Below are 57,516 nucleotides of genomic sequence, written 5' to 3'. Positions count from 1 at the left end.
ACCTCCATGAAGCAAAATGCTCCGCGCCTTATTCAAATCACTAACAGTACCGATTTTACCTTATATGATATTACCCTGCTCAACTCACCTAATTTCCATGTTGTCTTTGACAAGAGTAATGGTCTGACGGTTTGGAATACCACCATTAATACACCGCGTGATGCCAGAAACACCGATGGCATCGATCCGATATCGTCTGAAAATGTGACTATCGCCCACAGCAATATCTCCACGGGTGATGATAATGTCGCTATCAAAGCTTATTCTCACAAAGGCCCGGCGCAGAATATCTCCGTTATCCATAATACCTTTAGCTTCGGGCACGGCATGTCGATTGGCAGCGAAACAAACGGTATTTATGACGTGCTGGTAGATGATTTAACCCTGAACGGCACGGAAAATGGCCTGCGGATTAAAAGCGATCGGTCGAATGCCGGTGAAGTTGATGGCGTCATCTATAAAAATGTCACCATGACGAATGTCAAAAATCCTATTGTCATTGATACGGTTTATGAAAATAAGTCCGGTTCGCAACAAGCAGACTGGAAAAATATCAGCTACCAGGACATTACCTCGAAAGGAAGCGGTGTGGTTAATCTGAATGGACAGAATGCTAAACAGAAAATCATTGTTAAAATGACCCATGTAGAGCTTGATCCAGCGACAAAATATAGCGTCAACAACGTTCAAATCGATAAATAAATCGACCTTGCTCTCCTGCCTCATCGAACAGATTGACTCAGGAGAGCAATAACGAAAATACTTAGCCGTCCCTCACTCCAACTGCAGATGATACTTCCATTCCCCATCACGTCAGCATTCACCCGTATATGACGGGTCATCAGCGATCTTCGCGGCGCGCTGCTGTTCATTACTGGCGACTTAATAACGGTGTCACTGAAGTCTCGATCAACATCGATACCGGCATTAAACAGCGCTGCGGCAACCTGCTGGTCATGCTCAATACTGCCGGTGATAAGGCGCGACAGATAGCCGTAACTCCCGGTAAGCAGAGGGTAATCCGTCAGCCCAGCCACGGCGCGGATGGCACCTTCTGACTTAACAAAAATCTTCACCACGGTGGCCGTAAAGCATCATTTCAGTGAACACCGTCATCAAATCAGAGATTTTAGTCAGGTCAATATGCGCTTGATAGCCGCTAATAAAACCGATGCCACGGAGTTCGCTGCCAGCTGTTGCAGGCACGCATCAAGGCTGTTGGCCAGGCTGTAATGAGCGCGCCAGCAGTTTTTTCCGCTCCGGCAGATTAAGCCCCGCCAGCGACGGCGCACGTTGCCGTCGCTGGCGGGTGCGCTGTTTCCGGGCAGCCGCGTTCAGGATACGGGTGAATATCGCGCCGCAGCGCCACTCATTTATTGATATCCATGCTAGTACCCCTGTTGCCGGTTAATCACGCCGACCATGTTTTCTCCTGCTTCAAAACGGCGAATATTCTCCAGCAGCGCTTTCACCGCGCTTTCGGGTCGGGTCTGACTGGCGATATGCGGCGTCAGCCAGATATCCGGCCGCTGCCAGAACGGATGCCCGTCAGGCAGCGGTTCCGGCGCGGTCACGTCCAGCACTGCCGCACCCAGCTGCCCGCTGTCCAGCGCGTCGATCAGATCCTGATGATTAAGCTGCGCCCCGCGCCCCACCTGAACCAGCCCCGCCCCCGTTGGCAGCTGTTGGAACAGTGTGGCGTTTAGCATCCCGCTGGTGCTGGCGGTCAGAGGCAGCAGGCAGATGAGAATATCGCTGCGTGCGAGGAATTCGTTGCGCTGTTCGTCGCCCGCCCAGCAGTGCACGCCGGGCAGTTCGCGCGGGGTTCGGCTCCAGCCGCCGCAGTCGAAACCCAGCGCCAGCAGGGGTTTCAGTACCGCCTCGCCGAGACTGCCCAGCCCCATCACGCCGATTCGCCGCTGTGCGGCTGACGGAGCAAAGTGCGCCTGCCAAATCCCGCTACGCTGCTGTTGCAGGTAGCGCGGCATATTGCGATGCAGGCCGAGCACGGCGAAGGTGACATACTCGACCATGCCAGCGATCAGCCCCGGTTCGATCATGCGCACCACCGGCAGATGCGGTGGCAGGCTGGCGTAGTCGAACTGATCGGCTCCGGCTCCCACCGAGAACAGCACCTTCAGGCCAGGAAACTGCTGCATGAGATTGTCCGGCGGTTGCCAGGCCACCAGGTAATCCACCTCACGCGGATCGCCGACGTCCGGCCACTGGCGAAAGTGGGCAGAAGGGGCCATTTCGGCTAACAGTGCCGCCCATTGCCGGCCGCGTTCGGGGTCAGATTTATAGACGATATTCATCAGGCCAGCGCCTGGCTCACCAGCCCGAAGGTTTGCATCCCGCCCGCTTCCGGCTGCCACGGCTTGCCTTTGTACATGGTCGTTGGCGCATCAACCTGCACCATGTCCAGCCTGTCCAGCCACGGGGCCAGCCCCGCCTGAACAGGGCTGTCAATGCGCACAAACTGCGCGCCAAGGTGGCTTAACAGCGCGCTGACCAGCAGTTGTGCCTGTTGCGCACGGGCGGCAACGACCGGGCCGATGACATAGCCGTGACCGAAGCGGCGCAGACAGGCAAATCCCGCTGCCCTGTCGTCTTCCTCCAGTACCAGCACGCGCACCGCGCTGGCAAGCAGCTGGCCTATCAGCGGCGCTCGTGCCGGCCCCAGCGCCTGGCGATCGAGTTCAGTCAGTATCGCCGCATCCTCAGACGTTGCGCTGCGCAGTCGTTGTCGTGCTGCGCACGGGATAGCGCTCACCGCTGCGAGTGCGCGGCTTTGATGCTGCACAACCTGGCCACTGGTGACAAAACCCAGCTGTTCATACAGTGGCTGACCGGCTGCCGTGGCGTGCAGGCGCACGCGACAGTGGCCAAGGCGCTCCAGCGTGGCGTGCATCAGCAGCCTGGCGATACCGCGCCGCTGGCAGCGCGCATCGACGATCACCAAACCGAGGGTTGCGTAGTCGCGCCCCCAGCGCCAGCACAGCGTGGTGCCCACCGGCGCACCGTTTTCCAGCGCCACCAGTCCTTCACCCAGTTGCAACATCTGCTGCCAGTCGGTACGGCGGTGCGGCCACTGCAGCTGCTGCGTCAGGGCAAATGCGCCATCCAGATGGCTTTCGTTCATGGAAACCAGTTTAATTGTCATCTCTGCTCCTTACATCATGCCCGGCGCGTCAAGGCCGGAACCATCGATCAGGCGCTCATAACGGAACGGCGTCGGGTCGACAACCGGACTGTCGTTGGTGGCAAGATCGGCCGCCAGCCGCCCCGCTCCCGGCCCGATGCCGAAACCGTGGCCGCTGTAACCCGCCGAGACAATCAGGCCGGGCAGTTTGCCCACGGCGGAGATCACCGGTACGGCATCCGGAGTGCTGTCGATCATGCCGCCCCAGGCCTGCTCCAGACGCACCGCCGCCATCTGCGGGAATTCATTGCGCATCGCCGTCAGTCCTTCCTCCACCAGCGCCAGATCCGGACGCGGGTCGAGAATACGCACTTGCTCAAACGGGGATACGCCGTCCATCTGCCAGCGTGCCAGCGATTCAGGTCCACGGAAAAACGGGCTGAGGCCTGGGGCAATCGTCAGATGCTTACGCCGCGCCCTGAACGCTGGATAGAACTGGCGCGCATAGCGCAAGCTCTGTACGCCCGGTTCAAGGCGGCCACGGCCGGAAACGGAAACCGTGTAGCTGCCGTCGATGTGTGGCCGGCAGGCAAAGCCAGGCGTATACAGCGGCAGCGCAATGTGCTGTTCAAGCGGTGCGGTGCGGAACGCCGTGCCGATCACGTTCCCCAGCGGCAGATCGATGCCGTGGCGGCGGCAGAACATTGACGTCCATGCCCCGCCCGCGCAGATCACCCGGCGGGTTTTAATCAGGCCGCGTTCGGTCAGCACGCCGCTGACTTGACCCGCTGAAATATCCAGCCCGCGCACCGCGCACTGTTGAAACAGCTTCGCGCCCAGACGCCGGGCGGCAAGCGCCAGTCCGGGAGCCGCCAGCGCTGGCTCCGCATGACCATCGGTGGGCGAACAGACGCCGCCCAGCCAGCGGCTGGTACTGCCCGGCGTCATCGCTTTGGCGCGTTCTGCACTGAGAATTTCGCTGTGCACGCCGTAGCCTTGCGCCATCGTGTTCCAGGCTTCCCACGCGTTAATATCCTGCTGGTTTTGCGTGGCGTAAACCAGACCGCTGCGACGAAAGCCCAGCTCTTCGCCGGTCTCCGCGCCGAGTTCACCCCAGCGTTGCAGGGCATAAATAATCAGCGGCAGTTCACGCTCGTCACGGTTTTGCTGACGGCACCATCCCCAGTTACGGCTCGACTGTTCGCCACCCACCAGCCCTTTTTCAATCAGCACCACGCTGACGCCTTTTTTTGCCAGCTCATACGCTGCGGCCGTTCCGGCAATGCCGCCGCCGATCACCACCACGTCGGTCTCCGACGGAAAATGCGAACTGTCCTGTACATATCGAATCGGTGCGGGCATGTTGCTCCTTCCCTTCACTGTTGCTAACAGGTCGTAATTAAACTGGCGCTTATACCCGCCTTTGCCTGTCGTTGTTTGACGACAAGGCAATATCCCCTGCTTCATGTTCATCAAGCCAGCCTGACGCAGCTCCGGCACCGCACCTTTCAGGCGCTCGTCAACGAGATCGCCCAACGGCTTTACTATCGGCCCCGGCCCGGCTCCTTATGCCGTGGATCACCATCGACACAACCCCCTAATCCATCAGCTTCATCGCCACATTAAACAACGTGGCGGTTACTTGCGCGATATAATAAACTGAATTACCCCAAAAACGGCACAAATGCGCGGGCGTATACGCGGTGACATCCCTGGCGGCAAGATGATGGCAAGGTGAGGTCAACGACTGGAGGGAACGACGGTTTAAGCCTACGGGGTGCAGGTAAATCACGCTTAATGAAACAGACTGCCAGCGGAAAAGAGAATCAGCATGATGCCGCCAGCGATATTGACGTATTTTTTCAGCGTTAATGAATTGGCTTTTCTCGCCGAGAACACCAGCGCATAGCTGATAGCGACAAGCCAGATAGTCATCACCATGATATGTACAGAGGCCAGAAGCAGATAGTGACCGACTCCTCCGTAACTGCCGGCAAATTGTGTCACCACCATCAGATAAAACATGATGGCTTTAGGGTTCAGTACATTAGCCAACCACGCGCCCTGAAGCGTGACGGTTAGCGCGCTATCAGGCTCGGGTTGCTGTTTTTTCAAGCCACTACGGATAAGCTGAATTCCCAGCCAGAGAAGATAAGCCGTGCCGGCAAACTTCAGCATGCCAAATACGGCCGGAGAGGCGACCAGTACCGCTGTAATACCCAAACCAATCAGCAGTGCGTGGGTGTATATGCCGAGGGCGGTTCCGGCCAGCGTGGTGAGCAGCCCTTTCGGCCCGCCCGCCAGCGCGCCGTTCATCACCAGCGTAAAACTCGCGCCGGGGGAGAGCGCGACGGGTAACAGTGCGGGAATAAAACCCACTAAATTGAGATCCATATGGTTGCCACTTTAGATGTTGAACGCTGAACTCACCAGCGCCACAACAGAAATCAGACAACACCCGGTCGCGGTTTCATCGCATGTCACAGCCATGTCCAACATTCAGCGTACCGTCCAGTCCGATGGCTTTGTTCAGCTCAGACTGCCGAAGTGAGACACATTCATCTCCTGGTGCTCTTCGGTTGCGTAACCGGAGTCTGGACGCCCGACGCCGGAAAGCTTTGCACCCGCGTGCTCAGATCTGAAAATCGATTGCTGGCTCTTCCTCATTCGCCGATAGCGCCTGCCGCTTAATTTCTTCCAGAGACAGGTTGGCGTTACACAGTTCAAGGAACTGCCAGACATAGTTGCGCTGCAGCTGACCGCGTTTCAGCCCCAGCCAGACGGTGTTGGTTTCAAAAAGATGGCTCGCATCGAGGCGGTTCAGCAACGAATGTGGCTCCAGCTGGCAGGCCTGATCCGCCAGGATACCTACCCCTAAGCCCAGTTCAACATAGGTCTTCACCACGTCCGAGTCCTGAGCGCTGAGCACGATATCCGCCTGCAGGTTGGCGGCCTGAAAGGCACGATCAACTCTGGAGCGCCCGGTTACCCCCTGGCGGTAGGTAATCAGCGGGTAGCGGCTGAGTGCGGCCAGCGAAACCGGCTGTTGCTGCTGCAGCTCATGACCCTGAGGCACCAGCAGTGCATGATGCCAGCTAAACCACGGGAATGCGGCCAGCGCCGGATTGTTCACCACCTGCTCACTGGCAATGCCGACATCTGCCTCACCCGTCATCAGCATCGAGACAATTTCCTGCGGTGACCCCTGATTCAGTTCAAGACGCACTTGAGGATAGAGTACGCGAAAAGCCTTAATCACTTTCGGCAAGCTGTAGCGCGCCTGCGTATGGGTGGTGGCGATGGTCAATACCCCGCTGGATTCGTTGGTGAACACATCGGCCAAACGCCTGACCTTACCTGCTTCATCGAGAATACGCTCGGCGATGGTCAACAGCGCCTTGCCCGGCTCGGTCATGCCCAACAAACGTTTACCACGGCGGATAAAGATTTCTATGCCCAGTTCATCTTCCAAATCGCGAATATGGCGGCTGACGCCAGACTGGGAGGTAAACAGCGCATTAGCCACTTCGGTAAGGTTAAATTCGCAGCGGGCGGCTTCCTTAATAATTTTAAGTTGCTGGAAATTCACGCGATTCACTCCATCTGTTGTCTGCTGGTTGACAACATGTTAAGGATGCAAATCGATAGCAACAAATAATAAAAAAAAGTTTTATATGTTTTTTAGTGATAAGGCGTACGCCGGTACGCCTGGCTTACAGGGGAGATTAGCTCACCAGTTGCAGCTCGCGATCTTCTGCCTTCGGCTTTTGCAGCAGCGCTAACAGGATGCTTTTCACCGCCTGGGCAGAGGGTGACAGCGGCTGTTTAGCGGAATAATTCAATGACAGCGGCAGATTAAGCGTTGGGTTTGTGATGCGCGCCATCCAGGCTTGCGTGGAGCTGGTCAGCGTACGCGCGGCAGATTCGGGCAGAACCGATACGCCCATCCCGCTGGAAATAGCGGCAGTCAGAGTGGCAATGGATTCAATTTCCCCGACGATGCGAGCGCTAAGACGACGCAATGTGAAAGCTTCATCGATGCGCTTACGCACCGCGCTGTAGCCTCGCGGCAGAAACATAGCCATTTCAGCCACGTCAGCCAGGTCAATGCTCTGCCCCGGGCAAGAACCGGCGCCCACCAGACAGAGTTCTTCTTTCATCAACGGAATACTGATAATGCCGGCCGTCGGTGCACGATCGTATAGCATCGCCATGTCAAGCTGTCCGTTCATCACTTTTTCGTTTAATGACGCCCCGCTGTTCTCATGCAGATACACCATTACATCCGGGAACTGTTCACGTACGGTTTGCAGCAGTGGCACGGTCAGCGAGGCCGCCGCCGGCCCCGGCGCAAAGCCAAAGGATACCTGCCCGGCCATCACCTGTCCGGCGTTGATCACCGCCGTTTGGGCCTGTGCGCACTGACGCAAAATGATCCGCGCGTGCGTATAAAGGATTTTGCCCGCTTCGGTTGGCGTCACACCGCGCTTGGTGCGAACCAGCAGCTGTTGGTCCAGCTCGTTTTCCAATGTCGCTACCTGCTGGCTGAGCGCCGGTTGGGCAATATGCAGGACTTCAGCGGCCTGAGTCAGGCTGCCGGTATCGACTATATTAACGAAATACTTCAGTCGTCTTAAATTCAATGGTGCCCCCGTAGCGTATCCCCAATGCCAGTAATGCTGGCGATTATAATAAGTTTTCATTCTGACCCAGGGATTTATGCAATTAGCGCGCCAGAAAAGAATGGCGCATACGGATATGAAAATTTGCCGTCTGACAGACGGTGAAATAAGAGGATCTGATGGCCTGCTGCATCCCGCTGGCTATCAATGCCAGCGCTGTGTTTCAGCCATTGCTCGCTGATGGTGCACAAGGTGCGATCTGGCTGTGCGGGAGACGCTCATCGCAGCCTGATGCCAGCTGGCCTGGTGCGCTTTACGGTTGCGGCACCTGTCGATGAAGACCGCAGCAACAATAATCATGCCTTTGATAATATCCTGCATCTACGCATCTACGCTTAAAAAAGGTAAAACCACTCTGGATAAGCCCAGGGATTAACGCACCAATCAGGGTAACCGTAATCCGCCCGCCAGACCCGACAGCCCCCCGCAACGGTACAGACAATCACCAAATATTGATTGCCGTAAATCCCCGAGACCTTCGCCGACAACACGTTACCGCCGATAACATAAACATATTTACCGTAGCGGGTATGTTTCAAGGCGATATGGAAGATGAGGGCCACCGCCAGGAAGATCATCACCGGCAGTACCGCCGGCATGTTGACCAGGCAAGGAAAAAGGGGAGAAAGGCTTTCTGAAGTTTGGGCCAGACTGGCGGCAACCGCCGCTTCGACCATCTGCTGAGAGGCGATGCTGAGCGAGCCGACCCTTTGCTCCGCATGCAGGCTGATATTCAGCTTCGCCTTTGTTGAGCGGTTCAGGCTTGCACGATCGACGAAGCCGAACTGCACCGGCTCGCGGCTCAGCCAAATATTTTCTGGCAATCCCATGCTGCTTTTATCAGCAAACGCACCGCACACCAGCGATAGTTCTTTGACATTCGCCCGCCACGCCGTTAGTATGCGCCCCGTTCACACAATTCCTCTGTAGTTCAGTCGGTAGAACGGCGGACTGTTAATCCGTATGTCACTGGTTCGAGTCCAGTCAGAGGAGCCATATTCAGGTCAGCAGACGTTTCATAGCGTCTGCTTTCCGCTTTTCAGTCAGGCAGTTATCCTTTCCCCCATGTTCCACCACGTCCGATAAAGTACGGCACCATCCACCCTCATTTAATGGTATATTTGCTGGTATATCCGGTTCGATCTGTTTTGTACCATCAGACGGAGGGCTGTCCTGTGGCGCTTACTGATATAAAAATAAGAAATACAAAGCCTTCCGGGAAAGCCGTTAAGCTCACTGACGGCTTCGGTATGTATCTGCTCATACACCCCAACGGCTCAAAATACTGGCGCATGCAGTACCGTTTTGGCGGTAAGCAAAAAACTCTGGCACTTGGCGTGTATCCTGCCGTCTCTTTATCTGATGCAAGGCAGCGCCGTGACGAAGCAAAAAAGCTGCTGGCGAAAGGAACCGACCCTGTTGTGAAGAAGCAGGACGACAAACGGGAAAACAGCGGCACTTTTTCGTTTGAATCGGTCGCCAGACAATGGCATGCGGGCAATAAAAAGTGGTCAGAAGAGTACAAAGGGAAAATTCTGCGCACGCTGGAAACCTATCTTTTTCCGGTAATCGGCAATCGCCATATCGCAGAACTGAAAACCCGCGACCTGCTGGTGCCGATAAAAGCGGTTGAGGATAAGGGTTTTAATGAAGTGGCTATGCGGCTGCAACAGCGCACCACCGCCATTATGCGTTACGCCGTTCTACAGGGTATTCTTGATTATAATCCTGCTCAGGAAATGTCAGGTGCGATTACCACAGGTAAACGCGCTCACCGTCCCGCCCTGCCCTTTGAACGATATCACGAGTTTTTAGAACGCATTGACAGTTACCGTAAAAGATTACTTACTCGGCTGGCAGTGAAACTGACCCTGCTGACCTTTATTCGTTCCAGCGAACTCCGTTTTGCACGATGGTCAGAAATTGATTTTAAAAAATCGCTCTGGACGATACCTGGTGAGCGCGAAGCACTGCCGGGCATAAAAAACGCACATCGCGGAGCCAAAATGAAAACCCCGCACCTAGTTCCACTCAGCAGGCAGGCCATTGCCATTCTGAGAGAAATACAGGAAATCAGTGGCGACCATAACTTCATCTTTATCGGCGACCACTATGCCGACAAACCCATGAGTGAAAATACGGTCAACAAAGCACTACGCACTATGGGCTACGACACGCAGAAAGACGTCTGCGGTCACGGTTTTCGCACAATGGCATGCAGTTCTCTTATTGAGTCGGGTAAATGGTCTAAGGATGCCGTTGAACGCCAGATGAGCCATCAGGAACTCAATAATGTTCGCGCAGCCTATACCCACCAGGCCGAACATCTGGATGAGCGCAGGCTTATGCTGCAATGGTGGGCTGATTTTCTGGATGCTAACCGGGAAGGTTGATCCTACCCGCCAATAGTGGACACGCGACTAAGTGAGTAAACTCTCAAGCAAGAGGTGACTCATGACAAAACCAGCATCAACCAGCAAAAAGCCACGCAAACAACATACGCCTGAATTTCGCAACGAAGCCCTGAAACTTGCTGAGCGTATCGGTGTGGCTCCAGCTGCCCGTGAACTCCGTCTGTATGAATCGCAGCTTTATGCCTGGCGCAGCAAGCTCAAAAATGCACATTCCTCTTCTGAACGTGAGCAGGAAATGTCTGTTGAAATTGCCCGCCTTAAGCGGCAACTGGCGGAGCAGGCTGAGGAGCTGGCCATTCTCCAAAAGGCCGCGACATACTTCGCGAAGCGCCTGAAATGAAGTATGTCTTTATCGAAAAAAATCGGGCTGAGTTCAGTATCAAGGCCATGTGTCGTGTGCTTAGAATTGCCCGAAGCGGCTGGTATGTCTGGTGCCTGCGTCGCCATCAAATCAGCCCGCGCCAGCAGTTCCGCCTCATCTGCGATAAGGCCGTCGGTAAGGCATTTACTGAGGCAAAACAGCGTTATGGCGCACCTCGTCTTGCTGACGAGCTGCCGGAGTACAACATCAAAACCATTGCCGCCAGCCTGCGACGTCAGGGGCTGCGGGCGAAAGCGGCCCGCAAGTTCAGTCCGGTCAGTTATCGTGAACACGGCCTGCCCGTGTCAGAGAACCTGCTGAAACAGGATTTTTACGCCAGCGGCGCAAACCAGAAGTGGGCAGGTGACATCACCTACTTACGTACAGATGAGGGCTGGCTGTATCTGGCGGTGGTCATTGACCTGTGGTCGCGTTCCGTCATTGGCTGGTCGATGTCGCCGCGTATGACCGCACAACTGGCCTGCGACGCACTGCAGATGGCGTTGTGGCGGCGAAAACGTCCTGAAAAAGTGATTGTTCACACTGACCGTGGTGGGCAGTACTGTTCATCGGATTATCAGAGCTTGCTGAAATGTCATAATCTGCGCGGGAGCATGAGCGCAAAAGGCTGCTGTTATGACAATGCCTGCGTGGAAAGCTTCTTTCATTCGCTGAAGGTGGAATGTATCCACGGAGAACGCTTTGCCAGCCGGGAAATAATGCGGACAACGGTGTTTAATTATATCGAGTGTGATTACAATCGGTGGCGTCGTCACAGTGCCTGTGGCGGCCTTAGTCCTGAACAATTTGAAAACCAGAACCTCGCTTAGGGCTGTGTCCACATTACGTGGGTAGGATCANGTTTAAAACTGGTTTGGTTGATTCATCTTGATCCTGAGAAGCGATCTTTTCTGTTTCTGACTGGCTCTCATTAATATCGTTCTCTGAGTGGTAAGAGTAAACATTCTGGAACATGGGATTGTCGGCAACATTGAATACTTGCGCTTTCTGAACGTTAGGACGCTGTTTTTCGTTAATTGCGTGATACTAACCTTTGAGAAATATATTTGAGTTCATAAAAAGATCTCCGTCTTTGTCAATGATTATCGGTTTGCTTTTGAGCTTTTTGAAAATAATAGACATGTTTGATTTCTTGATATTGAGTTCTTTGCAAAGCTTTGCCTGTGAAACATGAAAGCAGTTACCAAACTCCATCTTATTAAGGATCTTAGCTATCACTTTTAGTTCGTTGCTGGATATATCCATATTAGCGAGTTGTTCGAAGTTTTTAGTGAACATATGAACATAGTCAATGCCTTTTGCAATAGACCTTATTCCTTCTTTTCTGGCTATATAGCGCATTTCGTTTTTATGGTTTTTGTTATGGTGCTGGTATATTTTAAGCGCTTGCGTATCAGAGAAGTGGTTTTTATCTATATAATCCTGTAACTGTTCCGGTGTCATTCGCTCAATTATTTTAAAGTTTATATTCTGCATGACTTTATCCTTTTATTATTATATTTATTTTGTTATTAATACATTTAACACTATTGTCAATAAAAAAGTCAAAAATAAATGGAAAAAGTTTAATAAAAGTGGACGCTCGTCCAGAACGCCAGTTAATAACGCAACATTATTAAAGTTATGTTGAAGCATAACTATGGTTATCTTTAAACATCACCGCAGTTATGTAATTTCATAACCCAGGATATGCTTCAACATAACCTTTTTTCTGTAACTCTATGAATATAATGACAAATACGCCCGGTAATATATTTAATAGTATTAATAAAGTAAAAAGGATTACAACCATGTGAGATTTTAAATCTCACCAGTGGGTTTCGACTGAAAAATATTTACTAAAACTGGACGTGCCGCCAGTTTTTATTAATTAAAAAACGTTTTTCTTAATTGTGTCCTTAAACCCCTCACAACTTCATGTTGTGCCAGTGGGGTTCATGGGGAGGGAAGATCTTCTTCTTTTATTTAGTAAAAAAAACTATAACAGGGCATTTGCTTCTTTGCCTCTGAGGGGCAACCAGCAATGCCTGTATGGTCTGAATGTTGTAGTAATAACGTTTTACATAGCTACATGCTCGCTTGCTCACACTACGCAAAACTTAAAAACCTTGGGTAAATGACTGGTCTTGATTTCGCTAATGCGCTCAATCGCTAAAACCCGGCTCTCGCCCTTTTGAATTTAACTTTCAGAATGTTTTTCTTCATCTGATGAAGTGGTTTACTTCATTTTTAAGTACAAAAGCGAAGAAAAATCTTCACGCGATGAAGAAAATGGTTTCAACAGAAAATCTATGCTATTTGAGTCGCCAGTGCGCGTGAGCGCATAGCGATTGAGCGAACAGCGAAATCAAGACAGTTTCCTTATCAATGGTTTTAATTTTAAAGCAGCATATGAGCAGGCGAATGTGCTGCACAGAAAACCAATTCATAAAATACCGTAGTTACGTCCTGACCTGCTGGTTGCCCCTCAAAGGGCAAAGAAGCATGAGTTAGGGACTATGTGTGTTTTAGTTAAAGAAGAATTATGATCAAATCCTTCAAACCCAATGACGCGGAATAAATCCGCGTAGGGTTACATAAAATAAAGAAGATCATAAGGTATTTTTACCTCATAAAAAAACAATCACGATCATCTGTCGCTTCGCTCTATATTAATAATGAAGAAGGAAATGGCTCTCAGACCAGATATAGCTTAAAACAAAGTTCGCGATCCGGGGACTTAAAGTCCGTGATTTGGAGACTATAATCGATTATTATTCTCATTTAAAATCTGTAAGTTCATTTTTAAATAATATTTTGATACTTCAAGTGTCAGTCTTTGATACTTGAAATACTATTTATTTAAAAATAAACGGACTTTAAGTATTGACTAATAAAATAAATGTGTTAATTAAAAACTAATAACAATTATAAAAGGAAAATAAAATGACACAAGAGATAACGAATAAATCAAGAAGAGGATTACAGCGCCATGTGAAAAACCCATTTATAATGTCTGCAAGCAATAACACAAAAGGTGGGATAAAAAGAATATCAACAGGGAAGGACAGACTTATGGTTGTCTATGAGAACACAGGAGAATTTTTAGGTGGGGCCGGTTTTTTTCAATATCAGGAAGTGGATAAAACGCAGTTTTTAAAACTATATGTTAATGGCGTCAGAGCGATCACTGAGTTATCTTCGGCAGGAACTAAGGTCTTCGAAATACTGTACAGAGCAATGCAGGAGCAAAAGGACACTGACACAATTTTAATGTCGTATGATATTGTAGATAAAACGGTAGTGAAAATATCCAGAACTACGTATTTTAAAGGTATGAAAGAATTGGTGGAAAAAAACTTTATTGCAGAAACTATGATCCAGAATTACTACTTCATTAATCCAAGTTTTATGTTCAACGGTGATCGCCTGTCATTCGTTAAATCCTATATTTTAACGGAATCGAATCATGCCAAAATGAGAAATAGGATAAAGTAATAAAATTAAAATAGCAGAATACATAAATGGAACCTAAGTTTCTTAGTATGATTGAAAAAACTATTATTATATTTTCTAGCAGGAATGGTTATATAAAAAAAAGAGAATTCCCTTGTGTTTTTAAAAGGGATTGATACCCATATCAAAATCAGTAACTCTCAACCATTCAAGGGTATGTGTCAGATAAAGTCGCAACTAATACAAATTAGAATTGATATTTAACGCCACCATCGCGCGTGCGCCAGATCATCATAAGAATTTTTTTATCAATACAGTTTTTTGGTGGTTTTATATCTGAGAAGCAAAGTCTGTCTTCTTTATCCTCTACTTGATAGCCATCACCGAAGGCATAAATAACAATAAGAAAGGGGATTTTATCACCAGTTGGAATGTTGTATTTTTTCATTATACTTTCCTTGTTTTCATTCCACCATTCTATTTTGTAAGATTTAAGGAAAGGTAATTCATCTACAATCACCTGTGCAGTGTTACCATCATAATGTGCATCAACAACAGAGATATGTTGCTTCCTGATAATCAGATAGCCAGCAAATATTAACAGCAATAAAATTACTGACACTAATAACCTCCGCATTATCGTTTTCCTTCTATATTAATGACAGCTTGCATATTTGTCAGGAATGGGCGAAAGCCAAGTTTATTAAATCGTTGTAGAACAAACCATATTCTGAAGAATTGAAACTGATTGAATTTTTGCTTGCGAATATCATCGACATCCAAGCCGAAATGATCCTGGCCTGTAAACCTGACACTTGCTTTCCAGCCATGATCATTAACATCAAGGCGGAGAATTTCGATTTTGGTTGCATAAACGTCGTGGATGGTAATTCCCATTCCATTAATTTTATCAAGTAGTAAAGAGTCAAATTTTGGAAGTACAGAGAGTTTAATGGCAGAAGTTAAATTTCCCAGTCGTTCATGAGGAAATCCTTTGCTGGTATAGTCAATGAATGTTCCAATAGTTTCTTGCATAACAGAGATTGTTTTTTTTGCAGCGTAGTCAGAATGCAACTTGTCCCGATAAGCTATGTTCAACTGTGGATTACGGAAATCTAATCCTCGTGAAAGTTGAAAATTCCTTAGCATCTCATTGATTAAATATCTATGCGGGCCAATGAAAGAAAAAGGTAGCGATGTAACCTGCATTTCCTCGAACAATAGCTGCGTACATTGCTGGACACTCAGCTTATCGCCACGGTGAATGCTACCATAAGCTCCTGCGAATCTTGATTGTGGATTATCAAACGTTGTCAGTCGGGTTAGGGTATAGGGATCAACCACATTCGATATGTTGTTAAGTCCGAACTCTCTTCTCAGCCTGTCTTCCGGGATGTCGCCATAACGCATATCGTCCGTAGAAAAATCATTGAAACGGCGCTGGGTCGTGAAGATCGTTAAAGGAAATAATGCATTGCTCACTGGGGGGTACTCCGTTACCTGGGTTATCGCAATTGAATTTACAAACCGCCTTTCTGACAAAGTATATCGTAAAACCATGTCGTTGATAGAGATATCGTCCCGTCATGGCCAGAACACTTAGTTGATGTCTTTACCATATCCGTAATGACAGCATGACTCAACGTCATAGTGGGGTTATACGGTCTCAATGTGTTCAATTTCCGATCTTTTGAAGAACAAAATCAGTCAATTAATCTCACATTTCATTAACTTATTGATCTGCAAAATCGATATATATACGCATTTTGATAGATTACAACGATCAATAGGCTCTTATTGATCGGCTATTAATTGCTTAAATCGATCGATTATTATTATTTAATAGCTTATAGCTATCATATTGTATCAATTTGATCGATAAAAACGATATGACAGCCTCTTTCTTTCTATCAATTATATCAATTACTTAGGGTGTATCAGGTGAGAAAAAGAACATGTCTGAATGTCCGTTTTGTAGTACAGCAGTGCCTGAGGGAGCCTTTGTATGCAGGGGATGTGGCGCTGAAAGAGTAAAAGGTTATGTCAGCCAGCAGACCATGAAAGGGCTGGTAGCCATTGGAACGATAGTTGGTATTCCTGCCGGATTTGTTGTTGCGTATATCACCGGTTCAACGCCGCTTATGGTACTGACCATGCTGGGGCTTATGCTTGGCCCTCTGTTGATACTGAAACTAAAAAACAAAGACAAGGTTAGCTGGATCAGGCCAACCGCACGTTAATACTTTTGCTGGCACCAGGGAAAACACAATGACTCACTGTTCTGAATGAAAAACTCAGGGCAGTGAGTTTTTTTATAATTCTGTTCAGGTAATTCTAAATGAAAAATACAATTGCAGTGTTATGTGTGTCTGCCTCTTTTGCGCTGGCAGGCTGTCAGCAACTGAGTGATGCAACAGGGAAGGTGGGGCAGTCGATCAACTCGTCATTATCTTCTCTGGGTAATGCTTTAAGCCCTTCCGGTAATAAAAGTAATACAGATGTAGCGGATAATCTTCCGGTTAACACCGTTAATGGTCTGGGTGCTATCTGTCGTGATTATGAAGCTAACGCGATGGCCGGAAAGGAGAACTGGATTGGCAAGAAAATCAGCATAAGCAATGCCACCGTTCTGGAAGCGCAGGAAGCTTACGACACCATGAAATACCTTGGTGCGCAGCGAGACCATAAAACTTACGCCATCATTTTTCAGACGGCTGATACCAAATATTGCGGTGGCGCTGTACTGTTATCTTATTATCCAAGCCAGGATGACGATATTTTAAAATTTAAGAAAGGGCAGAAGGTCAATATCACTGGTGTTATTTATGATATCGGTGATCGTACCTTTGGCACACATAATAATGGCAATATGGCATCGAAAGTGATTAAAATGCAAAATGGCATGATTCACTGAGAGTAAATTTCAAAAAAAACTTAAAATAATATAATGTTAAGTATCCCCACTTTCATCTAAAGCGGGGGGCTTATTTTTGCAATGTTACGCCATCGATAAAGTTGCTAATTATATATCTTTCGAACTCAGAGGCATTAATTGCCTCTGCCAATCCAATTATTGAGTCTATAAATTTTAAGTGCTCTATAGCTTGATGAACTGATAAGTTCTCCTTATCAAAATCGAGTAAAAACTTCAGTTGTATTTTTTTTGATAGCATGCGAGGTAAACCATATTCTTCAAGTTGAAAAACAATTGGCGGCAAAAATGCATGCGAGCATTTAAATATGAAAGAGGATATGTCAGCGTTATTTTTTGCAGTTAGTTCGCGTAAAAGCACGTTTATATCACTTAGTAAGGATGTTAACTTATGTGTTAAGTTTTTTTCGAGTTCAAATAGGTTGTCTATTGAAATATTATTAGATGATAAGCCAATTAATTGTTGAGGAATGGTTTTTGACCAATTTTCACTGGCAGATTTTATGTATGCTACAAATTTACTATACTCAATACCCCATGAACCTGGTTGAAGTTTGAGTATTTTATATAAATAAGAATCCCAATCATCAGGTTTTTGAGTATTTAAAAAATATACTCTTTCCCATTCTCTTGGGTTTTGAATAATATCCCAAGCGATTTGTATTATAAGTGAAGGGTTATTTGATTTAAATGCGCCTTCACTATGTAATCGTTTGAATTTTTCTTCGCCTAATAAAGTAGACATTTCCTCTCTATATGAAATTATAGCCGCAATTTGATCAGGCGTAAGACTATCTGAAAACTCTTTCTCATCTATGTCTGTGATTAATGAGTCTGGTATTGTGAGATCAAGTTCAGAAAATTCTTCTTGTGGAGGAGCAGAGAAAAGATAGACTTTCCCGATGAAATGTTTAAACATTCTACCGCTTCTGCCAATTATGTTTTTGTATAGAAAATCTTTGAGGTTCCTACTTCCATTTTTAGACTGCCATATGATTATATTTTCGGCATTAGTGTTTACACCTTCAACTATTGATGATGTTGAAACGAGGGTATTTAGACCATCGCTCTCTTCAAATAATTTTACTTGCAATTGGCTTAAAGAACGATGCAATCTTCCATTATGTATGCCAACTCCGTTTTCAATGAGTTTAGGTAATTTCCATCCGGTTGAATAGTTCTCTCTAAGCCAGTTGGAAAATTGAGTTGTAATATTACTTGAACTGTTTACTGAACTTTTAGTCAAAACATCAGTGATCTTGTCAATGTTTTTATAAGTTCCAGCATATACTAATGATTTCCCTTTACTTTTATTTAGTATTTCGAGTAAGTATTTACCTTTCAAACTATCATCGTTTTTTATTTCGGAGCTGAAATCATGTTTTTCTAAGAATACAGTATTAAAATCTATCTTAATAAATTCCATCCCTTTAGTAAATGGATTGGAATTTATTTGATCAATGTTGGGGGATAGAAAATATCGTTGAGTAGCCTTTTTGCTTAATTTTATAATTGCCTTGAGTAACACGGATGCTCTTTCTTTATCGTGAACTTCACTGGCTTTATAGAATTCGTCCACTATCAAAATGTCTATTTGATTTATTTTTTCTAAATATCCAATGGCTCTTTCTTGTGGAAATATAAAAATATTTTTATCACCGAGTTCAACATCAGATGTAGTAATTATTTTATATTCTGCTGAAAATTTCCGATGTAATCTTCTGCGAGTCTCGTCAGTTAGAGAAATAGTTGGCACAATAATCATTACATTGGTAGGCTTTTTTATTGAAATGAATGCATCAATAATAAAGCTTTTGCCGAAACTTGTAGGTGCACTAATGGCTAAATCGGTTCCATTAATAAGTTTTTTTAATACCAGGGATTGCTCACGATGAAGTGTTACTGGAAATTTTAGTCCAACATCTACTTTAAATGCTTCATAAATAAGTCTATCTTGCCAGTCAGATGTGTTAACTCTTAGATATGGATATAGCCCTAAGTTTCTAATAAGGTGATTCACAAGGGGGGTATAATCCAGTTCATTTCGATAGTGATAGTCTAATAATTTAATTAAAGTGTTTCTGGCTTCCGTTTCGTTGTTTTTTTGAATTAGATTGCTTATTTTACGGCAGATATCAAAAATATATTCATGATGATCTCCGATAGTTTTATTAAAAGAGTCCATTCTATTGCTCCTTATAAAAACTTACGCTCTTTACAAAGTTGTCTATTATTGATTTTTTATTTGGAACAGGGAACAGTATTAAATGAAATTTAATGTTTTCATACCCAAACAAACTTTGTATTTTTTGTCTATTTTTCCTAAAATAGGCTACTGTTCTTTCTTTATGGAAATCAATTATCTCTTTCTTGTATGCTTCACTTATACAGGTGGCTTTACTGGTTGTATTACACTCATGAATTATAAGTATTGGGATGTTTATTTTCCCTTTGATATTATCGATTGAATTGGCATTGGAAAGGCATTTAAATATATCATCTTTTATTCCCTCATCTAGAATTAATTCTTTTATATCGTTTACATTAAGGATTACACTATTCTCTTTTCTAAGTTTATCAGTGTTAAGTGAATTTTTAACTGATTCAGTTATTGAGTTAATTCTGTCATTTCCAATACTATTATAAAACTTTGCTTCCCCAAACCATAGCGTAAACTCCCCTGCTTCATCAATAACGATATGAACGCTGTCAGCACCCTTTGCATTGTCTTGTACATTCTGTTTATAAAATATTTTGGGTACAACAGGTAGTGCCTTAAAATGATGCTTCATCAATCCATATAAAAATATTTCTGCCAGTTCACTGCCTTGACTAATATCATCGAGCTTATCAGTTAATCTTAAATTCTGCGCTGCAGAAGCAAGGGCTGAATGGGGATCTGAAATTAAAGCTTCTCTTTCTTTAAAAGATAATGCAGTCTCAATGATATTATCCCAAACAAATCGATGAAATTTTTTGAGTCGCCATCCACCATCTTCAAAGTCGTTTATCATGGAAATGAATTTGTTATTACAAAAATTGTTTGCTTCCAAAGGCGGAAAGAGTGTTAGAACCGTATCATCAAACAAGATTTCAAAGTCCATTCGTTTTCTCCGATGTAACTTCTTCTTCATTATAGTCTAAAATATTTATCATAAATCAGAGGGTTCTGGTATTTTTTTATTAGATAAATTTTAAATCATGTAAATATATACAGTGTTTATATCAAGATTCTTAGTCGCACTCTTTTGTTGATGCTAACGTAAGGAGTTAAGGGTTCGTAGAATTTTTTACACGCATTGGGACTGGGGTAGTTCAATCTTAGTTTGTGGTCAATTAATGCCACTTACTGTCATTTCAAATATAACTTATTGATTATTAGGTTTTCTCAAACCAAAGCGAAACTTTGGTAAGCTGAAACCTTTTGATTTGGCGGGAACTTTGCTTTCTTTTGGTAAAGGTGGAAAGGCCACTGGTTGGCTGGTTTTGCCTGGCTCTTTTGTTTTCTCAGGCTCGTGGTTGTAGTTAGCGTCCGAAGGCCTGGAAACTTCTACTGATTTACTGGTCGTACTCATNTGATCCTACCCACGTAATGTGGACACAGCCCTAAGCGAGGTTCTGGTTTTCAAATTGTTCAGGACTAAGGCCGCCACAGGCACTGTGACGACGCCACCGATTGTAATCACACTCGATATAATTAAACACCGTTGTCCGCATTATTTCCCGGCTGGCAAAGCGTTCTCCGTGGATACATTCCACCTTCAGCGAATGAAAGAAGCTTTCCACGCAGGCATTGTCATAACAGCAGCCTTTTGCGCTCATGCTCCCGCGCAGATTATGACATTTCAGCAAGCTCTGATAATCCGATGAACAGTACTGCCCACCACGGTCAGTGTGAACAATCACTTTTTCAGGACGTTTTCGCCGCCACAACGCCATCTGCAGTGCGTCGCAGGCCAGTTGTGCGGTCATACGCGGCGACATCGACCAGCCAATGACGGAACGCGACCACAGGTCAATGACCACCGCCAGATACAGCCAGCCCTCATCTGTACGTAAGTAGGTGATGTCACCTGCCCACTTCTGGTTTGCGCCGCTGGCGTAAAAATCCTGTTTCAGCAGGTTCTCTGACACGGGCAGGCCGTGTTCACGATAACTGACCGGACTGAACTTGCGGGCCGCTTTCGCCCGCAGCCCCTGACGTCGCAGGCTGGCGGCAATGGTTTTTGATGTTGTACTCCGGCAGCTCGTCAGCAAGACGAGGTGCGCCATAACGCTGTTTTGCCTCAGTAAATGCCTTACCGACGGCCTTATCGCAGATGAGGCGGAACTGCTGGCGCGGGCTGATTTGATGGCGACGCAGGCACCAGACATACCAGCCGCTTCGGGCAATTCTAAGCACACGACACATGGCCTTGATACTGAACTCAGCCCGATTTTTTTCGATAAAGACATACTTCATTTCAGGCGCTTCGCGAAGTATGTCGCGGCCTTTTGGAGAATGGCCAGCTCCTCAGCCTGCTCCGCCAGTTGCCGCTTAAGGCGGGCAATTTCAACAGACATTTCCTGCTCACGTTCAGAAGAGGAATGTGCATTTTTGAGCTTGCTGCGCCAGGCATAAAGCTGCGATTCATACAGACGGAGTTCACGGGCAGCTGGAGCCACACCGATACGCTCAGCAAGTTTCAGGGCTTCGTTGCGAAATTCAGGCGTATGTTGTTTGCGTGGCTTTTTGCTGGTTGATGCTGGTTTTGTCATGAGTCACCTCTTGCTTGAGAGTTTACTCACTTAGTCGCGTGTCCACTATTGGCGGGTAGGATCANTTTCCATAAAACATGCCTAAAAACTGTTTTTCCTCCTCATCCGGATATTCTTTAAAGAAAAGTGTTCTCACCCAGATTTCATAGTACAGCTCCTGCAACGTCAGGGACGTCAAACTTCCGGTAAGTATCTATATCCAGCCACTTCCTGATTTTTTTGTTAAATTCCGAAGACCAGTTCTTCATCAAAACCTCACTTACATATTGTCCTGCACGGATACTATCAGTGAGGTGGTCATTCAACTACCGTTGTAAAAAATCGGCGCAATTTGACAGAAGGTGGTAAAAAGGGTATTGGTTCGATAGCGTCCGCCAGAGAACGGTGAAGTAAGCCATTGATTAAAATTGACTTTTTTATCCTTCACAGATAAACATGTTGGCATAAATGATGTAACAAATTAATCATGTGATTTAATTATCACTATAAAACAGGAGATTAAGGTAGTGTTCGAGTCCAGTCAGAGGAGCCAATTTAAAGAAACCAGATGCCTTAAAGCATCTGGTTTTTTGCGTTTATCCATTGCGTTACTCACGCATCCCAACGTCGATCGACCTCTATGGCGGACGTATGGGATCGATTGCACAGGTTGATAACATGAGGGTAATACCGTTTTGATTAGGCTTTTCAATCATCAAAACGGAAGTGCTTCGCGGTCATAATTATTGTTTACATCGATGATGCGAAGTTGCCAGCCGCAAAGCCGTACATTAGGTATTAAATCAATCGCCAGATCTGATTCATCTTTTCCGGCCTAAAAAGCGAAGAGTGACACAGAGCGTGGCTTCAATTATTGACGTCTCATTTGATAGCCGGCTGTATCATTAATGGCAATATCTTCTTACTTCCACCGTGATTGATTAATCAGCATAGAGTAATTCAGGGTCACTGTCGATTAAATAAAACACCACGAGTCAATACAGCCTGTAAATCTGACAGATGCCGGTTATTAACAACCCAAAAACTAAAATCTCACTTTATCGTTAACCGGAGGATCTCCGCCACGCATCTAATACAGACAAAGCTGATGGCATTTTTTCCTCTCGTACCGGATGATTCCAGACGCCCATAGTCTGAGCCGCAGGATAGTTAACAAGACCGTTAAGCACCTCTCTTCTCCACTGCAGGCCAAAATCTGTAGCCAGTAAAGCTACCTGAACGGCGCGGGTAAAATACTTGACGCTGAGAAATAATTTACTATATTCATGGCAATAGGATAAATCTCACCAACACAGAACAATCACTTTCTGATGGCATTTGTACCACTTATCCCAGGATCGCTTGCCCTGAGTCACTTCTGTATCAGAATATTTTGCGTTCAACATGACAATAATCCAAAAGGAAAATGTATGAAACATTGGAATAAAACCCTGCTTGCCTCTGTTATCTGTCTGCTTATCGCAGGCTGTGATGATGCGCCAAAGGTGGATGCTAACCTCGATAAAGCGAAAGACAATGCTGCACAGATCGAGGATGCCGCTACAGATAAAGCCAGTGCGGTAGAAAAAGATGCGGACAAGCATATTGATGCCATTAAGCAGGAAGCGTCTACCCAGGCACTGCAGCTAACCGACAAGGCTAAAGCGATCAAAGCTGAAGCCGATAGCAAGGCCGCCTCGCTGTCAGACGAGGCCAAAAACAAAGCTGAAGCCATCAAGACCGAAGCAAAACAGCAAAGCGATCGGATTGTCCAGCAGGCAGGCCAAATCAAGGATAATGCCATTGCCGGGGCTAATACTCTGGCTTCAGATGCAGCCGGCCAGGCAAAAGAAATTAAAGATAGTATTAAGGCAAAACAGGCTGACAGCCCACAACAACAATAATTGCCGAATAATGCCTGACAAGGAGCCGGGAATGGGCATGTTATCCTGGTCCATCCCCGGCCTGCCTGAAGCCACAGCGGGGGCTGGGGTGGCACCCCGCTCAGATTGGCTAAGGTCATCGGGTTCACTTTTGGCAATTGGGTGGTCGTCGTCATTGGCTCAATCGTCATTTTAAGGGAGGCTGTATGCCCCCTTATTCTTGCAAGGATAAAATATGATTTATTATGCGATTGTTCTGACAAAATTTGTTATCGGTTTCGTTGTGGTTATTTCGCATCTTAACTTTTCCGGTAAGACTCAACTCTCACAGATGACCCCCGTCGATTTCATCGGCAACTTTGTTCTTGGTGGTATAATAGGCGGTGTTATTTATAGTGATGCCATCCCTATGCACCAGTATATTTTGGTTCTGCTGATCGGTGTAAGCCTGATATCCCTGCTAAATTGGGTAAGTAAGCATATTTGGTTTTTCCGTTCTTTTACCATTGGCGAGCCAATACCCATTATTAAAAATGGTAAGTTCCTGATGGATAACATTTTAAAAAGAAAAAATAAAATTGATATATTGAATGTTGCATCACAACTGCATTCTCAGGGCATTCATTCTTTCCAGGAGATCCGCTATGCGCAGATTGAGCCAAGCGGGTCGCTTTCGGTGGTCTGTGAAGGAGGGAAAATGCCCTCGATCATTTTAATGAAAGATGGCGCCCCCAGATTTTCGGAATTAAACGGCATCGAGAAAGATGAAGACTGGCTGAACAGCAAGCTTGAGAGAATAGCCGTTGAACGTGATGACATTTTTATTGCTGAATTCTGGGATGGAAAGCTGACGTTCATACTGAAAAATGGTGATGTAAAGCGTGACGTAGAGTGAATAACATGCCCGGCTCAGGCTAAATGGAGCAGAACTGTAAAGCCCGCGTCGGGAAGACTGCGCGGGCGTAGTGTTTTCTATCCCGTAGTTTTAAAAACTGTCGGTTTAAAGTGCGAATGAAAATGGACGCCATCCGGCATTATTCGGATGCCAGTAACATTTTCGCTTCCTTTCTGACTATATATCCCCCCGTGCTCCAGCCATGTTTTTTTGCTGCCGGAAAATGATGTTGTGTGGCCGATCGAGCGCCAAAGCGCGCTGTGACTTTAGTGCCATCACCTTTATGTGAGTAAGGTTTAATACTCTTCAAGTCTCAACACGACTGGCCATTTACGCCGATATGACTGGCGCTATCCTTTTATTATCATCTTCAGTTAGTCTGTGCAGCAAACCTGTAAACCATGCAAGGAGTTTTCATGACTCAACCCGAAGTGCGATCCCTGTCGGTCAACGAGGCGCTTGATGCCCTTGAAAGCCAGTACCAATCGGCGGTAGACGCCCTGCGTGCTGCCATCACCGCGTTTATCGATAACGGCAGCCTTCCCGATCCGGCCCGGCGCGCTGCCGGGCTGTTTGTTTATCCGCAGCTGCGCGTTAGCTGGAACGGTAGCGCACCGTTGCAGCGCCTCACCCGCGCCTTTGGCCGCTTCACTCGTGCAGGCTGTTACAGCACCACCATTACCCGCCCGACGCTGCTGCGCCACTATCTTAGTGAACAGCTCAATATGCTGAACGGCGAATACCCGATCGAGATCGCGGTGCTACCGTCACAACAGGAGATCCCCTTCCCGTACGTGATCGATGGCTCCGATCTCACGCTGGATCGCAGCATGAGCGCCGGTATTGCCAGGCATTTCCCGACCACCGAACTGTCGCAGATTGGCGATGAGAACGCCGACGGGCTGCTGCCGGCGGCAGAAACCTTCCCGCTGTCGCACTTCGATGCGCTGCGCACGGATTTCTCGCTGGCGCGTCTGCGCCATTACACCGGAACCCCGGTGGAGGATTTTCAACCCTATGTGCTGTTCACCAACTACACACGCTATGTCTATGAGTTTGTGCTGTGGGCCTGCACACAGATTGCCGACCCCGCCTCGCCGTACCAAACCCTCTCTTGCGCGGGCGGTACTGCCATTACCCGTGACACGTTACATCCGGAAAAGGCCGTGTCCGATCTGGCATGGAAAAAGCACCAGATGCCCGCCTGGCACCTGACCGGCCAACATGGTCAAGGCATCACGTTAGTCAATATTGGCGTTGGCCCCTCAAACGCCAAAACCATCTGTGACCATCTGGCGGTACTACGTCCGCATGCCTGGCTGATGATTGGTCACTGCGGTGGGCTGCGTGAAAGTCAGACCATTGGCGACTATGTGCTGGCACATGCTTACCTGCGCGATGATCATGTCCTGGATGCCGTTCTGCCGCCGGATATTCCGATCCCGAGTATTGCGGAGGTTCAGCGCGCACTGTACGACGCCACCAAAGAGGTGAGCGGTATGCCGGGCGAAGAGGTGAAGCAGCGGCTTCGTACAGGGACGGTAGTGACCACGGATGATCGCAACTGGGAACTGCGCTACAGGGCTTCAGCACTGCGTTTTAACCTCAGTCGTGCGGTGGCGGTAGACATGGAAAGCGCGACTATTGCCGCCCAGGGTTACCGCTTCCGCGTACCTTATGGCACGCTGCTTTGTGTCTCAGACAAGCCGTTACACGGCGAGATTAAGCTGCCAGGCCAGGCAAATCGGTTTTATGAAGGGGCAATTTCCGAGCATCTGCAGATCGGTATTCGCGCCATCGACCTGCTGCGCGCTGAAGGCGACAGGCTGCATTCGCGTAAACTACGTACTTTTGACGAACCGCCGTTCCGTTGATTCAGCTTAAGAGCCTCTGCCGTTTATGCCCGAATGTTATTCGGGCATAAACGGCACCAATTAAAACGGTAAATTCGTCGTTGATCCTGTTACTAGCTCCATCCTGAATAGTTCAAAACGGGCAAATATGAGCGACATCATCAGTATGCCTTACACGATCTGTTAGATAGCCTGGCCAGCCACGCATCAGACATGGCATTAATCGGAATACTGACCCGGGTCTTACTCATGACGGTTTGACGTGCCAGGTTGCGCACGCCGTAACGCTCCGTCACTCATTGCCCGATGGATGCCGATTCAGCCAGCATACTCATCTCAACAGCTTCAGGTTCCCACGGCGATACACGCCCCCTGTGACACCTGTCACCGTTACAGGTGTCACATTCTGAGCCATTTTCGCGTTCGCTCTGCGGAAAATGCCCTTCTCTTCCCCCTGATAATCCACTTCCCGATCCTGGCACGCTTTTCGCATTAGCCTGCCAGAGCAGCCGTTCCGGTCACCGCCACGGTGACCGGAACGGCAATTAACCAATCTCAAGGGAAAAGAAGATGAAAGCAGCACGTTGGCATAAGGCCCATGACATTCGGATTGAAGATATCGAAGAACCGCTGGTCAGCGCAGGCAAAGTCAAAATTAAAGTTGCCTGGACAGGCATCTGCGGCAGCGATCTGCATGAATATCTCGCAGGCCCGATCTTCGCACCTGTCGGTAAGCCGCACAAAATCAGTCATGACGTTGCCCCGATTGTGATGGGCCATGAGTTTTCCGGCCAGGTTGTCGCGGTGGGCAACGGCGTGACTAAAGTGAAAGTGGGTGAACGTGTGGTGGTAGAGCCTGTCCTCTCCTGCCGAACCTGTGAAGCCTGTCGCGAAGGGAAATACAATCTGTGCGCGGATCTCGGTTTTCATGGTCTGTCCGGCGGCGGCGGCGGGTTCTCCTCCTTTACCGTGGTCGAAGAACATATGGTGCATCCCATGCCAGAGGGTCTTTCGTATGAGCAAGGGGCGCTGGTTGAACCGGCAGCCGTGGCGCTGCACGCGGTTCGAATAAGCAAACTAAAGGCCGGGGATAAAGCGGCGGTTTTCGGCGCGGGACCCATAGGCTTGCTGATGATTGAAGCCTTGCGTGCTGCAGGTGCATCAGAGATTTACGTGGTCGAGCTGTCACCGCAACGGGCGGAGAAAGCACGCGAGATGGGAGCAAACGTGGTTATCGACCCAAGCCAGCAGGACGCGGTGGCGACCATCCGTGAACGGAGTCAAGGCGGGGTGGATGTGGCTTTCGAGGTGACCGGCGTACCGGTGGTGCTGAAGCAGTGTATTGACAGTACGCGTTATGAAGGCGAAACGATCATCGTTTCCATCTGGGAAGGCGAAGCCTCGTTCCACCCCAATAAAGTGGTGCTGGCAGAGCGTAACGTGAAGGGTATTATCGCCTACCGGCATATTTTCCCGGCGGTGATAGAGCTGATGACCCAGGGGTATTTCCAGGCCGAAAAGCTGGTGACAAAACGTATCGATCTCGCAGACCTGGTGACCGAGGGATTTGAAACGCTGGTGAAAGAGAAAAATCAGGTGAAAATTCTGGTACGCCCACCGCAATAATCACCGGGTGATTGTCGTCTGGGTAGTGTCACCGCGTGCGCCGTCTACCCAGGGGTGGGCCGCTTTATTGTTGTCCTGGAGAAGTAATGCCATAGCGTTGCATACGGCGGTACAACGTCATGCGGCTGATCCCCATCTGACGTGCAGCGGCGCTGTGATTCCAGCGGGCGGCACGCAGATGCTGGATAATCCGCAGCGCATCCTGCGGCAGTTCGGGCCTGTTGCATAAGCTTTGCTGCGAAAACTGCGGCTCCCCGATATTGTCAGGCAGATCGATGACCTCAATACGCCCGCCTTCACACATGGCTGTGGCGTAGGCCAGCACATTGCTCAGCTCACGCAGGTTACCGGGCCAGCCGTGCTGATGCAGGCGCTGCCGTGCCGCCGTCGAAAGCTGCACCTGTGCATCAAGCATATTGCCGATCAGCCAGTCAAGATCGCTGCGCTGACGCAGCGGCGGCAACGATATTTGCGCCCCCTGTAAACGATAGAACAGGTCGGCACGGAAACGCCCCTGCTCAACCAGCCGGTCAAGCGCGTGGTGAGAAGCCGAAATGACCCGAATATCGACCGGAACAGGGCGTGATGCGCCTACCGGCAGCACTTCCTGCTCAGCCAGTACCCGCAACAGACGTGTCTGCATCATCAGCGGCATATCACCAATTTCATCAAGGAACAGCGTGCCACCATCAGCTTCCTGAATCAGGCCACGCCGGCCCTTACTGCCCGCACCTGAGAAACTGCCCGGCAGATGGCCAAACAGCTCGCTTTCGATCAATTCTGCCGGGATGGCGGCGCAGTTGACGGCAATGAACGGCTGGTTGCCGCGTTCGCCCGACTGATGAAATGCTCTGGCAAAGTACTCTTTCCCGCAGCCGGTTTCACCGTGCACCAGCAAATGCAGACGCGTATTCAATAAACGTGCTGCGCGCTGCAGTTGCTGCTGCAAATCTGCATCGCCGCCGCACAATGCTGCCAGCGGAGTGGGCAACGCCCGCGCTTCCGTGGATCTCTGATGCGCGCTTCGGCCGTCCGGCTGTCGCGCACTGGCGTAGAGGGCTGACCCGCTATTGCACAAAAGCAGCGTTTTCTGGCTGCCGTCCGCACCGGTCAACCACAGTGGCAAACTATCGATGGTGGTGGTGAACAGCTGGTCGATTGGCCTGCCCAGCAGGGTGCTGCGCCCGTGGTAAGGCGAAGGACAGTTTACCAGTTCATGTTCCAGCATGCGGCGGGCGCGCTGGTTATAGCCTGCTACGCGCCCGGCAGTGTCGAAAGCAATCAGGAAGTCAGCGCTGACTTCGTTGAAGGGATACGATGGGCTAAGCTTCAGCACCCAGTCGGTGCGATGGCAGTGCATCAGCCAGGCATTTTCGATCTGATGCGCGGCCAGTCGGGCAAGCTGTAATGCCAGTTGCTGGCTGGACTTTGGCTGTGGAGAGTCCAGGGCCGAGACATCCAGTACCGCGATAAGCTGGCCCTTAGAGTCAAACAGCGGCACGGCGGTGCAGGTCAGCGCAATATGCGTTGCGTCAAAATGATCTCCGCGATGGACGGTCAGCGCCCTGCCCGTCGCCAGCGAAGTACCAACCGCACAGGTCCCCATACAGGCTTCGGACCACTGAGCGCCAGGGAACAGTCCGGCACGGCGCAAGCCGTTCCCGGCCGTCTCGTCACCGAGAAAATCCACCACCACCCCTTGCACATCGGTCAGCAGCACCACATATCCCGCCGGGGCAATTTGCTGATACAGCGCTTTCAAAGCATGACGGGCGATGCAGCGAAACGCTTCAATACGTTCACGATGTTCACAAAGTTGCGCCCACGGCAGAATATGCGCTTCCTGCATCCGACCTGGTTCAAGCCTGTGTAACTCAACACAGCGCAACCAGGAGTCGCGGATTGCCTGATCGTGCTGGCGTGATGCCATAGACGGCAGGTTACCGTCAATGCTGGCTACCACGGTGGCAATATGTTGGCGTTGGCTCTGGTTCACGGGGCTTTCTCCTGGGGCAACGGGGAGGACGTGGGTTATATCGGCACAAACAGAATACGCTGATTAAAAATCACTTGCCTGATTTTACTAAAAACCGGTCATGATTCTGTCTGGTTAACTCATCAGGCGCTACGCTGTGGTGCTGTGCGTGGTCGGTTGCGCCTCCGCCGTGCGCGTGGCACAGCTGCGGATGGTCAGAGCAAAAATGATGGCAACAACAACCAGAACAGCACAAAGAAGTGGAAAAGAAATGAGTTTTTTCATTATGTTAGCTCATTTATGGGTTAGTATTATTATCATACAATTGTTATTGGCAAAATTGAAATATTTGCCGGCGTCCGAGCGCAGATTACCGGGTACGCTGGGCAGTTTGATCCCCCATACCCATACTACAGATGCTGATTTATTCAGCAGTTGATACAAAACGACGAAAACAGGCTTTGACATCGCCAGGCACGCTGGATATGATGCGCCCCGTTACGACAATTCCTCTGTAGTTCAGTCGGTAGAACGGCGGACTGTTAATCCGTATGTCACTGGTTCGAGTCCAGTCAGAGGAGCCATATTAGAAAAGCCCGCTCGGGGAAATCTGAGCGGGCTTTTTGCTTTAAACGTTCCGGTGATTTCTGGTTTGCTAAACGGATAACCGGGCTTAAAACACCCTGACATTCAGCCCTCCTGGCTGATGGCAATAGTTCTGAATGTTCAGTAGCAGGTTATCAACGCCGGTGATGGATAAGCATAATCCTGATTTATGACGGGTTACCCTGTCTTCACTCCACCCTCTTTTTGAGTGGGTAGGTCACCAGAGGCTTGATTTCCTTTAATACAAACATACTTTGCATCTCTTTGATCCCCGGTAACCTGCGCACTACAGACATGGCGAATTCGGCGTAGGATTCCAGATCGGACGCGACCACCTGCAAGAGAAAGTCAGCATCGCCACCCACACTGTAACAGGCAACCACATCTTCCAGTGCTGTCACCTCCTGCTCGAACTTTTTAGCATCAGCTTCACTGTGGCTGTCAATCGCGACCCGGATAAAGACCATCACGCCGAGGCCTATTTTTTTTCGGTTAAGCACGGCACGGTAGCCCTGGATGACTCCCTCCTCTTCAAGCTTGCGCACCTTACGCCAGCAGGGCGATGCCGACATCCCTATCTTCTCAGCTAACTCCTGGTTGGTTACGCGAGCATCGTCTTGCAGGTGTTTAAGGATCTTCATTTCTGTCAGACCAAGTGCCATACCGATAAATTCCTTTCTTTTTTACGGTTAAAACAGGAAATTTTTTCCAGATAACATTTTGTAATAACCCAATATAGGTAACAATTTCCCCTAAAGCCACTGCATAATACATTTGATTGTTTAATGATTTTTCGCAAGCAACATGAGGAGGAAACGAATCCTGTGTTAATGCATATTGTCCTGTTTACACTGAAAAAAGAGCTTGACTGGACGTCTTACGAGGTATTAGAAGCCGAGAGCGCCACCCATGCACACCCAAATTTTATTCATCAAATCAAAGGCTGGACGTGTGGCAGGAATACTACGCAACGTCAGATCGCTGCTGATTTTATGGTAATGGGTCTGTTTGAAAGCCGTGAAGACCTTAACGCCTATCTGGTTGATCCTGACCATCAGGCCGGCGTAGAAAAATGGCATGCCATCGCAGACTGGAAAGTGGTTGATATTGAGCTTAACAGTCATTCTACGCTAAACAGTGGCTTGCTTTCGGTACTGAATGAACTCACTGCCGTTTGCTGAAAAGACGTTTTATAAAGGGTTGAAGATGAAATTTGACGCCAGCCAACATCGCTGCACGATTGTTATAGACAGAGATCTCCCAGCCGGCCTTGCGATAAACGCGGCCAGCGTGATTGGCATTAGTTTTGGCCGCACTGTTGAAAATCTTGTCGGCCCTGATCTGCAAAGCCAGGATGCCGTAAATTATCCGGGAGTTATTTACAGCCCCCTTCCCGTCCTGCTCGCATCAGGTGATTATATTCACCAGCTGCTAAATAATGCTGAAAGCGATGAAGAAATTTACGTTATGCCATTCAGCGCATTAGCCCAGTCGTGTAAGAATTATGATGAATACGGAGAGCGAATCTCTTCTGTAAACAGTAACAACATTGAATTAGTGGCAATAGGGTTAATCGGCCCCAAAAAGAAAATCACCAAAATGACAGGAAATCTGCCACTTTATAAATAGTTTTAACATCAAATTCCCTGATAAGTCAGCGGCAGACATGCTGCTGACTGTATCTTCGCACCCAAAATTTAACATTAAACCTTTCTCTATAGAGGCTCGCAAGATGTACGCAATATTTAAAGATGATGTAGTTGAGAAGGCAAAGGAAACTTATAGTCAACACCAAAAATTTGAAGCGGGAGAAATTAGTTTAAAGCAACTTCACTCCCTGCAAAACAATGCACTGAGAGAGAATATTAAATACGTCATTAATAATTCCCCTTTTTATCGTGAACGTTTGCAGGGTTTAACTGCAGCTGACATCGATACCCTGACGACCGCTAAAATAAGTTCCCTGCCTTTTACCACCAAGGATGATCTGAGAAGCCACGGTGCATCATTAGCCTCTGCTCCCCTCCATCAAAGCTGGATTTACTACGAAACAACCGGCACGACGGGGAAGCCCACCCCCTGCCCTCGTAATGAGGCCGATTCAATTCACAATAATACGCCGCTGATTATCCATTACCGGGATATATTTGAACAGCACGGTGAAAATCATGTTGTAGGGGTCATGGGGCCAAGCGAGCTTCATTCAACGGGTGATACGTTTGAAGATGTCTTTCGCAGCCTGGGCCACAGCGTGGTTAAAATGTGGCCACGTTCGCCTGTAGTCGGCATGAAACGTGTCATGGCATTGATCAACGAATTACACATCACCGCCCTGGTCTGCACACCCGCCGTGGCTATTTCAGTGGCCCGCTTTATCAAAGATTCCGGGCAGGATCCGGCCACCACCAGCGTGAGGTTAATTCTCACCGTGGGTGAGCTGACCACGCCATCGCTGTTAAGGAACATTGGTGATGTATGGGGCGCACAGGTTTACAGCTGCATGTATGCCTCGCAGGAGTCATCCATTCTGGCGGTCTGCGCCAGCGACAGCCATCTTTATACCATCCCGTTAAATAACTACTACGAAATCATCGATCCTGTCAGTGGTAAGGGTTACGACATCACTAAAGGTCAGGTCACCGGTGAGCTGGTCATTACCCATCTTTATCAGGGTCAGAAACCCCTTATTCGCTACCGAACTGGCGATATGGTTCGCTCGACTTACATGCCTGACGGCAGTCAAAAAATTGTTCCCATTGGCCGCGTGCGTGACGTACTTACCCTTAATGGTACAGCTTACTGTGCCTGGGATTTAGAGGCGGCACTTCTCGAGCATCTGAACGGCTGTCTGGACTATGCCATTCAGATCGACAGAAACGATAATCTCGATGTTCTGAACATTACGGTTGAGATGTTCAACAAAGAGGCCGATGTCGCCCCTGTCCTTACTCAAGTTAAGGCCCATCTGGAGCATAAAATTGCCGGTGTTAAGATTAATCTCGTCAATGGCGAAACCAGCGGTGTGACTGGAACTTCGGCTATGGTGAGCTGGAAAGCAGCCCGTATCCATGATTTGCGACCCGCTGCCGACAACAGCGATCGTGAAGCGGCTCTTGCTTTGATCAATCGGGGGTTCCAATAATGCAGCAGGACACGCCCCACAAAACCAGCCAGGCAGCACCAGCCCACCACTGCTGGAGTTATCTTAATGGCGAGTTCGTTGAGGCCAGTGCTGCCGTACTGCCTGTCACAACACAGGCGTTTAATTACGGCACCGCAGTATTCGAGGGGATTCGTGGTTACACCAGCGTGACTGATGGGCAAGTCAACGTCTTTCGGCTGGATGACCATCTTACCCGACTTTGCCAGTCGGCCTCGCTGCTGTTAATTGACGACCTGCCAGACCATCAGGCATTAAAAGAGTTAACGCTGACGCTCCTGAAACGTAACGAAGCCAGTAATGACTGTTACATCAGGCCGATTGCGTATAAACGCCATCTTCTGCCGGGCAGTGGCTTCGGCGTGAAGCTTTCAGGCGTCAGCAGCGGACTGTCAGTGAACAGTCTGAATATGCGTGCCTATGTTAAGCAGGACGGTATTGCCTGTACGATTTCTGCCTGGCGGCGCGTTGCCGATAGCTCAATACCTGCGAGGGCTAAAATCACCGGCAGTTACGTCAACTCAGCCCTTGCAATGGAAGCAGCACACCGGGGCGGATATGACGATGCCATTATGCTTAACCAGCACGGCTATGTTGCTGAAGCGACCACATCGAATGTCTTTATCGTCAAGAACGGAAAGCTGATCACTCCGCCAGTCACTGCACATATTTTGCAAGGCATAACGCGCGATACGGTTATGACGCTTGCCACACACTTTCTTGGTCTGGAAGTGATAGAGCGCGACATCTTACCATCCGAGTTATTGACTGCTGATGAATGTTTCCTGACGGGTACAGGCGTCGAAATATCCCCGGTAGCCCGGATTGATCACCACCTGCTTAACAGTATGGACTCGCAGAGTATATCCCTCTCGCTGAAAAAACTGTACGAGAAAGCGGTTCGTGGTGAATTAAATGCTTTTAGTCACTGGCTAACGCGCGTTTGTTAAATAACCAATTTAGGTAAAAAATGAGCTACCATTTTATGAATATAGGGCTGGCCCGTGCGGTGGATTTTCCCGTCCACACATTAGGTCCGGCCGGAACAAGCAGTGAATATGCTTCGCAGTTTTTCAATGGCTGGATGAATGAAAACTACGAAAAATGCCCGCGCGAAATTCATCTCAATGACTCCTACGAGCGTGCAAGAGACAATATTAAAGATGTAAAGGGTTTATTGATCGTCGCTAATGCCTATCCCAATATTAATGAGTTCTATATGGATACCAGGTTAAAGCTGCTGGCAACGTTTCTTTATGACACCCCGCTTTATGGTTTAGTCGCTAATAAAACTTTACCTGACCGGCCATTATATATTGCTTCGCACCCGGCTCCCATCCCGTTAATAGACGAGTTATTACCTGCGGGGATATCTGTTGAACGGATAGTAGAAATGCCATCTACCAGCGCGGCCGCACATGCTGTGGCCATCGGTGAAGTGGATATGGCTTTAACAACTGAAGTTGCCGCCCGCATACACAACCTTAACTTTGTTTCACGCACGCGCCCCATACATATGCTCTGGTCGGTGTTTGCTTCTCATATTTAATCATTCATCAAGGAAAGAACATGACAATCCTGAAAATGCACACTCTTGACAGCGCCCCGGCGGCCAGCCGCCCACTGTTGCAAAGCTCCATTGATGGTTTTGGCTGGATCCCCTGGCAAAGCGCTTATATGGCGGAGTCACCCGCCCTGCTCGCGTCTTACCAGTATGCCCATGATGCCTTTTCACAATGTTCACTGAACGAAGAGGAGCGCGCTATTGTCTGGATTACGACCGGTACCCTTAATCAATGTGACTATACGGTTCAGGCACATAACTGGATTGCGCAACATAAAGGCGTTGCCGAGGAAACGCTAAAAGCACTCGCCCACGCGCCTGAAACCCTTCCCGACAAGCTGGCCGTGTTATATCGCTTTACATGCCAGGTGGTTCTGGCTCAGGGCCAGATCCCGCAGCAGGCGGTCAGGGAAATGCTGGCCGCTGGCTACAGCCAGCAAAATGTGCTGGACGTGATTCTGGGTGTTTCTCAGAAAACCATGTCAACGCTGCTTAACAGCATTGCAGGTACGCAGATTGAGCCACAGTTTCAGTCTGTTCCAACACGCTAAGAGAGAGATGACTCACCATGCAATTCATCGGCCGTAAGCTGGTTGAACAGGCGCTTTCACCCGCAAAAAGCTTACAGTTAAGCCGCGATGCTTTCGCCCTGATGAGCCAGGGCAAAGTAAGGCAGACACTGCGCAGCGTTATTGCCTCCGATGACGGTAGTCTGATGGGCACCATGCCCGCCTGCATTACAGAGGGGCCGTACGCCGGTTTTGGACTCAAAACGGTAAAAGTGGATTTCAGTCACGCTCACCGGCGCACATCCCACGAAGGATGTATTTTGCTTTACGATGCTTCGGAGGAAGGCGATATGGTTTTGGTTGATGCCGCCTCGGTGACGGAGTTACGCACTGCGGCCGCTTCCGCACTGGCCACCGATATTCTGGCCCCAAGGGATGCAAGCCGTCTCGCGATTTTGGGCACAGGCGTACAGGCAAGAAAGCATTTCCTGATGCTGCGGGCAGTTCGGCCGATCGTGCATCTTACTATCTGGGGGCGAAGTGAAGCGGGTGCATCGGCGTTTGCCAACTGGTGCCGCCAGCAGTCAGGGCTGCCCGTTACCATTGCGTCCACACCGGCTCAGGCCGTTTCAGACGCAGATATTATCTGTACCGTGACCGCTTCTAAAGAGGCATTCCTTCATGCCACTGACCTTCCGGATCGTTGCCATATTAATGCGGTTGGTGCCTCCGCTCCCGGCTTTCAGGAAATCTCGCCCGAAGTCTATACCGCCGTAGAACTCTATGTTGATTCCAGTGAGGCAGTATGGAGTGCGTCCACCTGTATGATGCAGGCGAGAGAACAGGGATTTTTGCCCCAGCGCAACGTGGGCATTGAGCCGGGAGAATGGCTAATGACTGACACACATGCAGCCCCCAGACCTGAACGAACGCTGTTTAAATCCGTGGGGCTTGCCGTTCAGGATTTGGTATTTGCCCGAGAAATCGTCAATCACACCAACGCATCCTTTAAAAGAGATTGCCAATATTCATCATCCCGCATTTCTTTTCCACAGGAATAACTATGTTAGGAACCGCACAAATAATATCTTACATCGCCGCGCTCGGATTGGCAGCGGCAATCCCCGGGCCTGGTATGACTGCGTTAGTGGCGCGCAGCGTCAGTGGTGGCGCTGTGGCTGGCTTTATCATGCTAAGCGGACTGATCCTCGGTGATATAGTTTATCTTACTACGGCAGTCTTTGGCCTGGCGGTGATCGCGCATAGTTACACATCGCTGTTAACGCTAATCAACTGGGCAGCTGCGCTCTATCTGTGCCTGCTTGCATGGCAGTTTTGGCGTTATCAGCCTAAGGCTGTGAATGTCGATCAAAAAGCGACAAAGCGAGAGTTGGCGTCGGCATGGTTTTCGGGACTGTCGATAACGCTGGGAAATCCCAAAACCGTTGCATTCTATCTGGCTATCTTGCCGCTGGTCATCTCTCTGGATAACGTATCATTGAAAATATGGGGGATGATGCTGGTGCCGCTAACCGTAATGGTGCTGCTGGCGGTGGGGGCTGTTTTTATCCTCGCGGCACTTAAGGTTCGCCGGTTCCTTACCAGCGCTAAGGCACAACAGCGTCTGTTCAAAACAACAGGGGTTATTATGATGCTCGCTGCATGTGGCATGGTAGCGAAGACGCTCTGAGCCTTACTATCGGCAGCGTCAGTGAAACAGGCGGGATAAACAGATACCGTTGGTTTACAGATGAGTTGACCAACCCGACAGACAGTGTAAATAAGGTTTGCAATGACTTTGCCAGCTGCCAGCGCTGGTACCATACAATAAGCACTTCTGTCCGGGAGTACGTAATGAAAACAAAAACTTATCTCTTCTTATTACTGAGCTGCGCCCTGCCTGGCTCCGCGCTTACGCCACGGGCTGTTGCAGCGGAAGAAAAGATCGGATGGCGATCATGATGACAATATTATCCGTTAACATAGGGAACATATTGCCGCCACAATGCCACAAGCCGGGCTGCTGATTATGCCTGACAGCAGTCACTTTGCTTTTTACAGCCCGCGAAGGAGTTCAAAGAGGCGCTGGTTAACTTCCTCGCCAGATAAGGCGTCATTGCGTTTTCACCGGGTTCAGCAAACGTCCATCGGCGGGATCGGCTCAATACCCCCTGCGCTAAGAAAGTGTGCTTACGCGGAGGGGATAACCGGAGATGTTCTTCCCTACAACAGCGAATAAACCGTCCAGTATTAAGTCGAACCTGGAAACAGATGGCTGCGGGCGTTATTGCCAATAGATAATGCCGCTGACGGAAGCACATGCGGTTAATTGCTGCCAGCCTGACTGGCCTACTCTGATGCTCTGTCGCCCTGACCGATTCATCATTGAGGTTAAATATGTCCGCACTTTTTACCCCGTTTAAATTGAAAGACGTCACCTTGCGTAATCGCATTGCCGTGCCGCCGATGTGCCAGTACAGTGCTGAAGATGGCCTGACTAACGAATGGCATCAGGTTCACTATCCGTCGATGGCTCGCGGCGGCGCGGGACTGGTTATTGTTGAAGCTACGGCGGTATCACCGGAAGGCCGCATCACTCCGGGCTGTACCGGGCTGTGGAACGATCGACAGGCGCAAAGCATGGCGCAGATCGCCGCCTCAATCAAAGCCGCCGGGGCAGTACCGGCTATTCAGATCGCTCACGCCGGGCGCAAAGCCAGTGCTAACCGTCCATGGGAAGGTGACGACCATATCGCAGCCGGTAACAGCGCTGGTTGGGAAACCCTGTCCCCATCCGCCGTGGCCTTCGGTCATCATCTACCTAAGGTGCCGAAAGCAATGACGATAGAAGATATTACCCGGGTAAAAAGTGACTTTGTCGCCGCAGCCCGCCGCGCGCGTGATGCAGGTTTCGAATGGCTTGAACTGCATTTCGCCCACGGCTATCTCGGCCAGAGCTTTTTCTCACCGCATACTAACCAGCGAACGGATCGCTATGGCGGTAGTTTCACCGGGCGCAGTCGCTTCCTGCTGGAAACCCTTGCGGCGGTGCGCGAGGTGTGGCCGGAAAATCTGCCGCTGACCGCACGTCTTGGCGTGATTGAATATGACGGACGTGATGAAGAAACGCTGAGTGAGTCGATTGAACTGACCCAACTGATGCAGAAAAACGGTCTGGATCTGCTGAACGTCAGTATCGGCTTCACCGTGGCAGAAACCGATATCCCGTGGGGGCCTGGCTTTCTCGCTCCGGTCGCGCAGCGCGTGCGCCACGCAACCGGGTTACCGGTCGCAACATCCTGGGGCATGGAAGCACCTGCAGTCGCGGAACGTGCGATAGCTGAACAGCAAATGGATTTAGTGATGATTGGCCGTGCGCTGCTCGCCGACCCGCACTATCCGTACTATCTGGCGAAACAGCTGAAGGTAGAGCGCCCGTCCTCGCTGCTGCCAGCACCCTACGCACACTGGCTGGAACGTTACCGTTTAGGTGAATAGTTGCTGATCTAAGGCAGCTCCGTACGGCAATCGTTAAGCGGTTGTCGTGCGGATAAACCGGCTGTGAGCTAAATGAACAGCGGGTCATTTTCTTCGCTGCCTCATGCAGCGCATCAATTATCGCGTACATTTTTCCCCGGCGCTTTTTGCGCACATGGCCGCGCATATCAGCATCGCCAGCCATAAGTCTGACTGATTTATCACGTTATATCTGATGCCACCAGGCAAGGGCGCGCGCAGCGTTAGCATGGCAATGACCGGTGAAATATAGCTATGATATATCTTAAATACCCGTGTTGAACGCATCTCCTCGCGGTTAAAAGGGATCGTTTTGTGCGCTAACCGCTTTCGCCTGCGGCCTGTACTTCCACAGCCAGCGCCCGCTGTCCATGCGCCGATAGAAGAACCCACCACGGATTATCCAGTCCAGTACCATCCCCAGCCAGATACCCACTACGCCAAATCCGAGCACGATCCCCAATAGATAACCGGCAATAATCCGCCCACCCCACATACTCAACAGTGATATCCACATGGTGTAGCGCGCATCACGCGCTCCTTTCAGCCCGGCAGGCAGCACCCAGGACGCCGCCCAGAAAGGCATAAAGGCGGCATTAAGCCATACCAATAATTTCACTATGTGGACGACCGATTCATCCTGAGTGTAAAACCGCGCCAGCTGCCCGGCAAATGGCACGATCAGCAGCGAAAGAGCGCTAACAACCAGAGTCGACAGCCAAAAGATATAGCGCAGCACCCGCTCCGGCTGGCCCAGCTGACCACGGCCAAGACGCGTTCCGACGATGATGGTTGAAGCCGAACCCAGCGCGTTACCCGGCAGGTTAATCAGCGAAACGATTGAGAAAGCAATAAAATTACCCGCGATCACATCGGTTCCCATACCAGCAACAAAGATCTGGGTCAGTAATTTGCCACCGTTAAACAGCACCGACTCAATGCTGGCCGGAACACCAATGCCCAGCACTTCGCGCAAAATGCCGGCATTGAGGCGGGTAAAATAACTTTTTAGCGAGATTTTCAACGCCGGAACAAAGCCGATCGCCAGCACGTAGATCACCGCTGCTGCCCCGATGTAACGCGAGATGGTTAACCCCAGACCGGCACCAATAAATCCCATACCCTGCCAGGAGAAGCAGCCGTAGATCAGCACGCTGCTAATGGCAATATTAAGGATATTCATCCCGCCGTTGATTAACATGGGTATTTTGGTATTTCCCCCGCCGCGCAATGCGCCGCAGCCTATCAGGGCGATGGCCGCAGCCGGGTAGCTCCACGCCGTAACCTGCAGATAAGAAAGCGCCAGCACTTTCACCTGCGGGTCGGCTTTTCCCGCAATCAAATCAACGATCTGCGGGCCAATAAACTCAATCACCAGCGCCAGTAAAACGGCAAATCCTGTCATAATAATCAGTGACTGACGTGCCGCCGCTACCGCCCTGTCGCGATTGAGTCTGCCAAGACTGAAAGCCACCACCACCGTCGTGCCGAGGTCAATGGCGGCAAAAAAGGAGATCACCACGATATTAAAGCTGTCCGCCAGCCCCACGCCGGCCATCGCTTCTTTACCGAGCCAGCTGACGAGAAAAGTGCTCAATACTCCCATCAGCAGAACGCACAGGTTTTCAAAGAAAATAGGCACCGTTAGCGGCGTAATTTCACGCCAGAATATCACCCGCCAGGCACGCCGTTTCGGATACCACGCGCTACCTTTGATGGCTTGCAGCACGGAGACGATGAATTTTTGCAAGAGGAGTCCAGTTATCACCAGGGAAGGGGCACTTTCAGCATGGTAAAGCCGTTAAAATTGTGCAAAGTCTTTTTATGTTTCAAATTGCAGCGAACAGGAAGCCATCAAAGTATGGGTAATGATATAGGGGGTTTATTTCATTTCGCCCGCGTTTTCTGTGGGCAATAACACCGCGTTTTGCAGATTTTTCATCCGGGCAGACAGCAAAAAAGCCGGACTGTCTCCAGCCCGGCTTAGGAAGATCAGGGGAAGACGCCCCTGGGTAAACTACCCTTTGAGTTCACCCAGCGTTTTCAACTTCCTGGACAAGTCGCGACGTTCTTTCGACAGGTCAGCCACCTTGATGATGTATTCATCAACGCGATCTTCATAATCACTGCGCATGCTGGTGATAATTTCCTGAACGGCCTCGATGCTCATACCTGGCTTGATGTACTCACTCAGGTTGTCGAGCAGCAGCACGCGCTTCTGGTTATCACGGATTTTCTTTTCGTTATCGTGAATTTCACGCTGCAGTTTGTTCTTACGACGGAACAGACGAACGAACTCCAGAACGTCCTGGAATGATTGCTTTGCGTTTTCCATGAAGACACCTTTCATTTGGGCCTGCGCTTACAGGCATCATTGTTGTTGCTACCAGCTTAGCGGCCAACCGCTGCCGATGGCAATTTTAACTTGCGGAACCGGATGCCTGCTATCTTACCCTGAAGCTGAACGTATCGCAGTAAGTTGTTGCTGAATCGCTCTATTTTCGCAGTACCAGACTGATAAGCTCTGATAACCGCTCCAGCTGGCGAGCCATTTCCAGGCTCAGCCAGACATAGCCTTGTATCGGGGTTTCCACCTGTTCATCTCTCGATGATTCGGCGATCGGCTGCCGCAGCTCACGGCCAATTTCCGCCAATTCTGCGCTAATAGCGGCGATTTTCTCGCTATTCCCTTCCACTACCGCCCCGGATAAGGCGCGCAGTGTGCTTTCCGTCATCTGCTGCGCCCGGCGTAGCGACGGCGCGTTAAGCATTATCAGATGGCTTTGACGCGATGCCCACCATGCGTTGAGTTGCAGCTCCAGCGTGCAAACCAGATTCCGATTCAGCGTCTGGATCCCCTCAAAAACGGATCGCGGCGTGCGGGTCTCTTTGCTGGAAGGTTCGATCAATGCACGCATTTTGATCACTTTACCCAGCAAATGCTGCAACGGGCGCGCCAGACGCGGTTTATCGACCAGGTTGGGGGTCAGTCCGGCGTGGTAAATGCGCGCCGTTTCCAGCAGCAGATCCGAAAGCTGGATGCGCCAGTGGGTATAGGCTTTTTGCGGCCAGATGCTGGTAAACAACAGTGCAAGCAGCGATCCAAGGATAACATCACCGCCGCGCCAGAGAGCGGTAGCCATATCTCCGGGGACACCGCCGCAGACAACCCCCAGCGTAATGCCAATCAGCAGCGCCATGTAGGGATGTTTACCGAGAGCGAGAAAACCACTGATAAACATGACGATGGCGCACCACAGCAGCATCAACGGCAGAGAGTAAAGCTCCAGTTTAATGGCAATAAGCCCGGCTATCGAACCGAAAAGCGTTCCGCCAATGCGCTGCACAGCCCGTGGGAACACGTTTCCCCATGAGGATATCGGCCCCATCACCACCACCAGCGTGATCAGCGGCCAGCTGCCTTCCGGGATCGCCAGTATCCGCACCAGCTGAAAAGCGAGGATAAACGCCAGCGCGATACGCACGCCGTGCACGATGCGGTAATGACGGTACAGGCTAAATTCAAAGGCCGACAGTGGCTTATCCGGTCGCAAAAGTGGCTCCGCAAGCAGGGGGTTAACGCGACATCATACCCTAAGCTGGCATGAGGAGCAGGAATGGATATAAATTTCTACCTGATTTTGGTACTAAACCGGCTTCCTTCACCGACTGCAACGCCACCAGCGGATAGCTGGCTAGCTGCTTGTCCCCTTTCAGCAGCTGGATAACGCCGACCTGTTCGTGCAATCCAATCGGTGCTCCAGGTTTCTGCGCTCAATCACCTACCTGGCTTTAATGTGCTGAACGTCATCACGCGGCAGCGTGTTTTCTCCGGGTTTCAGGAACATCAGTGAAGAACCTTTAAACACCGGGTTACCCGCAGCCTACGCATCGTTACGTTAACAGGTGAAATGTGCGCATGTTGTACGGAATCTGTGGCTGCTTTGCGTGACTAAATTGCAAGAAAATACGAAATTTCAGCGGATTAGCCGTGCCAGAACGGGTGGCTCCCTGGCCTTGATAACGCCCTTAGCCCCGGCTTGCTAAAATTTGGTCGGGAAGCTGATATAAATATTTTCCGAGCCAAAGTCAGCGGGAAGCCCCTGTCGGACGCGGATCTTCTCATCTCTGGTCGGCTTGTGCGTTGCTCTATTATCCGGGAACGCTCCCGGCCCCCTTTTGCAGCCAAACCCCTGACAGACGGTATTGGCTTGGGGATCCGGTGTGGGCATATCGGCGCTGGGAAACATCCCGGCACAGCCGCAAAGAAAAGAGGTCAATAGCGTAAACGGTGCGTATTTCATGAAATAATTCCTTTTCGTTTGAAATAAGCTGCTAAATTACCCTTCACTGAGTGAATAAAAATACAACGATGGTCAATACATCCTCAACTGACGGCAAACCAGTAACGCTTTCATAGCTCAGGTCAGCAAAGAGATACGATCTGATGACTGACATCTTTGCTGAATCTGTTATTTATGTGGTGAGTGGACATGGTTTACCATAACGTGATTGAGAGTTGTGTATTCTGGTCGCTTTTAATCCTGCGCTAAACGCCGGGGATGGCGCGTGGATGTACTCAACATGCCAGCAAACGCGCACAATGCGCCGGTATAAACAACAGCTCCATCGCCCCTGCATGAATTTTCATTTAAAGATCAAAGCATAACCTCAACCACAGGCAACCCGATACAGTGAAAGACAAGCCGATACAGCCCACCTTCCTTTTTCATGATTACGAGACCTTCGGCAAAAGCCCGTCGCTGGATCGTCCGGCACAATTCGCTGCTATTCGTACCGATATGGATTTTAATCTTATTGGCGAGCCGGAAGTCTTTTACTGCCGGCCAGCGGATGACTATTTGCCGCAGCCGGAAGCCGTGATGATCACCGGTATCACGCCGCAGATTGCCCGCGCGCGCGGCCTGAGCGAAGCTGAATTTACCTGCCGTATTCATCAGCTGTTTAGCGTACCCAATACCTGCGTGGTGGGCTATAACAACGTCCGTTTCGACGACGAAGTTAGCCGCAACCTTTTCTACCGCAACTTTTACGATCCTTATGCCTGGAGCTGGCAGCATGGCAACAGCCGCTGGGACCTGCTGGACGTGATGCGCGCCTGCTACGCGCTGCGCCCGGACGGTATTACGTGGCCAGAAAATGACGACGGCTTTCCCAGCTTTCGCCTTGAACATCTGACGAAAGCTAACGGAGTCGCGCATGAAAATGCGCATGATGCGATGTCGGATGTTTATGCCACGATTGCCATGGCAAAACGGGTGAAGGAGAAACAGCCGCGCCTGTATGATTTCCTGTTCAGCCATCGTAACAAACAGAAAATCAGTACACTGATCGACATTCCGCAGATGAAGCCGCTGGTGCATATTTCCGGCATGTTCGGCGCAGCAAGAGGCAATACCAGCTGGATTGCTCCGCTGGCGTGGCATCCTGATAACCGTAACGCGCTGATAACCTGTGATCTGGACGGAGATATGGCCCCGCTTCTGGAGCTTGACGCTGATGCGTTGCGCGCCCGGCTGTATACGCGCCGTGAAGAACTGGACGGCGCATCCCCGGTGCCGCTAAAGCTGGTGCATATTAATAAATGCCCGGTGGTGGCTCCGGCAAATACGTTGCGCGCGGAAGATGCTGAACGCATCGGCATTGACCGCCAGCGCTGTCTGGATAACCTCGCCCTGCTGCGACAACATCCGGAAGTGCGTGACAAAGTCGTGACGCTGTTTGCCGACGCGCAACCTTTTACCCCATCAGATGATGTGGATGCCCAGCTCTACAACGGTTTCTTTAGCGATGCCGACCGCAACGCGATGAATATTGTGCGCCAGACCGCAGCGGAAAATTTGCCGGCGCTGGATCTCACCTTTAACGATGCGCGTATCGAAAAGCTACTGTTTCGCTTCCGGGCGCGCAACTTCCCCGGCACGCTGGACGATATGGAACAACAACGCTGGTTGCAGCACCGTCGTCAGATGCTCAACCCCGAACGTGTACAGGGCTATGTGCAGGAGCTGGAGATGCTGTTTAATCAGTACGAAGGAGATCGGGCCAGGCAGGAGCAGCTCAAGGCCCTGTTTGCTTATATGCAGGAACTGGTCTCTTAACGGGTTGATCGCGGCGAAAGCCTGGCTAACGATGCCTCAGGGCTGAGACAGACGGGGCGGCCCCTATTTTGAGGTCGCCCCGTTTTTTATGACAACATGTCTTCACTGCACTGTGGCACCGGATTGCGGAAGCTGCGGGTGACAAACGTCAGATACAGCAGGCCAATGGCGGCCCATACCAGCCCAAGCACCATGGAACTCTCTTCCAGATTGACCCACAGAGCGCCCACGGTAAGGGCCCCCAATAGCGGCAGCACCAGAAAAGTGAAGTTATCCTTCAGCGTTTTATTACGGCGCTCGCGGATCCAGAACTGCGAAATCACCGACAGGTTAACAAAGGTAAACGCCACCAGCGCGCCAAAGTTGATCAGCGCGGTGGCCGTCACCAGGTCGAAAGTGATTGATGACAACGCAATCGCACCAACCAGCAGCACGTTCAGCGCCGGGGTACGCCACTTCGGATGGATATAGCCGAAGAAACGCACCGGGAACACGCCATCGCGGCCCATCACATACATCAGTCGTGATACGCCCGCATGGGCCGCCATACCGGAAGCCAGCACCGTTACACAGGAAAAAATAAGAATCCCGAACTGGAAGGCCTTGCCTGCCACGTACAGCATGATTTCTGGCTGTGACGCGTCCGGATCTTTGAAACGAGAGATATCGGGGAAATAGAGTTGTAAGAAATAAGACACCACGATAAAGATCAGGCCGCCAATGAGTGCGGTCATAAAGATCGCTTTCGGGATCACCCGCTCGGCATCTTTGGTCTCTTCTGACAGTGAACTGATACCGTCAAATCCGAGGAACGAGAAGCAAAGTATGGTCGCCCCGGTAATCATCGGCACGACATGCGCGTTTTCCGACCAGAACGGTTGACTGCTGACTAAGGTGCCTGCACCTACGCCATGTGCCACTCCCCAAACCACCATCCCCATGATGGTAACCATCACCACCACCTGCAGCACCACAATTACGCTGTTGAAGTTGGCAACGGTTTTAATGCCTTTGAGGTTAGAGAGGGTCATAAAGCCCACCAGCAACAGCACAAAGATCCACGACGGAATGCCGGGTACCAGCGCTTCCCAGTATATTTTCGCCAGCAGAATATTGATCATCGGCATAAACAGATAATCAAGCAGCGAAGACCAGCCGACCATAAAGCCTACGTGCGGGCTGATGGCTTTCTGTGCATAGGTATAGGCCGAACCTGCGGAAGGGAAGCGGCGAACCAGCTGGCCGTAGCTCAGCGCGGTAAACAGAATAGCAATCAGCGCAAATGCGTATGCGGTGGCAACGTGGCCGTCAGTCAGGCCGGAGACGATGCCAAAGGTATCAAACAGCGTCATTGGCTGCATATAAGCCAGACCCATCATCACCACAGGCAATAACGTCAAGGTTTTTTTCAATTTTGCACGCGGCTGTGCGGCTGGGATTGCGGTATTATGCGCCATGATTCAGCCTCCCCATAGCGTCAACCTTTCTGGGTTGAACCACAGGGAAACTTCGCTCAATGCGTGAGCTTTTCGACAGAGGATTAAGGAACAGGCAGTCAGGAGTGAGAGAATGACCTGTCGCGGCGCCGTAGTCGTCGCGCTGGCGGATTCCAGCTCCAGCCGGAGTAAGATGGTGTAGCCCCATGTTTGTATCCTCAATAAACACATTACTGTGTATTTAAAAGCGTTTATCTATCCGGTTCTGGACCGGCCTCTTGAAAGACGAAGTGAGTACCGCTTGCAAATATAAAAAAATAACCGCCGCCGGTGACAGAATCGGCGTCGGTCATATTTATTTATACCCTGAATAATTCGGGTTGCAGGAAGGCAGCAAACGCATGCAGCCAACGCACCAGCCTGAAGAATGACGGGTATATTGCAGGAGGCATATTTTGCACCATACTCAGGCCGAATGACAAGTCATACCGGCCTGCAGAAGTAAATTCTTTATGGCAGTAAATGACACCTTATAAACGGCAATGCCGTTAGTCAATGGCTGTTCGTTTACGACATCGGCATCCGCGCCGGATCCGGATAACGATAGGTAAATCCCAGCTCCCGGCAAATTTTGCTGCCGTCAATTAGCTTACCCTGATTTTGGCTGTCATCGGCGAGGAAAGTCGGCGGCGTCAGCCCTAGCTGGCTTGCCACCTGCGGGTAAAACTGATTACGTGCCGGATGTTGCGGGGCGCTCAGGTTATAGATATGCCCGCCCTCCGGCGTCTGTAACAACAGGGTTATCGCCGCTATCACATCGTCAAGATGCACCAGGTTTACGCCCTGTGATCCGTTGGCCAGATCGGTTTTACCGGCGAGGAAGCGCCCCGGATGGCGTTTTGGCCCGACAAGACCGGACAGGCGCAGAATATCTACCGATGTGCCTGGCAGATGATGCAGCCAGTGCTCCAGCTCCTGTAACGTGCGGCCGGCAGCGCTGACCGGAGCCAGCGGCGTGCTCTCACCGGTATTTCCGGGACGCTCGCCGTATACCGAAGTCGAACTGGTGAAGATCATGCGCGGTACGTTATATGCCAGCGCGCTGTCCACCAGCTGCTGTACGGCATGCAGATAGCTTTCACCGCCAGCGGCAGTGCGGCTGGCGGGAAGCGTTATCACCAGCGCATCCACCTTAAGCAACGCCTCAAGGTCGTCAGCCTCACAGTTCAGTTCCGGCGTCAGCTCGAGTAAATATCCATCTACGCCGCTCATTCTCGCCGCATCGACTCCATCCTGGGTGGTTTTACTGCCGGTGACCCGCCAACCTGCCGCCGTTAGCGACATCGCCAGCGGCATCCCTAACCACCCCAGTCCAACAATGGCAACTCTTTTCATCCCTTAGCTCCCGTCAACTCAAACTTTAATGGCCCAAGGCTACGCCAGGCGTCAGCCAGAGACAACTGTCGGTTGATAAGAGAATCTAGCCACATTAAAAAAAAGGGTTGCGCCTCGCGCTTATTCTGGTTAGGTTATTTCTCACGATATGAATATCCATTCATCCAAGAGAATTTTATGACACGCGTTCAGTTCAATCATCATCACCACCATCACCCTGACTAGTCTTTCAGGCGATGTGTGCTGGAAGACGTTCAGGATCTTCCAGCGGTGCAGAACGCAAACTCAGCCCCCGGAAGATCGCCTTCCGGGGGCTTTTTTTTGGCCCTGAGAGACGAACAGCGCTGGCTAATAACGATAAACGCAGACAGGAAAATAGGATTGACAACCGATGTTAGATAACACCCGTTTACGCATAGCTATGCAGAAATCAGGCCGTTTAAGCGATGAATCACGCGAATTGCTCGCACGCTGCGGTATCAAGATAAACCTCCAGCAGCAGCGCCTGATTGCCTTTGCGGAGAATATGCCCATCGATATATTGCGCGTGCGCGATGATGATATCCCGGGGCTGGTGATGGACGGCGTGGTCGACCTGGGGATTATCGGTGAAAACGTGCTGGAAGAAGAGCTGTTGACCCGGCGCGCTCAGGGCGAAGATCCGCGCTACCAGACGCTGCGTCGTCTTGATTTTGGCGGCTGCCGTCTGTCGCTGGCGATGCCCGTTGACGATAAATACAGCGGACCACAGTGTTTACAAAATTCTCGCATTGCCACCTCTTATCCGCACCTGCTGAAAAAGTATCTTGATGAACAACGCGTCAGCTTCAAGTCGTGCCTGCTGAACGGCTCCGTTGAGGTCGCACCGCGTGCCGGCCTGGCCGATGCCATCTGTGATCTGGTCTCGACCGGTGCCACGCTGGAAGCCAACGGCCTGCGCGAAGTGGAGGTGATTTATCGCTCGAAAGCCTGTCTGATCCAGCGTGATGGCGAAATGCCGGCGAACAAGCAGCTGCTGATCGACAAGCTGATGACGCGCATCCAGGGGGTGATTCAGGCGCGTGAGTCCAAATACATCATGCTGCACGCCCCCAGCGAACGTCTGGAAGAGATCATCACCCTGCTGCCGGGTGCCGAGCGCCCAACCGTGCTACCGCTGGCCGGTGACAAGAGCCGCGTAGCCATGCACATGGTCAGCAGCGAGACCCTGTTCTGGGAAACCATGGAAAAACTCAAGACTCTGGGTGCCAGCTCCATTCTGGTGCTGCCGATTGAGAAGATGATGGAGTAAGCCGATGGCGACCGCGATGACCCCGATAATCTGGGCGCAGTGTAGCCCGCAGCAGCAGCAGGCGCTGCTGACACGCCCGGCAGTTGAAGCTTCTGACAGCATCAGCGCCACCGTGCGTGGCATTCTCGACAAGGTAAAAGCCGAAGGTGACCAGGCGCTGCGTGACTACAGCGCCGCTTTTGATAAAACGCAGGTTGACGTGCTGCGCGTCAGCGAGCAGCAGATGGCCGACGCGACTGAGCGGCTGGACGATGAGATCAAACGGGCGATGGCCGTGGCGGTTGCCAATATCGACAAGTTTCACCTTGCCCAACAGTTGCCAGCGGTCGATATCGAAACCCAGCCGGGCGTGCGCTGCCAGCAGCTCACCCGCCCGGTCGCGTCAGTGGGTTTATATATCCCCGGTGGCTCTGCCCCGCTGTTCTCTACCGTATTAATGCTGGCAACGCCGGCACGCATCGCCGGATGTGGTCGGGTGGTGCTCTGTTCGCCACCGCCGATTGCCGATGAAATTCTTTATGCCGCGCAGCTGTGTGGCGTAAAAGAAGTGTTCCAGGTTGGCGGTGCTCAGGCGATTGCCGCCCTCGCCCTCGGCACCGAGTCGGTGCCTAAAGTGGACAAAATTTTCGGGCCGGGTAATGCCTGGGTGACCGAAGCGAAGCGCCAGGTTAGTCAACGTCTCGACGGCGCGGCAATCGATATGCCTGCCGGGCCTTCGGAAGTGCTGGTGATTGCCGACGAAGGGGCCACGGCGGATTTTGTCGCCTCCGATCTGCTGTCGCAGGCGGAACACGGCCCGGACTCACAGGTTATCCTGCTTACGCCATCGGTGAAAATGGCCAGCGCCGTGGCCGAAGCCATCCAGAATCAGCTGGCTGAACTGCCGCGTGCGGCAACTGCTGCCCGGGCGCTTGCCAGCAGCCGTCTGATTGTCGCCCGCGATCTGCAACAGTGCGTGGAGATCAGCAACCGCTACGGGCCTGAACACCTGATTATCCAGACCCGTCAGGCGCGTGATTTAGTTGATAGCATCACCAGCGCCGGATCGGTGTTTCTCGGGGACTGGTCACCGGAATCTGCCGGCGATTACGCCTCGGGCACCAATCACGTCCTGCCAACCTATGGCTATACTTCCACCTGTTCCAGCCTCGGACTGGCCGACTTCCAGAAAAGGATGACGGTGCAGGAACTGACGCCGCAAGGCTTTATGGGGCTGGCGGCAACGATTGAAACCCTGGCTGCCGCCGAACAGCTCGCCGCGCACAAAAACGCCGTGACGCTACGCGTTGCCGCCCTGAAGGAGAAGCCATGAGCAACAGCATCGAAAACCTGGCGCGGGCCAACGTGCGGGCGCTAACGCCCTATCAGTCGGCGCGCCGCCTGGGTGGCAACGGTGATGTATGGCTGAACGCCAATGAATATCCGCTGGCGGTGCCGTTCGAGCTAAGCCAGCAGACGCTGAATCGCTACCCTGAATGCCAGCCAAAGCAGGTGATCGAGCGCTATGCCGCCTATGCCGGGCTGGCCGTGGATCAGGTGCTGGTCAGTCGCGGAGCCGATGAGGGCATCGAGTTACTGATGCGCGCCTTCTGCGAACCCGGTAAAGATGCCGTGCTGTTCTGTCCGCCCACCTACGGCATGTACAGCGTCAGTGCGGAAACTATCGGCATCGAGTACCGTACGGTAGCAGCCGGTGAAAACTGGCAGCTCAACCTGCCAGCTATTGCCGACAGGCTGAACGGCGTCAAGCTGGTCTATGTCTGTAGCCCGAATAACCCGACCGGCAACCTGATCGATCGCGACGATATGCGCCAGCTGCTGGAAATAACGCGCGGTAAAGCGCTGGTGGTGGCCGATGAAGCCTATATTGAGTTTTGCCCTCGGGCCTCTCTCGTCGGCTGGTTAAAAGATTACCCGCATCTGGTGGTACTGCGCACGCTGTCAAAAGCCTTTGCGCTTGCCGGCCTGCGCTGCGGTTTTACCCTTGCCAACGCCGAAACGATCGCATTGCTAATGAAAGTCATCGCGCCTTATCCTCTCTCCACGCCGGTTGCGGATATCGCCGGACAGGCGCTGAGCGCTGAGGGGATTGCCCTGATGCGCCAGCACGTCCGCGAGCTGATTGCCACCCGTGAACAGCTTATTGCCGGCCTGCGCGGCTGCGCCTGTGTCGAACAGGTGTTCAACAGTGCAACAAACTATATTCTGGCGCGCTTTACCGACTCCAGCCGGGTATTTAAAACCTTGTGGGATCAGGGCATTATTTTGCGTGACCAGAACAAACAACCGGGCCTGGCCGGCTGCCTGCGCATCTCCATCGGCACGCGTGAGGAGTGCGACCGTGCCATTGCAGCATTAAAATTACTCCCCGGATCTACCCTACCTCAGGAGCAAGCATGAGTCAGAAAGTCCTTTTTATCGATCGCGATGGCACGCTGATTTCTGAACCGCCGGAAGATTTTCAGGTAGATCGATTGGATAAGCTGATCTTCGAGCCGGGAGCGATCCCCGCCCTGCTGTCATTGCAAAAGGCGGGCTTCCAGCTGGTGATGATCACTAACCAGGATGGTCTGGGTACCAGCAGCTTTCCACAGGAAGACTTTGACGCTCCGCATCAGCTGATGATGCAGATTTTCAGCTCACAGGGCGTCACCTTCAGCGACGTGCTGATCTGCCCGCATACCCCGGAAGATGAATGCGCGTGCCGTAAGCCAAAAACCAAAATGGTCACCGCATGGCTGGCAGAGGGCGCGCTGGATTGCGCTAACAGCTATGTGATTGGCGATCGCACCACCGACGTGCAGCTGGCGGACAATATGGGCATTACCGGCCTGTTGTACTCCAGAGAGAAACTTAACTGGGGCGCGATTGCAGAACAGTTAACCCGGCGCGACCGCTATGCGCTGGTAGAACGCAGCACCAAAGAGACGCAAATCAAAGTTGAGGTTTGGCTGGATCGCGAAGGTGACAGCAAAATTAATACCGGGGTCGGCTTCTTCGACCATATGCTTGACCAGATAGCCACGCACGGCGCTTTCCGCATGCATATCGACGTGAAAGGCGATCTTTATATTGACGATCATCATACCGTTGAAGACACCGGCCTGGCGCTGGGCGAAGCGCTGCTCAAGGCGCTGGGTGATAAACGGGGTATTGGCCGTTTCGGCTTTGTCCTGCCAATGGATGAGTGCCTGGCGCGCTGCGCGCTGGATATCTCCGGTCGTCCGCACCTGGAGTACAAAGCGGAATTCAGCTATCAGCGCGTGGGCGACCTGAGTACCGAAATGGTTGAACATTTCTTCCGTTCACTCTCTTACACCATGGCCAGTACCCTGCATCTGCGTACCAAAGGCAAAAACGATCATCACCGGGTTGAAAGCCTGTTTAAAGCCTTCGGCCGTACGCTGCGTCAGGCGATCCGCGTTGAAGGTAACACCTTACCCAGCTCGAAAGGAGTGCTGTGATGGATATCGTCATCCTTGATACCGGCTGTGCCAATCTGTCGTCGGTGAAATGGGCGGTACAGCGGCTGGGCTATCAGCCCGTGGTGAGCAAAGATGCGGATGTCGTGCTCAATGCCGATAAGCTTTTTTTGCCGGGAGTGGGCACCGCGCAGGCGGCGATGAACCAGCTGCGTGAGCGAGAACTGGTTGATCTGATCAAAGCCTGTACCCAGCCGGTATTAGGTATCTGCCTCGGAATGCAGCTGCTGGGCAGCGGCAGTGATGAAAGCGGCGGCGTGCCAACGCTCAATATTATTGACCAGCCGGTTCAGCGCATGACCGATCATGGTCTGCCGTTGCCGCATATGGGATGGAACCAGATCACCGCGCAGGCTGGCAACCACCTGTTCCGCGGCATTGCGGACGGCGCATACTTTTACTTTGTGCACAGCTTTGCGATGCCGGTCAATGAGTTCACCATTGCCCAATGCAATTACGGTGAACCATTTACCGCCGCCGTACACAAGGACAATTTCTTCGGCGTGCAGTTCCACCCTGAGCGTTCTGGTGCCGTCGGCGCGCAGCTGCTGAAAAACTTCCTGGAGATGTAAGCGGATGATTATCCCGGCGTTAGATTTGATTGATGGCAAAGTGGTACGCCTGCATCAGGGCGATTACGGCCAGCAGCGCGACTACGGCAGCGATGCGCTGCCACGCTTACAGGATTACCAGGACCAGGGCGCGCAAGTGCTGCACCTGGTCGATTTGACCGGAGCGAAAGATCCGGCAGCACGTCAGATCCCGCTGCTGTCACGGCTGCTGGCTGGCGTCAACGTTCCGGTACAGGTTGGCGGCGGCATTCGTCATCAGGACGATGTGGACGCCCTGCTGCAGGCCGGTGCCACGCGCGTGGTGGTTGGCTCTACCGCCGTGAAACAGCCAGAGGACGTGCAGCAGTGGTTCAGACAATACGGCGCGGACGCCATCGTGCTGGCGCTGGACGTGCGTATCGACGCCAGTAACCGCAAAGAAGTCGCAATCAGCGGCTGGCAGGAGGCGGCTGGCATCACGCTGGAAGAGGCAATCGAGCAGTTCCTGCCCTATGGCCTGAAGCATGTGCTGTGCACCGATATCTCACGCGATGGTACGCTGAAAGGCTCCAATGTTGATTTGTATCGCGAAGTATCAACGGGTTATCCGCAGATTGCCTTTCAGTCCTCTGGCGGTATCGGCTCGCTGCAAGACATCAACGCCCTGCGCGGCAGCGGCGCACAGGGGGTGATCGTCGGTCGCGCCCTGCTGGAAAATAAATTCACCGTATCGGAGGCGATTTCATGCTGGCAAAACGGATAATCCCCTGCCTTGACGTGCGTGATGGTCAGGTAGTGAAAGGCGTACAGTTTCGCAACCACGAAATCATTGGCGATATCGTGCCGCTGGCGCAGCGTTATGCAGAGGAAGGCGCTGATGAGCTGGTGTTTTATGATATCACCGCATCGTCGGACGGCCGTGTGGTAGACAAAAGCTGGATCTCGCGGGTAGCAGAGGTCATCGATATTCCCTTCTGCGTAGCGGGTGGCATTAAATCCGTTGAAGACGCTGCGCTGCTGCTCTCTTTCGGCGCGGACAAAATTTCAATTAACTCCCCGGCGCTGGCCAAACCGGAGCTGATTACCCGTCTGGCGGACCGCTTTGGCGTGCAGTGCATTGTGGTTGGCATTGATAGCTGGTACGACAGCGACAGCGGTAAATATCATGTCAACCAGTACACCGGCGATGAGAACCGCACCCGCGTCACCCGCTGGGAGACCCTCGACTGGGTAAGGGAAGTCCAGCAGCGCGGTGCCGGTGAGATCGTCCTGAATATGATGAATCAGGACGGGGTGCGCAGTGGTTACGACCTGATACAGCTGCAAAAAGTGCGCGCCGCCTGTAAAGTGCCGCTGATTGCTTCCGGCGGAGCAGGCAGCGTGGAACATTTCCATGAAGCCTTCCGTGACGCCGACGTTGACGGTGCGCTGGCCGCTTCGGTATTTCATAAGCAGATAGTGAATATTGGCGAACTGAAAAAGTTCCTGATTGAAAAAGGTGTGGAGATCCGCGTGTGTTAACAGAACAACAGCTGTCCCGGCTGGACTGGGAAAAAACTGACGGCATGATGCCAGCCATCGTGCAACACGCCGTTTCTGGCGAAGTATTGATGCACGGTTATATGAATCAGCAGGCGTTGGCGACAACGCTGACCAGCGGTAAGGTCACTTTCTGGTCGCGCACCAAACAGCGTCTGTGGACTAAGGGAGAAACCTCGCAACATTTTCTGCATGTGGTCAGCATCACCCCGGACTGTGACAACGATACGCTGCTGATACTGGCGCAACCGGCGGGTGCAACCTGCCATCTCGGCACGTCGAGCTGCTTCTCACCTGCAGCCGCCGACTGGACCTTCCTCTGGCAGCTGGAGCAATTACTGGCACAGCGCAAAGATGCCGATCCGGAAAGTTCCTACACTGCGCGGCTGTATGCCAGCGGCACCAAGCGCATCGCGCAGAAAGTGGGCGAGGAAGGGGTGGAAACCGCACTGGCGGCCACGGTTAACGATCGCGATGAGCTGACCAATGAAGCCTCCGATCTGGTTTATCACCTGCTGGTGCTGTTACAGGATCGGAACCTGAATCTGTCGGCGGTGATCGATAATCTGCGTCAACGCCATAAATAGCCAACGTCACTTATGTCAGGCCGGTTATCCGGCCTTTTTGCATTCAGGAGCCACCATGAGCACATTTGAAAAACTCACCGCCCTGCTCGACCAGCATCAGGCGCGTTACCAGGTGATGGAACATGAAGCCACGGGAAAATGTGCCGAGGTGGCCGCATTACGTGGCACCGAGCTGGGACAGGGGGCGAAAGCGCTGGTGTGCCATGTGAAGGGAAACGGGGTGAAACAGCATGTGCTGGCGGTACTGCCGGCTGATAAGCAGGCTAATCTTGCCCAGCTGGCCCAGGCGCTGGGCGGCACCCGTGCCTCGCTGGCCAGCCCGGCCGAAGTCGATAACTTAACCGGCTGCGTGTTTGGTGCTATCCCCCCTTTCAGTTTTCATCCTCAACTATTACTGGTGGCCGATCCCAGCCTGTTCAGCCGCTATCAGGAGCTGGCGTTTAATGCCGGACTGCTGGAAAAATCGATGGTGCTCAATACTGAAGATTACCGGCGTATCAGCAAGCCACAGCTGGTCGATTTCACCTGATAGCACCTTGCTGCTTCACATACGCGCCTGCAACAGGTAACGTTTAATGCTCGTTGACATAGTAAAATGAAGGGAATAATGAGAAAAATGAAACGGGCAACTGTCGGCAAACTGGCCGCACTAGCGCTGATGGCAGGCTGTAGCCTGACTGCACAGGCAAAAATTGAACAGGTGCGCTTCGCGGTAGATGCAAGCTATCCGCCGTTTGAATCGAAAACGCCTAAGGGCGAGCTGGTCGGCTTCGATATCGACCTCGGCAACGCGTTGTGCGCGCAGATGCAGGCCAACTGTGTCTGGGTGGAAAGCCAGTTTGACGGCATGATCCCGGCGCTAAAAGCACGTAAATTTGACGCTATCCTCTCCGATATGGGGATAACAGAAGAGCGCCTGAAGCAGATAAACTTTACCGTGCCGCTGTACGATACCCACACCCAGCTGATCGCGCGTAAAGGCTCCGGGCTGTTACCCACCGCTGACTCGCTGAAAGGTAAAAGCGTTGGCGTGGAACAAGGTACGGTTCAGGAACGCTATGCACTGGCGAAATGGCAGCCGCACGGCGTTAACGTGGTGGCCTACGGCGACCAGGCTCAGGTAGAAAATGACCTGGTTTCAGGACGCCTCGACGTGGTGTTTACCGATGCGGCCCAGGCAGCGATTGGCTTTCTGAAACATCCACAGGGACAGGATTTCGAGCTGGCCGGCCCGATTGTACAGGATCCGATTATCGGGCCAGGCACGGCGATTGGCCTGCGTAAGGGTGATGATGAGCTAAAAACCGCACTTGATAATGCCTTTGCCGAAATCAAGAAGAACGGCACCTTCGACCAGATCCAGAAGAAGTATTTCGCCACTGATATTTCCATTAAACAGTAACTTTTCGGCCGTGCCCGTCGGTACGGCTGTTTACCCTTTGCAGACAGTGAACCCATCATGCAACAACGCCATCATCCCCTGTTGAGCGCTTCGCCAGGCACCCGGCGTGAAATCATCAGCTATCACTTTGGTCAGCCATCGCCCCGTCAGGTCTATATCCAGGCCGCACTGCACGGTGATGAACTGCCTGGTATGGCGGTGGCCTGGTATCTGAAAAACAAGTTACTGGCACTGGAAGCAGCGGGCAATGTCTGTTCGCAGATAACCCTGGTGCCGGTGGCAAACCCGATTGCGCTTGGCCAGCACTGGCACGGCACTCATCTGGGACGTTTTGATAATGCTTCCGGCCAGGATTTTAACCGTCATTTCCCGGCATTTGGCCCGGCGCTGGCTGATGCGC

The 57,516-nt window shown here is 51.0% G+C and carries 57 protein-coding genes, 2 tRNA genes, 1 pseudogene and 1 other annotated feature (2 of these 61 only partly in view); of the genes and pseudogenes, 35 read left to right on the top strand and 25 right to left on the bottom strand.

Going from position 1 to position 57,516, the window contains the following annotated elements; all coding sequences use genetic code 11:
* Together EPYR_RS07425 and EPYR_RS20600 are read left to right on the top strand one after the other, a co-directional pair.
* On the top strand, positions 1-702 hold the 3' portion of the coding sequence (locus EPYR_RS07425) for a glycoside hydrolase family 28 protein (protein WP_014538821.1). 492 nt of this gene lie to the left of the window's left edge; only the last 702 of its 1,194 coding nucleotides appear in the window; its start codon lies off the left edge, out of view; its stop codon occupies positions 700-702.
* 128 nt (positions 703-830) lie between these two features.
* Positions 831-1,058, top strand: a complete 228-nt coding sequence (locus tag EPYR_RS20600) for a hypothetical protein (protein ID WP_157861014.1) — start codon at positions 831-833, stop codon at positions 1,056-1,058.
* Between the two features lie 330 nt (positions 1,059-1,388).
* Here EPYR_RS20600 and EPYR_RS07415 read toward each other — a convergent pair whose 3' ends face one another.
* From EPYR_RS07415 to EPYR_RS07380, 7 genes and pseudogenes are all read right to left on the bottom strand, one after another.
* The gene (locus EPYR_RS07415) at positions 1,389-2,315 is read right to left on the bottom strand and encodes a 2-hydroxyacid dehydrogenase (protein WP_012667780.1); all 927 of its coding nucleotides are present in this window, start codon (positions 2,313-2,315) and stop codon (positions 1,389-1,391) included.
* The gene (locus tag EPYR_RS07410; protein WP_012667779.1) at positions 2,315-3,163 is read right to left on the bottom strand and encodes a GNAT family N-acetyltransferase; all 849 of its coding nucleotides are present in this window, start codon (positions 3,161-3,163) and stop codon (positions 2,315-2,317) included. Before EPYR_RS07410 ends, EPYR_RS07415 begins: the two co-directional genes overlap by 1 nt.
* A gap of 9 nt (positions 3,164-3,172) precedes the next feature.
* On the bottom strand, positions 3,173-4,504 hold the full coding sequence (locus tag EPYR_RS07405; protein ID WP_012667778.1) for an NAD(P)/FAD-dependent oxidoreductase: 1,332 nt from the start codon (positions 4,502-4,504) through the stop codon (positions 3,173-3,175).
* A gap of 432 nt (positions 4,505-4,936) precedes the next feature.
* Complete coding sequence (locus EPYR_RS07400; protein WP_012667777.1) at positions 4,937-5,536, bottom strand: LysE family translocator; 600 nt, start codon at positions 5,534-5,536, stop codon at positions 4,937-4,939.
* 238 nt (positions 5,537-5,774) lie between these two features.
* Positions 5,775-6,731: an HTH-type transcriptional regulator Cbl gene (cbl, locus tag EPYR_RS07395; RefSeq protein WP_012667776.1), complete on the bottom strand. Its 957-nt coding sequence runs from the start codon at positions 6,729-6,731 to the stop codon at positions 5,775-5,777.
* Between the two features lie 136 nt (positions 6,732-6,867).
* Entirely contained in the window at positions 6,868-7,785 is a 918-nt protein-coding gene (gene nac, locus EPYR_RS07390; RefSeq protein WP_014544552.1) for a nitrogen assimilation transcriptional regulator NAC, read from the bottom strand.
* A gap of 183 nt (positions 7,786-7,968) precedes the next feature.
* Positions 7,969-8,522, bottom strand: a pseudogene (locus tag EPYR_RS07380) (ABC transporter permease subunit); the annotation flags it as partial.
* 222 nt (positions 8,523-8,744) lie between these two features.
* On the opposite strand from EPYR_RS07380, the gene EPYR_RS07375 reads away from it, so the two are divergent.
* The 3 genes from EPYR_RS07375 (at position 8,745) to EPYR_RS07360 (ending at position 11,429) form a co-directional block, all read left to right on the top strand.
* Positions 8,745-8,820, top strand: a tRNA-Asn gene (locus tag EPYR_RS07375).
* A gap of 179 nt (positions 8,821-8,999) precedes the next feature.
* Positions 9,000-10,217, top strand: coding sequence for a tyrosine-type recombinase/integrase (locus EPYR_RS07370; protein ID WP_012667773.1), 1,218 nt, complete (start codon positions 9,000-9,002; stop codon positions 10,215-10,217).
* Between the two features lie 61 nt (positions 10,218-10,278).
* Positions 10,279-11,429 (top strand): IS3 family transposase gene (locus tag EPYR_RS07360; protein WP_104944977.1). Its coding sequence is split into 2 segments (ribosomal slippage): positions 10,279-10,537 and positions 10,537-11,429, totalling 1,152 coding nucleotides; the frame shifts between segments, so codons are not numbered across the junction.
* Positions 11,430-11,646: 217 nt separating this feature from the next.
* On the opposite strand, the gene EPYR_RS07355 is transcribed toward EPYR_RS07360, so the two are convergent.
* Positions 11,647-12,096 (bottom strand): hypothetical protein, encoded by a 450-nt coding sequence (locus tag EPYR_RS07355; protein ID WP_012667772.1) that lies wholly within the window; start codon positions 12,094-12,096, stop codon positions 11,647-11,649.
* Between the two features lie 1,449 nt (positions 12,097-13,545).
* On the opposite strand from EPYR_RS07355, the gene EPYR_RS07350 reads away from it, so the two are divergent.
* Positions 13,546-14,097: a hypothetical protein gene (locus tag EPYR_RS07350; protein ID WP_012667771.1), complete on the top strand. Its 552-nt coding sequence runs from the start codon at positions 13,546-13,548 to the stop codon at positions 14,095-14,097.
* A gap of 205 nt (positions 14,098-14,302) precedes the next feature.
* On the opposite strand, the gene EPYR_RS07345 is transcribed toward EPYR_RS07350, so the two are convergent.
* Positions 14,303-14,677: a DUF943 family protein gene (locus tag EPYR_RS07345; protein WP_012667770.1), complete on the bottom strand. Its 375-nt coding sequence runs from the start codon at positions 14,675-14,677 to the stop codon at positions 14,303-14,305.
* Positions 14,678-14,691: 14 nt separating this feature from the next.
* On the bottom strand, positions 14,692-15,537 hold the full coding sequence (locus EPYR_RS07340) for a DUF3289 family protein (RefSeq protein ID WP_014538807.1): 846 nt from the start codon (positions 15,535-15,537) through the stop codon (positions 14,692-14,694).
* A gap of 473 nt (positions 15,538-16,010) precedes the next feature.
* Here EPYR_RS07340 and EPYR_RS20290 point away from each other — a divergent pair, with 473 nt between their 5' ends.
* Positions 16,011-16,295, top strand: a complete 285-nt coding sequence (locus EPYR_RS20290; protein WP_014538806.1) for a hypothetical protein — start codon at positions 16,011-16,013, stop codon at positions 16,293-16,295.
* Between the two features lie 98 nt (positions 16,296-16,393).
* The gene (locus tag EPYR_RS07330; RefSeq protein ID WP_012667767.1) at positions 16,394-16,969 is read left to right on the top strand and encodes a hypothetical protein; all 576 of its coding nucleotides are present in this window, start codon (positions 16,394-16,396) and stop codon (positions 16,967-16,969) included.
* 70 nt (positions 16,970-17,039) lie between these two features.
* On the opposite strand, the gene EPYR_RS07325 is transcribed toward EPYR_RS07330, so the two are convergent.
* The 5 genes from EPYR_RS07325 to EPYR_RS21025 form a co-directional block, all read right to left on the bottom strand.
* On the bottom strand, positions 17,040-19,172 hold the full coding sequence (locus EPYR_RS07325; RefSeq protein ID WP_012667766.1) for a DEAD/DEAH box helicase: 2,133 nt from the start codon (positions 19,170-19,172) through the stop codon (positions 17,040-17,042).
* 1 nt (position 19,173) lies between these two features.
* On the bottom strand, positions 19,174-20,091 hold the full coding sequence (locus EPYR_RS07320) for a HamA C-terminal domain-containing protein (protein ID WP_012667765.1): 918 nt from the start codon (positions 20,089-20,091) through the stop codon (positions 19,174-19,176).
* 264 nt (positions 20,092-20,355) lie between these two features.
* Positions 20,356-20,562 carry a hypothetical protein gene (locus tag EPYR_RS20285; RefSeq protein WP_014538805.1) on the bottom strand — a complete coding sequence of 69 codons (207 nt, stop codon included), beginning with the start codon at positions 20,560-20,562 and terminating at the stop codon, positions 20,356-20,358.
* A 31-nt stretch (positions 20,563-20,593) separates the two neighbouring features.
* Positions 20,594-21,259: an IS3 family transposase gene (locus tag EPYR_RS21030; protein WP_014538726.1), complete on the bottom strand. Its 666-nt coding sequence runs from the start codon at positions 21,257-21,259 to the stop codon at positions 20,594-20,596.
* Positions 21,260-21,445: 186 nt separating this feature from the next.
* The gene (locus EPYR_RS21025; RefSeq protein ID WP_011078074.1) at positions 21,446-21,745 is read right to left on the bottom strand and encodes a transposase; all 300 of its coding nucleotides are present in this window, start codon (positions 21,743-21,745) and stop codon (positions 21,446-21,448) included.
* A gap of 1,409 nt (positions 21,746-23,154) precedes the next feature.
* Between EPYR_RS21025 and EPYR_RS07305 the strand changes: the two genes are divergently transcribed.
* The 4 genes from EPYR_RS07305 to EPYR_RS07290 all read left to right on the top strand — a co-directional run bounded on the left by EPYR_RS07305 (position 23,155) and on the right by EPYR_RS07290 (position 27,981).
* Positions 23,155-23,628, top strand: coding sequence for a hypothetical protein (locus EPYR_RS07305; protein WP_012667764.1), 474 nt, complete (start codon positions 23,155-23,157; stop codon positions 23,626-23,628).
* A 214-nt stretch (positions 23,629-23,842) separates the two neighbouring features.
* Positions 23,843-24,502: a DUF421 domain-containing protein gene (locus tag EPYR_RS07300; protein WP_012667763.1), complete on the top strand. Its 660-nt coding sequence runs from the start codon at positions 23,843-23,845 to the stop codon at positions 24,500-24,502.
* Between the two features lie 416 nt (positions 24,503-24,918).
* Complete coding sequence (locus tag EPYR_RS07295; RefSeq protein ID WP_012667762.1) at positions 24,919-26,376, top strand: AMP nucleosidase; 1,458 nt, start codon at positions 24,919-24,921, stop codon at positions 26,374-26,376.
* A gap of 549 nt (positions 26,377-26,925) precedes the next feature.
* Positions 26,926-27,981: a 2,3-butanediol dehydrogenase gene (locus EPYR_RS07290; RefSeq protein WP_012667761.1), complete on the top strand. Its 1,056-nt coding sequence runs from the start codon at positions 26,926-26,928 to the stop codon at positions 27,979-27,981.
* A 64-nt stretch (positions 27,982-28,045) separates the two neighbouring features.
* On the opposite strand, the gene EPYR_RS07285 is transcribed toward EPYR_RS07290, so the two are convergent.
* Positions 28,046-29,977, bottom strand: a complete 1,932-nt coding sequence (locus EPYR_RS07285; protein ID WP_012667760.1) for a sigma-54-dependent Fis family transcriptional regulator — start codon at positions 29,975-29,977, stop codon at positions 28,046-28,048.
* A gap of 129 nt (positions 29,978-30,106) precedes the next feature.
* Complete coding sequence (locus EPYR_RS21340) at positions 30,107-30,241, bottom strand: hypothetical protein (protein ID WP_259826215.1); 135 nt, start codon at positions 30,239-30,241, stop codon at positions 30,107-30,109.
* Between the two features lie 223 nt (positions 30,242-30,464).
* Between EPYR_RS21340 and EPYR_RS07280 the strand changes: the two genes are divergently transcribed.
* Positions 30,465-30,540: transfer RNA gene (locus EPYR_RS07280), tRNA-Asn, on the top strand.
* A gap of 210 nt (positions 30,541-30,750) precedes the next feature.
* On the opposite strand, the gene EPYR_RS07275 is transcribed toward EPYR_RS07280, so the two are convergent.
* Positions 30,751-31,224, bottom strand: a complete 474-nt coding sequence (locus tag EPYR_RS07275; RefSeq protein WP_012667759.1) for an Lrp/AsnC family transcriptional regulator — start codon at positions 31,222-31,224, stop codon at positions 30,751-30,753.
* Positions 31,225-31,347: 123 nt separating this feature from the next.
* Here EPYR_RS07275 and EPYR_RS07270 point away from each other — a divergent pair, with 123 nt between their 5' ends.
* From EPYR_RS07270 to EPYR_RS07230, 9 genes are all read left to right on the top strand, one after another.
* Positions 31,348-31,743: a Dabb family protein gene (locus EPYR_RS07270; protein WP_049779060.1), complete on the top strand. Its 396-nt coding sequence runs from the start codon at positions 31,348-31,350 to the stop codon at positions 31,741-31,743.
* Positions 31,744-31,768: 25 nt separating this feature from the next.
* Entirely contained in the window at positions 31,769-32,191 is a 423-nt protein-coding gene (locus tag EPYR_RS07265; RefSeq protein ID WP_012667757.1) for a DUF2000 domain-containing protein, read from the top strand.
* 103 nt (positions 32,192-32,294) lie between these two features.
* Positions 32,295-33,704: a phenylacetate--CoA ligase family protein gene (locus EPYR_RS07260; RefSeq protein ID WP_012667756.1), complete on the top strand. Its 1,410-nt coding sequence runs from the start codon at positions 32,295-32,297 to the stop codon at positions 33,702-33,704.
* Complete coding sequence (locus EPYR_RS07255) at positions 33,704-34,672, top strand: branched-chain amino acid transaminase (protein ID WP_012667755.1); 969 nt, start codon at positions 33,704-33,706, stop codon at positions 34,670-34,672. The genes EPYR_RS07260 and EPYR_RS07255 overlap by 1 nt, the downstream gene beginning before the upstream one ends.
* 20 nt (positions 34,673-34,692) lie before the next feature.
* Positions 34,693-35,271: a bacilysin biosynthesis protein BacA gene (locus EPYR_RS07250; RefSeq protein ID WP_012667754.1), complete on the top strand. Its 579-nt coding sequence runs from the start codon at positions 34,693-34,695 to the stop codon at positions 35,269-35,271.
* Positions 35,272-35,291: 20 nt separating this feature from the next.
* Complete coding sequence (locus tag EPYR_RS07245) at positions 35,292-35,837, top strand: carboxymuconolactone decarboxylase family protein (RefSeq protein ID WP_012667753.1); 546 nt, start codon at positions 35,292-35,294, stop codon at positions 35,835-35,837.
* Between the two features lie 17 nt (positions 35,838-35,854).
* Positions 35,855-36,856: an ornithine cyclodeaminase family protein gene (locus EPYR_RS07240; RefSeq protein WP_012667752.1), complete on the top strand. Its 1,002-nt coding sequence runs from the start codon at positions 35,855-35,857 to the stop codon at positions 36,854-36,856.
* Between the two features lie 2 nt (positions 36,857-36,858).
* A complete protein-coding gene (locus EPYR_RS07235; RefSeq protein WP_012667751.1) occupies positions 36,859-37,485 on the top strand; it encodes a LysE family translocator in 627 nt (208 codons plus the stop codon).
* Positions 37,486-38,192: 707 nt separating this feature from the next.
* Positions 38,193-39,293, top strand: coding sequence for an NADH:flavin oxidoreductase/NADH oxidase (locus tag EPYR_RS07230; RefSeq protein ID WP_012667750.1), 1,101 nt, complete (start codon positions 38,193-38,195; stop codon positions 39,291-39,293).
* 316 nt (positions 39,294-39,609) lie between these two features.
* Here EPYR_RS07230 and EPYR_RS07225 read toward each other — a convergent pair whose 3' ends face one another.
* From EPYR_RS07225 to EPYR_RS07210, 5 genes are all read right to left on the bottom strand, one after another.
* Entirely contained in the window at positions 39,610-41,079 is a 1,470-nt protein-coding gene (locus EPYR_RS07225; RefSeq protein WP_012667748.1) for an EmmdR/YeeO family multidrug/toxin efflux MATE transporter, read from the bottom strand.
* Positions 41,080-41,328: 249 nt separating this feature from the next.
* Complete coding sequence (locus tag EPYR_RS07220; RefSeq protein ID WP_012667747.1) at positions 41,329-41,646, bottom strand: DUF496 family protein; 318 nt, start codon at positions 41,644-41,646, stop codon at positions 41,329-41,331.
* Positions 41,647-41,806: 160 nt separating this feature from the next.
* Positions 41,807-42,865, bottom strand: coding sequence for an FUSC family protein (locus EPYR_RS07215; RefSeq protein WP_012667746.1), 1,059 nt, complete (start codon positions 42,863-42,865; stop codon positions 41,807-41,809).
* A 40-nt stretch (positions 42,866-42,905) separates the two neighbouring features.
* The gene (locus tag EPYR_RS21390) at positions 42,906-43,058 is read right to left on the bottom strand and encodes a hypothetical protein (RefSeq protein WP_014538800.1); all 153 of its coding nucleotides are present in this window, start codon (positions 43,056-43,058) and stop codon (positions 42,906-42,908) included.
* 296 nt (positions 43,059-43,354) lie between these two features.
* On the bottom strand, positions 43,355-43,615 hold the full coding sequence (locus EPYR_RS07210; protein WP_012667745.1) for a hypothetical protein: 261 nt from the start codon (positions 43,613-43,615) through the stop codon (positions 43,355-43,357).
* Between the two features lie 390 nt (positions 43,616-44,005).
* On the opposite strand from EPYR_RS07210, the gene sbcB reads away from it, so the two are divergent.
* Positions 44,006-45,433, top strand: a complete 1,428-nt coding sequence (gene sbcB / locus EPYR_RS07205) for an exodeoxyribonuclease I (protein ID WP_012667744.1) — start codon at positions 44,006-44,008, stop codon at positions 45,431-45,433.
* Between the two features lie 86 nt (positions 45,434-45,519).
* Here the strand turns inward: sbcB and EPYR_RS07200 are convergent, their stop codons facing one another.
* Together EPYR_RS07200 and EPYR_RS07195 are read right to left on the bottom strand one after the other, a co-directional pair.
* A complete protein-coding gene (locus EPYR_RS07200) occupies positions 45,520-46,890 on the bottom strand; it encodes an APC family permease (protein ID WP_014538798.1) in 1,371 nt (456 codons plus the stop codon).
* A 546-nt stretch (positions 46,891-47,436) separates the two neighbouring features.
* Complete coding sequence (locus EPYR_RS07195; protein ID WP_012667742.1) at positions 47,437-48,264, bottom strand: SDR family oxidoreductase; 828 nt, start codon at positions 48,262-48,264, stop codon at positions 47,437-47,439.
* 177 nt (positions 48,265-48,441) lie between these two features.
* On the opposite strand from EPYR_RS07195, the gene hisL reads away from it, so the two are divergent.
* The 12 genes from hisL to EPYR_RS07140 all read left to right on the top strand — a co-directional run.
* Positions 48,442-48,489 carry a his operon leader peptide gene (hisL, locus tag EPYR_RS20270; protein ID WP_100396937.1) on the top strand — a complete coding sequence of 16 codons (48 nt, stop codon included), beginning with the start codon at positions 48,442-48,444 and terminating at the stop codon, positions 48,487-48,489.
* Positions 48,465-48,587, top strand: a sequence feature (His leader region). (Overlaps the previous gene by 25 nt.)
* Before the next feature lie 68 nt (positions 48,588-48,655).
* A complete protein-coding gene (gene hisG / locus EPYR_RS07190; RefSeq protein ID WP_012667741.1) occupies positions 48,656-49,555 on the top strand; it encodes an ATP phosphoribosyltransferase in 900 nt (299 codons plus the stop codon).
* Between the two features lie 4 nt (positions 49,556-49,559).
* A complete protein-coding gene (gene hisD, locus EPYR_RS07185) occupies positions 49,560-50,867 on the top strand; it encodes a histidinol dehydrogenase (protein ID WP_012667740.1) in 1,308 nt (435 codons plus the stop codon).
* Positions 50,864-51,955, top strand: a complete 1,092-nt coding sequence (hisC, locus tag EPYR_RS07180; protein WP_012667739.1) for a histidinol-phosphate transaminase — start codon at positions 50,864-50,866, stop codon at positions 51,953-51,955. Before hisD ends, hisC begins: the two co-directional genes overlap by 4 nt.
* Entirely contained in the window at positions 51,952-53,019 is a 1,068-nt protein-coding gene (gene hisB, locus EPYR_RS07175) for a bifunctional histidinol-phosphatase/imidazoleglycerol-phosphate dehydratase HisB (RefSeq protein WP_012667738.1), read from the top strand. The genes hisC and hisB overlap by 4 nt, the downstream gene beginning before the upstream one ends.
* The gene (gene hisH, locus EPYR_RS07170) at positions 53,019-53,609 is read left to right on the top strand and encodes an imidazole glycerol phosphate synthase subunit HisH (RefSeq protein ID WP_012667737.1); all 591 of its coding nucleotides are present in this window, start codon (positions 53,019-53,021) and stop codon (positions 53,607-53,609) included. The genes hisB and hisH overlap by 1 nt, the downstream gene beginning before the upstream one ends.
* A 4-nt stretch (positions 53,610-53,613) precedes the next feature.
* The gene (hisA, locus tag EPYR_RS07165; protein WP_012667736.1) at positions 53,614-54,351 is read left to right on the top strand and encodes a 1-(5-phosphoribosyl)-5-[(5-phosphoribosylamino)methylideneamino]imidazole-4-carboxamide isomerase; all 738 of its coding nucleotides are present in this window, start codon (positions 53,614-53,616) and stop codon (positions 54,349-54,351) included.
* Positions 54,333-55,109, top strand: coding sequence for an imidazole glycerol phosphate synthase subunit HisF (hisF, locus tag EPYR_RS07160; RefSeq protein ID WP_014538796.1), 777 nt, complete (start codon positions 54,333-54,335; stop codon positions 55,107-55,109). Before hisA ends, hisF begins: the two co-directional genes overlap by 19 nt.
* Entirely contained in the window at positions 55,103-55,714 is a 612-nt protein-coding gene (gene hisIE / locus EPYR_RS07155) for a bifunctional phosphoribosyl-AMP cyclohydrolase/phosphoribosyl-ATP diphosphatase HisIE (RefSeq protein WP_012667734.1), read from the top strand. Before hisF ends, hisIE begins: the two co-directional genes overlap by 7 nt.
* A gap of 55 nt (positions 55,715-55,769) precedes the next feature.
* Positions 55,770-56,243, top strand: coding sequence for a YbaK/prolyl-tRNA synthetase associated domain-containing protein (locus EPYR_RS07150; protein WP_012667733.1), 474 nt, complete (start codon positions 55,770-55,772; stop codon positions 56,241-56,243).
* 78 nt (positions 56,244-56,321) lie between these two features.
* A complete protein-coding gene (locus EPYR_RS07145) occupies positions 56,322-57,116 on the top strand; it encodes an ABC transporter substrate-binding protein (protein ID WP_012667732.1) in 795 nt (264 codons plus the stop codon).
* 57 nt (positions 57,117-57,173) lie between these two features.
* Positions 57,174-57,516, top strand: the 5' portion of a protein-coding gene (locus EPYR_RS07140; RefSeq protein WP_012667731.1) for a succinylglutamate desuccinylase/aspartoacylase family protein. 773 nt of this gene lie beyond the right edge of the window; the window shows 343 of its 1,116 coding nt (coding positions 1-343); the start codon lies at positions 57,174-57,176; its stop codon lies off the right edge, out of view.

It is taken from the genome of Erwinia pyrifoliae DSM 12163 (assembly GCF_000026985.1).
Classification (GTDB): domain Bacteria; phylum Pseudomonadota; class Gammaproteobacteria; order Enterobacterales; family Enterobacteriaceae; genus Erwinia; species Erwinia pyrifoliae.
Note: the sequence above shows the minus strand (reverse complement) of the source record. Positions and strands in the feature narration are given on the sequence as shown.

What these genes read in the sequence shown, in the direction of transcription:
- EPYR_RS20600 (WP_157861014.1), top strand. Translation starts at nt 831, where the DNA reads ATGACGGGTCATCAGCGATCTTCGCGGCGCGCTGCTGTTCATTACTGG.
- EPYR_RS07415 (WP_012667780.1), bottom strand. Translation starts at nt 2,315, where the DNA reads ATGAATATCGTCTATAAATCTGACCCCGAACGCGGCCGGCAATGGGCG.
- EPYR_RS07410 (WP_012667779.1), bottom strand. Translation starts at nt 3,163, where the DNA reads ATGACAATTAAACTGGTTTCCATGAACGAAAGCCATCTGGATGGCGCA.
- EPYR_RS07405 (WP_012667778.1), bottom strand. Translation starts at nt 4,504, where the DNA reads ATGCCCGCACCGATTCGATATGTACAGGACAGTTCGCATTTTCCGTCG.
- EPYR_RS07400 (WP_012667777.1), bottom strand. Translation starts at nt 5,536, where the DNA reads ATGGATCTCAATTTAGTGGGTTTTATTCCCGCACTGTTACCCGTCGCG.
- EPYR_RS07355 (WP_012667772.1), bottom strand. Translation starts at nt 12,096, where the DNA reads ATGCAGAATATAAACTTTAAAATAATTGAGCGAATGACACCGGAACAG.
- EPYR_RS07350 (WP_012667771.1), top strand. Translation starts at nt 13,546, where the DNA reads ATGACACAAGAGATAACGAATAAATCAAGAAGAGGATTACAGCGCCAT.
- EPYR_RS20290 (WP_014538806.1), top strand. Translation starts at nt 16,011, where the DNA reads ATGTCTGAATGTCCGTTTTGTAGTACAGCAGTGCCTGAGGGAGCCTTT.
- EPYR_RS07330 (WP_012667767.1), top strand. Translation starts at nt 16,394, where the DNA reads ATGAAAAATACAATTGCAGTGTTATGTGTGTCTGCCTCTTTTGCGCTG.
- EPYR_RS07325 (WP_012667766.1), bottom strand. Translation starts at nt 19,172, where the DNA reads ATGGACTCTTTTAATAAAACTATCGGAGATCATCATGAATATATTTTT.
- EPYR_RS07320 (WP_012667765.1), bottom strand. Translation starts at nt 20,091, where the DNA reads ATGGACTTTGAAATCTTGTTTGATGATACGGTTCTAACACTCTTTCCG.
- EPYR_RS20285 (WP_014538805.1), bottom strand. Translation starts at nt 20,562, where the DNA reads ATGAGTACGACCAGTAAATCAGTAGAAGTTTCCAGGCCTTCGGACGCT.
- EPYR_RS21030 (WP_014538726.1), bottom strand. Translation starts at nt 21,259, where the DNA reads ATGGCGCACCTCGTCTTGCTGACGAGCTGCCGGAGTACAACATCAAAA.
- EPYR_RS21025 (WP_011078074.1), bottom strand. Translation starts at nt 21,745, where the DNA reads ATGACAAAACCAGCATCAACCAGCAAAAAGCCACGCAAACAACATACG.
- EPYR_RS07305 (WP_012667764.1), top strand. Translation starts at nt 23,155, where the DNA reads ATGAAACATTGGAATAAAACCCTGCTTGCCTCTGTTATCTGTCTGCTT.
- EPYR_RS07300 (WP_012667763.1), top strand. Translation starts at nt 23,843, where the DNA reads ATGATTTATTATGCGATTGTTCTGACAAAATTTGTTATCGGTTTCGTT.
- EPYR_RS07295 (WP_012667762.1), top strand. Translation starts at nt 24,919, where the DNA reads ATGACTCAACCCGAAGTGCGATCCCTGTCGGTCAACGAGGCGCTTGAT.
- EPYR_RS07290 (WP_012667761.1), top strand. Translation starts at nt 26,926, where the DNA reads ATGAAAGCAGCACGTTGGCATAAGGCCCATGACATTCGGATTGAAGAT.
- EPYR_RS21340 (WP_259826215.1), bottom strand. Translation starts at nt 30,241, where the DNA reads ATGAAAAAACTCATTTCTTTTCCACTTCTTTGTGCTGTTCTGGTTGTT.
- EPYR_RS07275 (WP_012667759.1), bottom strand. Translation starts at nt 31,224, where the DNA reads ATGGCACTTGGTCTGACAGAAATGAAGATCCTTAAACACCTGCAAGAC.
- EPYR_RS07270 (WP_049779060.1), top strand. Translation starts at nt 31,348, where the DNA reads ATGATTTTTCGCAAGCAACATGAGGAGGAAACGAATCCTGTGTTAATG.
- EPYR_RS07265 (WP_012667757.1), top strand. Translation starts at nt 31,769, where the DNA reads ATGAAATTTGACGCCAGCCAACATCGCTGCACGATTGTTATAGACAGA.
- EPYR_RS07260 (WP_012667756.1), top strand. Translation starts at nt 32,295, where the DNA reads ATGTACGCAATATTTAAAGATGATGTAGTTGAGAAGGCAAAGGAAACT.
- EPYR_RS07255 (WP_012667755.1), top strand. Translation starts at nt 33,704, where the DNA reads ATGCAGCAGGACACGCCCCACAAAACCAGCCAGGCAGCACCAGCCCAC.
- EPYR_RS07250 (WP_012667754.1), top strand. Translation starts at nt 34,693, where the DNA reads ATGAGCTACCATTTTATGAATATAGGGCTGGCCCGTGCGGTGGATTTT.
- EPYR_RS07245 (WP_012667753.1), top strand. Translation starts at nt 35,292, where the DNA reads ATGACAATCCTGAAAATGCACACTCTTGACAGCGCCCCGGCGGCCAGC.
- EPYR_RS07240 (WP_012667752.1), top strand. Translation starts at nt 35,855, where the DNA reads ATGCAATTCATCGGCCGTAAGCTGGTTGAACAGGCGCTTTCACCCGCA.
- EPYR_RS07235 (WP_012667751.1), top strand. Translation starts at nt 36,859, where the DNA reads ATGTTAGGAACCGCACAAATAATATCTTACATCGCCGCGCTCGGATTG.
- EPYR_RS07230 (WP_012667750.1), top strand. Translation starts at nt 38,193, where the DNA reads ATGTCCGCACTTTTTACCCCGTTTAAATTGAAAGACGTCACCTTGCGT.
- EPYR_RS07220 (WP_012667747.1), bottom strand. Translation starts at nt 41,646, where the DNA reads ATGGAAAACGCAAAGCAATCATTCCAGGACGTTCTGGAGTTCGTTCGT.
- EPYR_RS07210 (WP_012667745.1), bottom strand. Translation starts at nt 43,615, where the DNA reads ATGAAATACGCACCGTTTACGCTATTGACCTCTTTTCTTTGCGGCTGT.
- EPYR_RS07200 (WP_014538798.1), bottom strand. Translation starts at nt 46,890, where the DNA reads ATGGCGCATAATACCGCAATCCCAGCCGCACAGCCGCGTGCAAAATTG.
- EPYR_RS07195 (WP_012667742.1), bottom strand. Translation starts at nt 48,264, where the DNA reads ATGAAAAGAGTTGCCATTGTTGGACTGGGGTGGTTAGGGATGCCGCTG.
- hisG (WP_012667741.1), top strand. Translation starts at nt 48,656, where the DNA reads ATGTTAGATAACACCCGTTTACGCATAGCTATGCAGAAATCAGGCCGT.
- hisD (WP_012667740.1), top strand. Translation starts at nt 49,560, where the DNA reads ATGGCGACCGCGATGACCCCGATAATCTGGGCGCAGTGTAGCCCGCAG.
- hisC (WP_012667739.1), top strand. Translation starts at nt 50,864, where the DNA reads ATGAGCAACAGCATCGAAAACCTGGCGCGGGCCAACGTGCGGGCGCTA.
- hisB (WP_012667738.1), top strand. Translation starts at nt 51,952, where the DNA reads ATGAGTCAGAAAGTCCTTTTTATCGATCGCGATGGCACGCTGATTTCT.
- hisH (WP_012667737.1), top strand. Translation starts at nt 53,019, where the DNA reads ATGGATATCGTCATCCTTGATACCGGCTGTGCCAATCTGTCGTCGGTG.
- hisA (WP_012667736.1), top strand. Translation starts at nt 53,614, where the DNA reads ATGATTATCCCGGCGTTAGATTTGATTGATGGCAAAGTGGTACGCCTG.
- hisF (WP_014538796.1), top strand. Translation starts at nt 54,333, where the DNA reads ATGCTGGCAAAACGGATAATCCCCTGCCTTGACGTGCGTGATGGTCAG.
- EPYR_RS07150 (WP_012667733.1), top strand. Translation starts at nt 55,770, where the DNA reads ATGAGCACATTTGAAAAACTCACCGCCCTGCTCGACCAGCATCAGGCG.
- EPYR_RS07145 (WP_012667732.1), top strand. Translation starts at nt 56,322, where the DNA reads ATGAGAAAAATGAAACGGGCAACTGTCGGCAAACTGGCCGCACTAGCG.